This is a genomic window from 'Nostoc azollae' 0708 (assembly GCF_000196515.1).
Lineage (GTDB): Bacteria > Cyanobacteriota > Cyanobacteriia > Cyanobacteriales > Nostocaceae > Trichormus_B > Trichormus_B azollae.
Genome location: NC_014248.1, coordinates 3,902,744 through 3,960,414, shown reverse-complemented (window position 1 = coordinate 3,960,414; position 57,671 = coordinate 3,902,744). Strand labels below are relative to the sequence as shown.

At 38.4% G+C, this 57,671-nt stretch carries 49 protein-coding genes and 7 pseudogenes (1 of these 56 cut by a window edge); 29 read left to right on the top strand and 27 right to left on the bottom strand.

The features are described 5' to 3' along the window. Positions 1-459: 459 nt before the first annotated feature. The 3 genes from rpsO (at position 460) to aroF (ending at position 2,687) form a co-directional block, all read left to right on the top strand. Positions 460-729: a 30S ribosomal protein S15 gene (rpsO, locus tag AAZO_RS18545; RefSeq protein WP_013192423.1), complete on the top strand. Its 270-nt coding sequence runs from the start codon at positions 460-462 to the stop codon at positions 727-729. A gap of 12 nt (positions 730-741) precedes the next feature. Continuing rightward, complete coding sequence (locus AAZO_RS18540; RefSeq protein ID WP_013192422.1) at positions 742-1,212, top strand: PAM68 family protein; 471 nt, start codon at positions 742-744, stop codon at positions 1,210-1,212. A 416-nt stretch (positions 1,213-1,628) separates the two neighbouring features. After that, on the top strand, positions 1,629-2,687 hold the full coding sequence (aroF, locus tag AAZO_RS18535; RefSeq protein ID WP_013192420.1) for a 3-deoxy-7-phosphoheptulonate synthase: 1,059 nt from the start codon (positions 1,629-1,631) through the stop codon (positions 2,685-2,687). Positions 2,688-2,966: 279 nt separating this feature from the next. Here aroF and AAZO_RS18530 read toward each other — a convergent pair whose 3' ends face one another. The 3 genes and pseudogenes from AAZO_RS18530 to AAZO_RS18520 all read right to left on the bottom strand — a co-directional run bounded on the left by AAZO_RS18530 (position 2,967) and on the right by AAZO_RS18520 (position 6,245). After that, positions 2,967-3,845 (bottom strand): hypothetical protein, encoded by an 879-nt coding sequence (locus tag AAZO_RS18530; RefSeq protein WP_013192419.1) that lies wholly within the window; start codon positions 3,843-3,845, stop codon positions 2,967-2,969. Positions 3,846-3,916: 71 nt separating this feature from the next. After that, positions 3,917-4,510, bottom strand: a complete 594-nt coding sequence (locus tag AAZO_RS18525; RefSeq protein ID WP_013192418.1) for a DUF1517 domain-containing protein — start codon at positions 4,508-4,510, stop codon at positions 3,917-3,919. A 222-nt stretch (positions 4,511-4,732) separates the two neighbouring features. Then, positions 4,733-6,245: pseudogene (locus AAZO_RS18520) on the bottom strand (pentapeptide repeat-containing protein). A 90-nt stretch (positions 6,246-6,335) separates the two neighbouring features. Between AAZO_RS18520 and AAZO_RS18515 the strand changes: the two are divergent. Then, entirely contained in the window at positions 6,336-7,172 is an 837-nt protein-coding gene (locus tag AAZO_RS18515) for a prephenate/arogenate dehydrogenase (protein WP_013192417.1), read from the top strand. Between the two features lie 78 nt (positions 7,173-7,250). Here the strand turns inward: AAZO_RS18515 and AAZO_RS18510 are convergent, their stop codons facing one another. Then, positions 7,251-7,958 carry an ROK family protein gene (locus AAZO_RS18510; protein ID WP_013192416.1) on the bottom strand — a complete coding sequence of 236 codons (708 nt, stop codon included), beginning with the start codon at positions 7,956-7,958 and terminating at the stop codon, positions 7,251-7,253. Between the two features lie 401 nt (positions 7,959-8,359). Here AAZO_RS18510 and AAZO_RS18505 point away from each other — a divergent pair, with 401 nt between their 5' ends. Both AAZO_RS18505 and AAZO_RS18495 read left to right on the top strand, forming a co-directional pair. Beyond that, positions 8,360-8,866, top strand: coding sequence for a 2TM domain-containing protein (locus AAZO_RS18505; protein WP_013192415.1), 507 nt, complete (start codon positions 8,360-8,362; stop codon positions 8,864-8,866). A gap of 543 nt (positions 8,867-9,409) precedes the next feature. Continuing rightward, a complete protein-coding gene (locus tag AAZO_RS18495; protein WP_013192413.1) occupies positions 9,410-11,473 on the top strand; it encodes a serine/threonine-protein kinase in 2,064 nt (687 codons plus the stop codon). Here the strand turns inward: AAZO_RS18495 and AAZO_RS18490 are convergent. After that, positions 11,465-12,772, bottom strand: a pseudogene (locus tag AAZO_RS18490) (tetratricopeptide repeat protein). The gene AAZO_RS18495 and the pseudogene AAZO_RS18490 overlap by 9 nt on opposite strands. A 648-nt stretch (positions 12,773-13,420) precedes the next feature. On the opposite strand from AAZO_RS18490, the gene AAZO_RS18485 reads away from it, so the two are divergent. Then, the gene (locus AAZO_RS18485; RefSeq protein WP_013192412.1) at positions 13,421-13,978 is read left to right on the top strand and encodes a PFE-CTERM domain-containing protein; all 558 of its coding nucleotides are present in this window, start codon (positions 13,421-13,423) and stop codon (positions 13,976-13,978) included. Positions 13,979-14,196: 218 nt separating this feature from the next. Here the strand turns inward: AAZO_RS18485 and AAZO_RS18480 are convergent. The 4 genes and pseudogenes from AAZO_RS18480 to AAZO_RS27235 all read right to left on the bottom strand — a co-directional run bounded on the left by AAZO_RS18480 (position 14,197) and on the right by AAZO_RS27235 (position 16,415). Continuing rightward, a pseudogene (locus AAZO_RS18480) lies at positions 14,197-14,865 on the bottom strand (2OG-Fe dioxygenase family protein). Positions 14,866-15,236: 371 nt separating this feature from the next. Beyond that, the gene (locus AAZO_RS34190) at positions 15,237-15,395 is read right to left on the bottom strand and encodes a diguanylate cyclase domain-containing protein (protein ID WP_228371742.1); all 159 of its coding nucleotides are present in this window, start codon (positions 15,393-15,395) and stop codon (positions 15,237-15,239) included. A gap of 183 nt (positions 15,396-15,578) precedes the next feature. Beyond that, positions 15,579-16,052, bottom strand: a complete 474-nt coding sequence (locus AAZO_RS27240) for a GGDEF domain-containing protein (RefSeq protein WP_049790811.1) — start codon at positions 16,050-16,052, stop codon at positions 15,579-15,581. A gap of 72 nt (positions 16,053-16,124) precedes the next feature. Continuing rightward, positions 16,125-16,415 (bottom strand): hypothetical protein, encoded by a 291-nt coding sequence (locus AAZO_RS27235; protein ID WP_049790810.1) that lies wholly within the window; start codon positions 16,413-16,415, stop codon positions 16,125-16,127. A 271-nt stretch (positions 16,416-16,686) separates the two neighbouring features. On the opposite strand from AAZO_RS27235, the gene sfsA reads away from it, so the two are divergent. The 5 genes from sfsA (at position 16,687) to AAZO_RS18455 (ending at position 22,642) form a co-directional block, all read left to right on the top strand. After that, the gene (sfsA, locus tag AAZO_RS18470) at positions 16,687-17,412 is read left to right on the top strand and encodes a DNA/RNA nuclease SfsA (protein ID WP_013192411.1); all 726 of its coding nucleotides are present in this window, start codon (positions 16,687-16,689) and stop codon (positions 17,410-17,412) included. 361 nt (positions 17,413-17,773) lie between these two features. After that, positions 17,774-18,958: an NAD(P)H-quinone oxidoreductase subunit H gene (locus tag AAZO_RS18465; RefSeq protein WP_013192409.1), complete on the top strand. Its 1,185-nt coding sequence runs from the start codon at positions 17,774-17,776 to the stop codon at positions 18,956-18,958. Positions 18,959-19,012: 54 nt separating this feature from the next. Further along, positions 19,013-19,234, top strand: coding sequence for a hypothetical protein (locus tag AAZO_RS34185; protein WP_013192408.1), 222 nt, complete (start codon positions 19,013-19,015; stop codon positions 19,232-19,234). A 700-nt stretch (positions 19,235-19,934) separates the two neighbouring features. After that, positions 19,935-21,119 carry a class I SAM-dependent methyltransferase gene (locus AAZO_RS18460; protein ID WP_013192406.1) on the top strand — a complete coding sequence of 395 codons (1,185 nt, stop codon included), beginning with the start codon at positions 19,935-19,937 and terminating at the stop codon, positions 21,117-21,119. A 644-nt stretch (positions 21,120-21,763) separates the two neighbouring features. Then, positions 21,764-22,642: an NAD(P)-dependent oxidoreductase gene (locus AAZO_RS18455; protein ID WP_013192404.1), complete on the top strand. Its 879-nt coding sequence runs from the start codon at positions 21,764-21,766 to the stop codon at positions 22,640-22,642. 288 nt (positions 22,643-22,930) lie between these two features. Here the strand turns inward: AAZO_RS18455 and AAZO_RS18450 are convergent, their stop codons facing one another. The 10 genes and pseudogenes from AAZO_RS18450 to AAZO_RS18410 form a co-directional block, all read right to left on the bottom strand. Beyond that, positions 22,931-23,476 carry a single-stranded DNA-binding protein gene (locus AAZO_RS18450; RefSeq protein WP_013192403.1) on the bottom strand — a complete coding sequence of 182 codons (546 nt, stop codon included), beginning with the start codon at positions 23,474-23,476 and terminating at the stop codon, positions 22,931-22,933. 334 nt (positions 23,477-23,810) lie between these two features. Then, on the bottom strand, positions 23,811-25,043 hold the full coding sequence (locus AAZO_RS18445; RefSeq protein ID WP_013192402.1) for an FAD-dependent oxidoreductase: 1,233 nt from the start codon (positions 25,041-25,043) through the stop codon (positions 23,811-23,813). A 311-nt stretch (positions 25,044-25,354) separates the two neighbouring features. Then, positions 25,355-26,158, bottom strand: coding sequence for a hydrogenase nickel incorporation protein HypB (gene hypB / locus AAZO_RS18440; RefSeq protein WP_013192401.1), 804 nt, complete (start codon positions 26,156-26,158; stop codon positions 25,355-25,357). Beyond that, positions 26,149-26,490, bottom strand: a complete 342-nt coding sequence (gene hypA / locus AAZO_RS18435) for a hydrogenase maturation nickel metallochaperone HypA (protein ID WP_013192400.1) — start codon at positions 26,488-26,490, stop codon at positions 26,149-26,151. Before hypA ends, hypB begins: the two co-directional genes overlap by 10 nt. A 53-nt stretch (positions 26,491-26,543) precedes the next feature. Continuing rightward, positions 26,544-27,647 carry a hydrogenase expression/formation protein HypE gene (hypE, locus tag AAZO_RS18430; RefSeq protein WP_013192399.1) on the bottom strand — a complete coding sequence of 368 codons (1,104 nt, stop codon included), beginning with the start codon at positions 27,645-27,647 and terminating at the stop codon, positions 26,544-26,546. 117 nt (positions 27,648-27,764) lie between these two features. Beyond that, positions 27,765-27,979, bottom strand: a pseudogene (locus tag AAZO_RS39170) (tautomerase family protein). A 24-nt stretch (positions 27,980-28,003) separates the two neighbouring features. Then, a complete protein-coding gene (gene hypD / locus AAZO_RS18425; protein WP_013192398.1) occupies positions 28,004-29,152 on the bottom strand; it encodes a hydrogenase formation protein HypD in 1,149 nt (382 codons plus the stop codon). Between the two features lie 128 nt (positions 29,153-29,280). After that, positions 29,281-29,526: a HypC/HybG/HupF family hydrogenase formation chaperone gene (locus AAZO_RS18420; RefSeq protein WP_013192397.1), complete on the bottom strand. Its 246-nt coding sequence runs from the start codon at positions 29,524-29,526 to the stop codon at positions 29,281-29,283. Positions 29,527-29,590: 64 nt separating this feature from the next. Further along, complete coding sequence (gene hypF, locus AAZO_RS18415; protein ID WP_013192396.1) at positions 29,591-31,936, bottom strand: carbamoyltransferase HypF; 2,346 nt, start codon at positions 31,934-31,936, stop codon at positions 29,591-29,593. Between the two features lie 42 nt (positions 31,937-31,978). After that, the gene (locus AAZO_RS18410; RefSeq protein WP_013192395.1) at positions 31,979-33,145 is read right to left on the bottom strand and encodes an NHL repeat-containing protein; all 1,167 of its coding nucleotides are present in this window, start codon (positions 33,143-33,145) and stop codon (positions 31,979-31,981) included. 549 nt (positions 33,146-33,694) lie between these two features. Between AAZO_RS18410 and AAZO_RS18405 the strand changes: the two genes are divergently transcribed. Next, positions 33,695-33,874, top strand: coding sequence for a hypothetical protein (locus AAZO_RS18405; protein WP_049790809.1), 180 nt, complete (start codon positions 33,695-33,697; stop codon positions 33,872-33,874). Positions 33,875-34,104: 230 nt separating this feature from the next. Here the strand turns inward: AAZO_RS18405 and AAZO_RS18400 are convergent. Then, positions 34,105-35,776 (bottom strand): annotated as a pseudogene (locus AAZO_RS18400) (IS1634 family transposase). 588 nt (positions 35,777-36,364) lie between these two features. Here AAZO_RS18400 and AAZO_RS35630 point away from each other — a divergent pair. Beyond that, complete coding sequence (locus AAZO_RS35630) at positions 36,365-36,517, top strand: hypothetical protein (protein ID WP_187289522.1); 153 nt, start codon at positions 36,365-36,367, stop codon at positions 36,515-36,517. Positions 36,518-36,663: 146 nt separating this feature from the next. Here the strand turns inward: AAZO_RS35630 and AAZO_RS44005 are convergent. The 5 genes and pseudogenes from AAZO_RS44005 to AAZO_RS18375 form a co-directional block, all read right to left on the bottom strand. Continuing rightward, a pseudogene (locus tag AAZO_RS44005) lies at positions 36,664-36,885 on the bottom strand (hypothetical protein); the annotation flags it as partial. 264 nt (positions 36,886-37,149) lie between these two features. Continuing rightward, positions 37,150-37,962 (bottom strand): NifU family protein, encoded by an 813-nt coding sequence (locus AAZO_RS18390; protein ID WP_013192393.1) that lies wholly within the window; start codon positions 37,960-37,962, stop codon positions 37,150-37,152. Positions 37,963-38,055: 93 nt separating this feature from the next. Next, a complete protein-coding gene (locus AAZO_RS18385) occupies positions 38,056-38,280 on the bottom strand; it encodes a hypothetical protein (RefSeq protein WP_013192392.1) in 225 nt (74 codons plus the stop codon). A 9-nt stretch (positions 38,281-38,289) separates the two neighbouring features. Further along, complete coding sequence (locus AAZO_RS18380) at positions 38,290-38,553, bottom strand: asr0689 family protein (RefSeq protein WP_013192391.1); 264 nt, start codon at positions 38,551-38,553, stop codon at positions 38,290-38,292. 88 nt (positions 38,554-38,641) lie between these two features. Continuing rightward, positions 38,642-39,625, bottom strand: coding sequence for a tetratricopeptide repeat protein (locus AAZO_RS18375; RefSeq protein WP_013192390.1), 984 nt, complete (start codon positions 39,623-39,625; stop codon positions 38,642-38,644). A gap of 714 nt (positions 39,626-40,339) precedes the next feature. On the opposite strand from AAZO_RS18375, the gene AAZO_RS18370 reads away from it, so the two are divergent. The 7 genes and pseudogenes from AAZO_RS18370 (at position 40,340) to AAZO_RS18335 (ending at position 47,538) form a co-directional block, all read left to right on the top strand. After that, on the top strand, positions 40,340-41,302 hold the full coding sequence (locus AAZO_RS18370) for a hydrogenase small subunit (RefSeq protein ID WP_013192389.1): 963 nt from the start codon (positions 40,340-40,342) through the stop codon (positions 41,300-41,302). 102 nt (positions 41,303-41,404) lie between these two features. Then, on the top strand, positions 41,405-43,000 hold the full coding sequence (locus AAZO_RS18365; protein ID WP_041643416.1) for a nickel-dependent hydrogenase large subunit: 1,596 nt from the start codon (positions 41,405-41,407) through the stop codon (positions 42,998-43,000). Between the two features lie 216 nt (positions 43,001-43,216). Then, positions 43,217-43,432 (top strand): hypothetical protein, encoded by a 216-nt coding sequence (locus tag AAZO_RS18360; protein WP_187289521.1) that lies wholly within the window; start codon positions 43,217-43,219, stop codon positions 43,430-43,432. 553 nt (positions 43,433-43,985) lie between these two features. Continuing rightward, positions 43,986-45,329 (top strand): annotated as a pseudogene (locus tag AAZO_RS18350) (IS4 family transposase). Between the two features lie 258 nt (positions 45,330-45,587). Continuing rightward, entirely contained in the window at positions 45,588-45,710 is a 123-nt protein-coding gene (locus tag AAZO_RS41620) for a hypothetical protein (protein ID WP_266886039.1), read from the top strand. A gap of 546 nt (positions 45,711-46,256) precedes the next feature. Continuing rightward, positions 46,257-47,132, top strand: coding sequence for an ABC transporter permease (locus AAZO_RS18340; RefSeq protein ID WP_013192387.1), 876 nt, complete (start codon positions 46,257-46,259; stop codon positions 47,130-47,132). Positions 47,133-47,163: 31 nt separating this feature from the next. Continuing rightward, complete coding sequence (locus tag AAZO_RS18335) at positions 47,164-47,538, top strand: hypothetical protein (protein WP_013192386.1); 375 nt, start codon at positions 47,164-47,166, stop codon at positions 47,536-47,538. Between the two features lie 79 nt (positions 47,539-47,617). Here the strand turns inward: AAZO_RS18335 and AAZO_RS18330 are convergent, their stop codons facing one another. After that, positions 47,618-48,055, bottom strand: coding sequence for a peroxiredoxin (locus tag AAZO_RS18330; RefSeq protein ID WP_013192385.1), 438 nt, complete (start codon positions 48,053-48,055; stop codon positions 47,618-47,620). A gap of 223 nt (positions 48,056-48,278) precedes the next feature. Here AAZO_RS18330 and AAZO_RS18325 point away from each other — a divergent pair, with 223 nt between their 5' ends. The 7 genes from AAZO_RS18325 to AAZO_RS18295 all read left to right on the top strand — a co-directional run bounded on the left by AAZO_RS18325 (position 48,279) and on the right by AAZO_RS18295 (position 55,240). Then, complete coding sequence (locus AAZO_RS18325; RefSeq protein ID WP_013192384.1) at positions 48,279-48,683, top strand: Npun_F0494 family protein; 405 nt, start codon at positions 48,279-48,281, stop codon at positions 48,681-48,683. Between the two features lie 273 nt (positions 48,684-48,956). Beyond that, a complete protein-coding gene (gene cobQ / locus AAZO_RS18320; protein ID WP_013192383.1) occupies positions 48,957-50,432 on the top strand; it encodes a cobyric acid synthase CobQ in 1,476 nt (491 codons plus the stop codon). Positions 50,433-50,497: 65 nt separating this feature from the next. Next, positions 50,498-50,737: a 2Fe-2S iron-sulfur cluster-binding protein gene (locus AAZO_RS18315; protein WP_013192382.1), complete on the top strand. Its 240-nt coding sequence runs from the start codon at positions 50,498-50,500 to the stop codon at positions 50,735-50,737. Between the two features lie 972 nt (positions 50,738-51,709). Next, positions 51,710-52,690 carry a nitrogenase iron protein gene (nifH, locus tag AAZO_RS18310; RefSeq protein ID WP_013192381.1) on the top strand — a complete coding sequence of 327 codons (981 nt, stop codon included), beginning with the start codon at positions 51,710-51,712 and terminating at the stop codon, positions 52,688-52,690. A 238-nt stretch (positions 52,691-52,928) separates the two neighbouring features. After that, positions 52,929-53,300: a hypothetical protein gene (locus AAZO_RS18305; RefSeq protein ID WP_013192380.1), complete on the top strand. Its 372-nt coding sequence runs from the start codon at positions 52,929-52,931 to the stop codon at positions 53,298-53,300. A 312-nt stretch (positions 53,301-53,612) separates the two neighbouring features. Next, positions 53,613-54,746: a substrate-binding domain-containing protein gene (locus AAZO_RS18300; protein ID WP_013192379.1), complete on the top strand. Its 1,134-nt coding sequence runs from the start codon at positions 53,613-53,615 to the stop codon at positions 54,744-54,746. 122 nt (positions 54,747-54,868) lie between these two features. Then, positions 54,869-55,240 carry a DUF6464 family protein gene (locus AAZO_RS18295; RefSeq protein WP_013192378.1) on the top strand — a complete coding sequence of 124 codons (372 nt, stop codon included), beginning with the start codon at positions 54,869-54,871 and terminating at the stop codon, positions 55,238-55,240. 52 nt (positions 55,241-55,292) lie between these two features. On the opposite strand, the gene fmt is transcribed toward AAZO_RS18295, so the two are convergent. Next, positions 55,293-56,294, bottom strand: coding sequence for a methionyl-tRNA formyltransferase (gene fmt / locus AAZO_RS18290; protein ID WP_013192377.1), 1,002 nt, complete (start codon positions 56,292-56,294; stop codon positions 55,293-55,295). Between the two features lie 953 nt (positions 56,295-57,247). Here fmt and AAZO_RS18285 point away from each other — a divergent pair. Beyond that, positions 57,248-57,671, top strand: the start of a protein-coding gene (locus tag AAZO_RS18285; protein WP_013192376.1) for a hypothetical protein. Its footprint extends 854 nt past the window's final position; only the first 424 of its 1,278 coding nucleotides appear in the window; the start codon lies at positions 57,248-57,250; the stop codon falls past the right edge of the window.

The following is a 57,671-nucleotide window of genomic DNA, read 5'->3' as shown; positions in this document are numbered from 1 at the left end:
AATTAAGAGAATGCCAGGTACTGGTTTTGCTGGTATACTATTGACTTTACCGCATTCTCTAATATATTTAAAGTCTCGTCTTGCCATAAACATTACCTTTGTTATTTATTGACAATGACAAATCCTGAGAACCTTTGATGTTCAAAAAATACATTTTTCTAAATCTTTAACACTAAATGTTTAACAATGGTACAAAATATGCGTTATCAAGGACAGGAGTGATATCAAGTCCGGTTAATTAACAATTTTTTTCCTGTTCTCTGTTTCCTGATCTGTTGTTGGAAAATGCACTACAGGTGATAGCTCACCAATACTAAAGCATTGTCGTAATCTATACAGGATATTTGTTTCAGCTAACCATCCCACCTATCACAAAGCTAATTCACCACAGACTTTAATGGCTGTGATATTATAAGAGACTGCTACATCCATTTAGAAAAAATAGAAATTTAATCGATCATGGCTCTGACGCAACGGCGCAAACAAGAACTCATCTCTGGCTTCCAAGTGCATGAAACCGATACCGGTTCTGCGGATGTCCAAATCGCTATGTTGACTGATCGGATCAACCGCCTCAGCCAACACCTCCAGGCTAATAAGAAAGATCATTCTTCCCGGAGAGGATTATTGAAGATGATCGGACAACGTAAGCGTCTTCTGGGTTATATCCAGAAGGACAATCGGGAAAAATATCAAGCTTTGATCGCTCGTCTCGGTATTCGTGGTTAGGAAGTCACGCTTATGCCTGCTGAAGAATCAGAACGCAGTCGTTTACCTTTTGAGCCAAACAAAAAGCGTCAAAAACCTGCAAAAGCTAAAAGTCAATCCGTAGTCAAAGAACTGGAATCAAGCCAAAAACAGCAAAAACAGCCACCTTTTAACAAGGAAGAAATGGCGATTCCTAAAGTCGTCAGCCAGCGAATGATCCGCAGAGTGGCTGCATTTTGTGGTATACCCACATCTTTAGGTATTGCAAGTTTAGTGGCTAGTTATCTGCTGCTTGCCTACGCTCATATCCAATTACCTCCCATCACTGTTTTATTGGTGAATATGGGATTATTTGCTTTAGGGGTGTTGGGGATAACTTATGGTGTTCTTTCTGCCTCTTGGGATGAAGAAAGACCTGGTAATATAATTGGCTTGAGTGAGTTTAGTACCAATTGGGGACGGATGGCCGAAGTTTGGCGTGAGACGAGAAAAAAGAACGTCTGATCAGCGGCGCTCAGGTATCTTTACATAACTGCAATATTGGGTAAATTGGCGAATGAATGTTGAAGTTGAATTTTTATCACTTCAACATAAATTTTAAGAGTTTTAAAATTCTTAAAATTGTATCATGTCTTATTTATACCCAATATCCTGCAAAAGTGCCTGGCGCTACATTTTTTATATATTTTTTCACTTAATTATAAATTCCAGTAGGCAAAAATCAAGTCAACATTCCTGAGTCGGTAAATAATTTACGTAAGCATTCAGCTAATGCCTAACGGCATGCTACGCGAACAGCCATCAGCAGTCAGGTATTTCAGGCTAACGCCAAAAATACCTATTTGATAATTAACCAATTTCTCAAACATTCTGACTCCTAACTTCTGACTAATTTACTTAAAAAATACAGGGATTTTAAAATGATTGTTGTCATGAAAATCGGTTCTCCACAGGCAGAAATAGACCGTATGAGTCAGGAACTAATTAGCTGGGGTTTAACACCAGAAAAAATCATTGGACAACATAAAGTAGTAATTGGTTTAGTAGGTGAAACTGCTGATTTAGATCCGCTACAAATTCAGGAACTCAGTCCATGGATTGAGCAAGTGTTACGAGTGGAAGTACCATATAAAAGAACTAGTCGTCAGTTTCGCCATGGGGAAGCTTCTGAGGTGGTGGTGAATACTCCCAACGAGGATGTGGTGTTTGGTGAACATCATTCCTTAGTAATCGTTGCTGGCCCCTGTTCGGTGGAAAATGAAGAAATGATTGTGGAGACAGCGCGGCGTGTAAAAGCTGCTGGTGCTAAATTTTTACGAGGTGGTGCGTATAAACCCCGGACTTCCCCTTACGCTTTTCAAGGTCACGGTGAAAGTGCTTTGGAATTGTTAGCTAAGGCGCGGGAAGTGAGTGGACTAGGAATAATTACGGAAGTGATGGATGGGGGTGATTTGGAAAAAATCGCCGAGGTTGCGGACATGATTCAGGTTGGGGCGAGAAATATGCAGAATTTCTCCCTGCTCAAACAGGTCGGGTCGCAATCGAAACCCGTGCTGTTAAAACGCGGAATGGCGGCAACAATTGAAGATTGGTTAATGGCGGCTGAGTATATTTTGGCGGCGGGTAATCCCAATGTGATTTTGTGTGAACGAGGAATTAGAACTTTTGACCGTCAGTATACGCGCAATACTCTGGATTTATCAGTTGTGCCAGTGTTAAGAAAGCTGACCCACCTGCCCATTATGATTGATCCTAGTCATGGTGTGGGTTGGTCTGAGTTTGTACCTTCGATGGCGATGGCAGCGATCGCAGCTGGTACAGATTCTCTCATGATTGAGGTACATCCCAACCCCGCCAAAGCCTTATCTGATGGACCCCAATCTTTAACACCAGACCGATTTGATAAGTTAATGTCAGAATTGGCAGTAATTGGTAAAGTCATGGAACGCTGGCCACAAGCAGCACTTGTAGCAGTCTAATTCTCAGTTGACACTCTCCCGCTAACCTAACGGTATAGCGGGAGTCAAGAGTGCGACATTTAAGATAGATCCCCGGTTTCTTAAAGAAGTTGGGGATCTAGATTTGACACTCTCCGCGCTGTAGCTATGGAGATTCTTGGTTCAGCGAGTCCACTTAAATTAGACACCTTGCGAGATCCTTCGCTATCGCTTAGGACGCTTCGCTTCTAGCCCAGAGGTGGTTCTCTCCACGCCAGTTGCTTCAAGTCGCCTTTACTCCCGACTCCTGACTCCTGTAAATTACCTTCTTCTGGTTCTGCTACCAAAGCCAGAAGAACGGCTACCAGAACGTCCACCACTACCAAAACTGTTAGCAGAATTACGTCGGTTAGAGTTGGAGTTACCGGAAGGACGGAGGTTACTGCTACCAAAACCAGAACCCGTAGCTCGACCACTTGTATTTGTCCGTGGTGTCGTCGGAGTCGAGTTCCCAGATGACTTAATAGACCCTGTAGTGCGGAAAGCAGTCCGATTTCTGACGGCTGCGGGCGGTTCATTGTACCGAGTGCGATAGCTAGAAACTGCTTGGTCATAAGTAGAACCATATCCACCATAACCACTCATAATTCCACCAGGTTGATAAACAGGGGGAACATAGTATTGAGGTCTAAATAAAAGACTACCAATAGCCTGACCTGCTATGTTACCAGCCACAGCCCCTGCAAAAGGAGTCCAGAAGTTAGATTCTTGACGCACAACTACGGTTTCTCTTTGTCCCGTTTGGGGATTGGTTTTTGTCTCAGTGACATTATGAACGTACTCAATTTTAAAATCTTCCGTCAGGTACAAAGTCGGCTGGCGATTTTCTACCTTCAGGTAAGTTTTTTTACCTGCTTTGATTTCTTCATCTGTTAGCCTTGCCATTTGTAATTTTTCTGTGGCAAAGGTGGGAGGCTGACTACCAAGTAAAAACAGGGTATACTCCCCATTGGCATCGTTGTAAGTAGCCTGTTGTACATCATACTGTCCATCATTCAAGGTGGTGGGAGTAGAACTTTGGCTGACACCTTGAGTCGAAGAAGATATCTTTTGGTTTCCCCCACCACAAGCGACCGTTGTCAAGCATAAACTCAGGGCTAAACACACGATTGTGAATTTACGCATTACAGTTTTGATCATTGTATGATTGTCCTAATTTGTTAGCTATCATTGCGGATGGTTAGTCTGATAACTACAGACTAACCAAAAAGTTACAAGGGGATCAATTCCGGAAAATACTGCAGTAACTGATCGTTAGTCAATTCGTCACCTAACTGCGCCGGTGAAAAATGCACTTGGATGGCTCGGAGTCTATGTTTTTGGTGTAAATTGATTAAAGCTCTCAACCCTACTTTTAATGCTTGGATGTTAGAAAGGTCAGCTTCCAAATCTGGAACTTCTCCTTCGTAAGCCACTGTTAGCATTATCACTATGTTGCGGGTAATAGGAATAGATAAAGGTTCATCGAATCCAGAGGAAGAACTTAAATCGAGTTCAGCACCATATCTTTGGGCGGAATCAGTAAATAATTCATTGACATAATCCCCTGCTTCTCCTTCGTTCCAGAAGATATTTCCTTCGTTAGCTTCTGAGAGCCAATATTCATCATATCTGAGTAGAGTTTCGCAAATTTCTACCAATTCTTCTCCCAGAATTTCTAAATCCCCATCACAGTTAATTGCTTCCCGTGCAGCACGATTTAAAACTCCTAAAATTGGTGCTACTTCAGTTCCTGCTAAATGCAGAAATAGACGACAAACTACATACCGGGTTTTACCCATCATGCGGTTAAATAGATTGCTCATTTTTCTACTCCAGTTAATTGTTTTTTTAAGGATTCAGCAGTATGGCTATAGCTTGTGTGACGATGCATAAGTCATACGCCGAGCTATGCCTACGGTACACTATGTGTAGCTTGCTTCCCCTATGGTATGCTCTCAGGAAGCAGAAGGATCAGAAGAAAATAATTCCTCCATCTCCCCCATCTTCCTCATCTCCTCTACACCCCTTTCATCAATTACCATTAACTAATGAATGAAATAAAAACCTTGGACAAAATCTATTATCATCTTGAATGAAGGGATATTATATTCGGATTAGTTAGATATATTATCAACAGAACTACTACCAGGAGAACGATTCACAAATCGTTTGCCAAAGTTGGGGCTATCATAGATAGTCAAACTCTGGGCGCTAGAGTTTCTTAATATTGTTTGTGTGGGTGCTTTGAAGAAATTTAATTTTCCTGCTACTTATAGATTTTTTTCGTCTGTTTAATAAACTTAGATTTATTCATAGCTTCCTCTAACAGGAAGATGATTTTTTCTGCTAGTATGGGTGATTTAAAACTCCGGCTAGTCATTACTTCTTGACGAATTAAGTCTACCATTATGTGGATAATTGTTTGGGTGGCGGTGGCATCTCTAAAAGGAATAATTACCATAAAGGCTGTAGATAATAAAGCTTCATCGTTTTCTACTCGAAATGTGAAAATAGTCCGGCCATTGCTGTTTTCTACGCTGGGCGGTTGGATTAATCCCTCATATTCTCGGGAAATTTGGTAATAAGTACCAGCGATGACAAAGTTGGCTTCGTGTGCTTAGGGTAAGTCAACAATAATGCGAATTGTTGGTGCGGTAGTATTAAAGAACTATCGTAATTCATCCCCGTGGAAATTTTAAATAATTTTGTGATCGCCTGTGGGAGAAAGGTCAATCCATTCGCATCTTATACCTTTAATTTTCAAGCCAAACCGTGAGGTAGCATAAAGTATTGCACCAGTTAAAGTTGCTCCGGTTAAATCAGCACCAACCCATTCAACCTTAATCACTTTTGCTTGAGTAAAGTTAGCGTGGACTAAACTCCCGTTTGTTAAATTGGCATGACTTAAATCCGCCCATGCCAGGTTAGCTCCTCTTAAATCTGCCCAACGAAGATTAGCACCGCTTAAATATGAACCACTCAGGTTGGCCATGCAAAGATTTGCCTGTCTGAGTTCACTATCTCGTAAATTGGCACCACTCAGGTCTGAAGAAGTCATATCAGCGGCTTTGAGGTTACCCATTTCTAAGTTGGCTTCTCTGAGAGAACAACCTCTTAAGTTCGCTTCGCTGAATTAGCGCGACGGAGATTAGCCTGTCGCAGTGTGGCTTCTCGCAGATCGGCGCTGTTGAGGTTAGCTTCACACATATCAGTGCGACCGAAATCTGTGCGAATTAACTCGCCTCGAATTAAGGAAGCTTGACGCAGTTGCGTCCGTGTCATATCATCCGCACGAATTAAATTGGCAACATTGAGACTGGAGTTGTTAAGAATAGCCCCAGACAGATTTCCACCACTAAGTCTAGCTACATTTAGCTTGGCATAACTCAAATTAGCGTCAGCAAGATTGATGCCACTGAGATTAGCTACGCTTAAGTTTGCATTGCTGAGATTAACACCACTAAGTTTAGTGCCACTCAAGTTGACTTCAGCGAGGTCAGCACCGCTAAAATCTAAGACTCCTGTTGCATATTTTTCTAGTAATTCCTCTATAGTCATATATTTATCCCTTGGATGCCAACTTTATAAATTTATATAGTTGGAAAAGTATGCAGAAAATATGTAAAAGTTTAGTTATGAAGGGCAAAAATGAAAATTGGTATTTTAGGACTAGGACTGATAGGCGGTTCGTTAGGCTTGGATTTACGCTCCCAAGGACATCATCTCTTGGGAGTTAGCCGGCGTGAATCAACCTGTCAAAAAGCGCTTGATATCGGCAGTGTCGATCAAGCCTCTGTTGACTTGAAATTCTTAGCATCTGCCGATGTCATTTTTATTTGTACCCCCATAGGACTTATTGTGCCTCAAGTTGAACAGTTAATGGTTTATTTACCGATGAAGGCTATTATCACTGATGTAGGATCAGTAAAAGCACCTATAGTGGAGGCGGTTTCTCCCCTTTGGCAGAATTTCATTGGTGGTCATCCAATGGCGGGAAATACGGATGTAGGTATAGAAGCCGCACAGCGCAATTTGTTTGTAAATCGGCCTTATGTACTTACACCAATAGAGACAACGCCAAATAGAGCCATTACTATTTTGGAGGAAATTGTGCGATCGCTTGGTTCTATTATCTACCATTGCCAGCCAGAAAAGCATGATCGCGCCGTGAGTTGGATTTCCCATTTACCTGTGATGATTAGTGCCTCATTAACAGCAACCTGCTTAAGTGAAACCGATCCAGAAATTTTTCAATTAGCCCAAAACCTTGCTAGTTCAGGATTTCGGGATACCAGCCGTGTTGGAGCTGGGAATCCAGAATTAGGAGTGATGATGGCGCAATACAATCATCAAGCATTGCTACATTCACTGCAGCAATATCGTCAGAACCTAGATGAATTTATCGACTTAATTGAACAAGAAAAGTGGCAAATTTTAGAGGACAAGCTGAAGTTAAATCAACAGCAACGACCTAAGTTTCTTTAATCAAATGTAGAAGGAAGAGGTGACAGGTGACAGAAGGCAAGATGCAAGGGGTTATTCGTCCCTTAAACCCTTAAACTCTCACTCCTTCCACAAAGCAATTCCACCTAATAAGCCGGTGATATTAGGAATTAGCTTGACGTTCAAGGGTAAATTCATATTGACGCGCACAGCTTCACCACCACCGATGTAAAGAAAATCATAGTTAAATAGACGTTGCAAAGATGCGATCGCTTTTTGTAACCGCTTATTCCATTTTTTATCCCCAATTTTTTCTAACGCAGCACGTCCTAGTTGTTCTTCATAGGTTTCCCCTTTACGGAACGGATGATGTCCCATTTCCATATTGGGAACCAACTTTCCATCTACAAACAAAGCTGAACCAAAACCAGTACCCAGAGTAATTACCAATTCTACACCTTTACCTTTTATTCCCCCTAATCCTTGCATATCTGCATCATTAATTACTTTTACAGGTTTATTTAACTGTTCAGATAACGCTGTTGCTAAATCGAAATTCAGCCAACTAGCATCTAAATTCACTGCTGTTTCTGTAACTCCACACCGCACCACACCAGGAAAACCTACAGAAACCCGATGATACTCCCCTTGAGACGCAGCTAACACAGCAATGGCACCAATGACTACTTCAGGTGTTGCTGGATGGGGTGTTTCTAACCTTCCCCTCTCTGTTAACGGTTTTCCGGTGATATCTAAAACCATCGCCTTCACACCACTACCACCAATATCCACAGATAGGGTACGTACTGAACCGTTATCTTCCGTCATTGGAGTTTCTCCCATTTGCTGCTAGTTATTTGGCTATTATGCGCTGCCTAATTCCAGTCATTAGCAGATTTTTTGAGAGTCTTCAGCTTTTCGGTAAATATTCGGAATAGGGTCTATGGTGTGGGAGACTCATATCTTGCACCTCTGTGTACAAACCCAGGCGACCTAAAAATATGGGCGATAAGGCCACCTTATTTTTATTGGTTTTTATCGGTAAATCAAGGGTTTTGGTGAAATACTGTGTAATTTAATTGCATCAATTATTGTTGGTACAAGATCTGAGGAGAGAAAATTAGGAATTACAAATCACGAATTACCCCATATAGATTTGCTAGTGTAGAAGTAGTGCAGAACTTCCTGTGGCATAGCTATCTACTAAAATTTTTATCAGAGAAAGGATTATGAAGGCTTTTGAATCTAACAGCTTGCGTTCTTACAGCCAAGAAGAGGTGCAGCAAATACTGCAACTTGCGATCGCACGTCAAACTGATGATGGTGCTCAAGAATTTTCATATCAGCAAATCATCGAAATTGCTGCTGAGTTGCAAATATCATCAGAAGCTGTCAAACAAGCCGAATGTGATTGGATATTACAAAAAAGTGACGTTCAGCAACGAAAAGCTTTTGACCTTTACCGCCAAGGAAAATTTAAAAAACGCCTGGGTAATTATGCAATTATTAATGGTTTTGTGATACTTATAAACTTACTTGGTGGAACTGGTCTTACTTGGTCAATATACGTTTTACTGTTCTGTGGATTAGGAATTGTACTTGATATCTGGAATACCTTTCAAAGCAAAGGTGAAGAATATGAAAATGCATTCCAAAAATGGAAGCGTAAACATCAAATTAAACAAACTATTAACACAGTTGTGAATAAATGGTTTAAAGCGTTTCAACCATATTAATACTTGTCAGTTGCCAGTAGATAGAGGATTAATTACATAATTTAAGTAATTTTCATTGCAAAACCAAGTTTATATTTTTGTAAGGATTCAGGAGTCAGGAGTCAGAATGTTTGAGAAATTGATTAATTATAAAATAGGTATTTTTCGCGTTAGCCTGAAAAAGCTGACTGGTGATGGCTGTTCGCGTAGCGTGCCGTTAGGCATTAGCTGAATGCTTACAGATTTTCTCTAAAGATTAATATATTGATGAATATTATTTGCTGATAGATCACTAACATATGTTTCTCACTTTGTCCTGGCAATTTGACCAGTTTTTTAATTTGGGTTGTTATATAATCAGAAAAAGACCAATCATAAGACTCTTGTAATGTTCCTATTTTTAGGAAAACAAAGTGCGATTTCTCAAGGTTGAATATAATAAGTAATTCCCCAATCCCTACCAGGTTCATTTACTAGTATCCAACTATATAGGAGTCTATAGAACTAAGGGAAAATGTGGAACACACTTAGCATTATTTATGCTGCAGTCACTACTCTCAGATCATGATATGTTGCTTAAATCCCGATTGCCAAAATCCTCAAAATCTAGACGGGAAAGAGTTCTGTCAAAGTTGTAATACTCCCCTCATACCACTTTTAAGAAATCGTTTCCGTGTGATCCGGGTACTTTCAGATGAAGGAGGATTTGGCAGAACCTATTTATCGGAAGATACAGATAAATTAAATGAATGTTGTGTCATTAAACAGTTAGCACCAAAATTTCAAGGAACTTGGTCACAAAAAAAAGCAATGCAGTTATTTAGTGAAGAAGCAAAGCTACTTCAAGAACTAGGGGAACATCCACAAATTCCCACTCTATTAGCTTACTTTGAGCAAGATAACTGCTTGTATTTGGTACAACAGTTTATTGATGGAAATAATTTACTAAAAGAATTGCAGTTACGGAAGAGCTATCGAGATTGGGATCTTCAATCTATTTTGCTGGATTTATTACCTATTCTCAAATTTATTCATAGTCGAGGAGTTATTCATAGAGATATCAAACCAGAAAATATCATCCGTCGCAAAACGGATGGTAGATTAACTTTAATAGATTTTGGCTCATCCAAGCAATTAACAGCCAAAATCCAGAAAAAAAGTGGTACTTCTATCGGTTCTCATGGTTATTCTGCAATTGAACAAATCAGAGATGGTAAAGCCTACCCTGCTAGTGATCTATTTGGTTTAGGGGCTACTTGCTTTCATTTGTTGACGGGAATTTCTCCTTTTCAATTGTGGATGGAATATGGGTATAGTTGGGTAAAAAATTGGCAAGATTATTTGCGCTGTCCTCTGAGTCATGAATTAGCACAAATAATTGATAAGTTATTACAAATAGATATTCAGCATCGCTACCAATGGGCTGATGAGGTAATCCGAGATTTAAGTAAACATTACACACATCTACTAGCACCAGCTAGTAATTCATTTCTACCGACATCAGCAAAGAAAGTAGATTTTTATCCTCAAAAATATTTTCTGATCAGAAATTTAGTTTTAATAGTAGGGACAATTGTATTTTTAGGTTTAGGAGAATTTGGTTATAGAAAATTTGATCAGCTACAAATGGTGATTTTTTCCAGTTTACATCCACTGCAACGTAGTAAACCTAATAGTGAAGTAGTTCTCTATCAGCCACCACAGAAACATGTAGAAAGAGTCGGTTTGCTGAAGACTATTTCGATGAAAAATGACTTAGTTTCATCTATTGCTATTAGTTCAGATAATAAAACTATTGCTAGTAGTGGTAAAAATCTGATTAAATTATGGAATATGAATACAGGTCAACAAATTTCAGTCCTGAAAGGACATACACAAAAAGTAAATGTAGTGGCTATTAGTCCAGATGGAAAAACCCTAGTCAGTGGTAGTGATGATTATACAATTAAAATTTGGAAGCTAAGCACGAAAAAAGTAATTCACACCCTGAATATTCATACAGATGTAGTTCATGCTGTGGCTATTAGTAAAGATGGAAAAACTCTGGTTAGTGCTAGTGATGACAAAACAATTAAAGTGTGGAATTTAGGAACTGGAAAACTAATTCGCACCTTAAAAGGTCATTCTTACTGGGTTCGTTCTGTGGCTATTAGTCCGAATAATTTTACTCTAGCAAGTGGTAGTTTTGATAAGACTATTAAACTCTGGAATCTTACTCAAGAAAAACCAATTCATACATTAACTCCAAATTCGCAAACTGTCACATCTTTAGCTTTTAGTCCCGATGGTAAAATTCTTGCTAGTGCTAGTCGCGATCGCAAGATTAAATTATGGAATATTGGTACAGGTAAGGAAATTCGCACTTTAGCAGGACAAGATAATAATGTTACATCTTTAGCTTTTAGCCACGATGGTAAAACTCTGGTGAGTGGTAATCGCAATTGTATGGAATGTGATTACTCTATTAAGAGTAATATTAAATTATGGGATGTGGCTACAGGTGAGGAACTTGCACCTTTTACAAAAAATACTAATACAGTTACATCTCTGGCTTTTAGTGCTGATGGTAAAATCTTGGTAAGTGGTGAAGAGAATAATAAGATTAAAGTTTGGCGATTTTCACGGTGATGAGTATTTATATGACCGACGAGCTCTTTCCAAATCATCAATCACTTTTTGTAAAGACCACTCGTCCAACATTCCCGGATAAAATTCTTTCTTTTGTTGAATTAGTCTTTGGGCTATTTCCCAATGTCCTCCGACCATGCTTAACAGTCGTTGACGTAATAGCTTATAGGTGGATTTTTTGGTTTCTGGTACAGATGATTGGATTTTTTGTAGGCTATTTAATAATTGTTGATGATTTTCCAAATCTTCTTGTTCACAATAGATACTAGCTGCTTTTTGACAATCAGCTACAGCATTTGACATTTATTCTCAACAAGTAGATTACAAGCCGCGATTATAGTGACCTAAGGGATGAGTAGAATTAATTCTTATGGGTTGGGAATAATCTTGAATGGCTGCTAAATAATTGCCCAGAAAATGATAGATATTACCTCTGGTAATATAGACTAAATTATCTTGAGGCTGCATTTTCATGGCGTGATTAATATCAGCTAAAGCCCCTTGATAATCTCTTAGTTGAGAACGGGCTTTTCCTCGATTATGATAAACAATGACATCTTGAAAAATTGTATTGCTTAGTTAAAATCTGCGATCACATCTCGATAATTACCCATTTTGTAATAGACAACTCCACGGTAGCAATAAGCATGGGCATCTTGAGAATCAGCTTTTAATATCCAGTTAAAATCAGCGACTGCTTCTTTTATAGCTCCCTGTTCTGCCTTGGCTAATAATTGTGTGAAGTAATCTTGAGTAGATATAATTAATTGGTGCAGGTTTGGAATTAGCTATATTTGGTGTAGGTTGTGATTTGGGTTTTAGTTGTTGAATCTTGTCCAAACAAAGGCGAGCATTTTCTTTATCTTTTTGTACTATATATAACTCAGCAGCGTTTTTAAAACTAGTGATCGCATCCTGAATCTTTCCTTGTTTGCGTTGCACTATTCCCCGTAAATCATAAACAGTAGCATTATCAAATTTAAGGTGAATCGCTTTTTCTACATCTTCTAAAGCATCAGGCAGACTTTTTCAAGTTAATTTTGCTAAAGCCCGAAAATAATAAGCTTGTGCATTTTTTCCATCCAGCTTGATAGCTTCACTATAATCAAAAATACCTTGTAGAATTCCATCTGAGTTGTAATAAGTCAAACCTCGTTCCATGTAAGCTGCGCTAAAGTAAGGATCTAGCCGTATAGCTTGATTAAATTCTTCAATAGGACCAGCATAGTCTTTTCGTTTAGCCTTTTCTAATCCACGATTGTAAAATGCTGAAGTCGTAGAGACAGCCCAAAAATAAATTACAGCAGGAGTCACGAGTCAGGAGTCAGGAGTAAAACTCTCTTGTTGTCTAGGTTTCAATTTAGATTCTGTACCTCACTGATTTACAATCTGCTGTATACAACTTTGTTGAGTGGATATCCTGGCAGACTAAAAAGATTTGCAAGCTGTTTCTTCTGCAACACCAAAATTGCATTGGATATCACTTTCTTGGCAATTCCTTTACATTTTACCTAAAACTTTAAGTAAATAAGCAGCTATTGTATCTACAAGTTATCATAAGTTTGATGACTTAGAAGGCGAAAAAATCCATAAATTTATTTCTGAAAATTGAGTTTTTAGCAAACTGGTGTGTATGTTCTGAGTTTTTTGTCTACTGCTCCTGACATTTTATTTTCAATAAAAATACAGCTAGAACCAACTGTAATTAAAAAAACCTTAATCAATACAAAAGTACTTTCCCCGAAATAAGAGCCTACAAAAATTTTGGCACAACTGGCCTAGTAAAATGAATTAATACATAAATGTTTCCCTTAAAAGGAAGCTAAGATTCTCAAGCCTTTATACTGTTGGCAATACTTTAAAAAACCCTTTTTGTGAATATCTAAGTTAACTAAATAAAAGATCACTACCGAACATTCACTTCATTATTCCCTAGTAATTCCTACTATGCGTCAACTTGTTAAATTTGCAATCGGCACAATTACTTTTCTCAGTTGTCTTCAAGGGACATTGTCAGCCCAAGCCCTAACCTATCAGTTTAATTGGACTGGAGAAAATGGTTATTCAGCTACGGGTAATTTTAGTTTTAATGACTTGGATAATGATGGGATTGCTCGCGCTAATAACTCAAATAACTTTAATGAGTTCACTGTTTTTAATATTACCTTCAGGGAGCTTGTGACCAATTCCCTAGCAACCTTAGCAACCTATGATTTGAATCAGCTGCAAAGTTTCAATCCAACCTTTAACTTCAACTACGATTTTGTGAATAATGTAGTGTTGCAAACTGGAAATTTCAGTGATGCTGATGGATTTTCCATTAGTGATGGTCATAATGGCTTTTTTCTAACTAGGAACGGTAAGGATAGAATCAGTTTTGGTGAGACTGACGAGACTTTCTTTGATTTCAGTGGTATTGTCACTGCTACCCCTATACCTTTTGAGTTTTCACCGACTTTGAGTTTGAGCATCTTGAGTGCTGTTTTCGCTATCCAGAAAGGATGAAAACGGCTGCAATTCACAAGAAAAGCACTCCCACCACTGGAAACGGAACATAGCCAAGGCTAATGAAATTATTATATCCCTAATTTCTTATAGGAAGTCGGGGGTCTTTTTGTTAACTGACCAAATCATACCAATTCTCTAAAATTCGGCAACAGATTCAAACCTACAAACCCAGATGCTGTAAGAACTTTGTAATTATGAATTACGAATCGGTATCACTATTCTGTTATTAAACTAGGAGAAGTCAGCACAAAAACATCCCTAGTTCCCGGTGCTGGATTTTCGGGTTTCATGGGAGTTGTAAAGTGAAAGAAATCATGGTCATTGACTACAACTAGTTCTCCTGGTTGGAGAATTTTCTTAAAAACAGGCCTTTCTTCTTTGGCAGTATATCAATGTGTTTCTCCACCTTGAATATTGTCTCTACTTACAGAAAGTATACCAATAAAATCTGTTACATGTTGATGGATACCTTCTGGTGCGGGACTTCCTAAATGACCAGGTGAACAGGTCGTTCTGATTTGATGAATACCAATTCCTGCTTCTGGATGCAGTTTGCAATAATCACTAAAAGCTAAAACTAAGTTCCTAAAAATATCCAGTTCTACCAGTGTATCTTCTAATTCTACAAACTCTCTTTTAATATCACCCAATAATGGGTTATATACTTGGCTTTGGAATAAATATCCCTGTGGGAGTTTGATCAATTTATTTTCCGAAACCATCACCCTTGATAATCTTCGTGAACGATATTTACCCTTGGTGTAAGGATCAATGGGTAAATTCTGAAAAAATGGCTGGAAACCTTCAGTATTAATCGAATTTACTTTTCTTAGAGTAAATAGAAAAGCATATTCTAACTCCGTCACTGATGATACTTGCTGCATAGGATATTTTTCCTTGCATTTTCAAGTTCTCCCAGGTTTTTAGGTGGGATGTATGTAATACATATTACATGCAATTCTTCAGGAAATGCAGGAATTTTGACTACAAAAAAGTTCACACCCTTCAGGGAATTTAAAATTCAAAAAAAAGTCATCGAATTTGGGATTTTGGGTTGACTTCACAGATAAATTTGGGGGCTTCTAGCAACCGGGAATTATGGGTCAATTTGAGATATTTAACAAAACTTCTAGCGCATACAGCAGAAGTCAGGAGTCAGGAGTAAAACTCTCTTGTTATCTAGGTTTTAATTTAGATTCTGTACCTTATTGATCTCCAATCTGCGGTATCTTTCCAATGCCCAATGGCCAATGCCCTATTGCCTGTTCCCTGTTTCCTTGTTTTCATATATATGAATATGAGCTAATGTAATCAGGTCATCTAGTGAAATAGTATGATTGGTATCATAGGATTGAATACCAATACTCACGGATAGGGGAATTGGTAACTGTTGAGTTTGATTGAATTGGTAGATATTAGACCTATTGCAAGATTGTTTCTGTGGTATGACAGAGAGTTTTAGATTTTATGTATTTTTGGTGTTCTTTGGGCTCCCTAATTCAAACATAACCCTGTAAGTCTAACTTTTGGCTAAAACAAAGAAAACCCCCTTTTATAAAATCAAATTAATTCTGCAAGAGGTCTATCTTTTATAAAATCAAATTAATTCTGCAAGAGGTCTATTGGTTTTTACTCGGTTTTGTATGACTTCGCAACTCAGATCCTGTCCTTGGATTAGCACTGCAAACTGATATTCCCCGATTCGTCCTAATGTATCAGAACTGCGAAAACAGCGTTTGAGCAATTTGGCTATGGCAACAATAGCATCTTGGCTGAGTTCATTACCCCAGGTTTGATTGATTTGTTCAAATTCGTTGAGTTCAATGAAGATGAGACTAGTATAAATTTGTGATCGCTTCGCTAATCTTAGCTGTTGTTCAGCCAATAGGTAAAAACCACCTCGGTTATGCAGTCCAGTGAGTTCGTCTGTAAGGGAGAGACGGCGAATTTCTGCTTCAATGGCTTTGCGTTCTTGTATTTCTTTTTGCAGAAGGGTATTGGCTGCTTCTAAGGCATTTGTGCGATCGCGCAATTGTCGCTCTAGTTGAGAATATATCTCTGTATTCTCCATCGCTAACGCTGTACTATCTGCTAGTAATTGCAGTAACTTGACCTCGTGCGTTGTAGTTTGATGTGGGTGTCCCTAATAAGTACCAATAGTACCAACAGCTATTCTTTCTTTGGAACAGATGGACACCATCGCCATACATTTGATAAATGTACTTTTATCAACAGCCCAGGAAATCCTTTGATCACTAGATATATCTTCAATTATTGGCGACTGACGGTTCTGCATTACCCAACTAGACCAGGTATTTATAGGAAATCGCTGACCCTTCCACAGGGGATCAATAGTATTCTCATCAATGTAATAGGAAAAGCCATTGACTGATAACACAAAAGTAGCCCCATCAGAACTTGTCAGTTCTCGCACTGCTAGTAGCGTAATTACTATAATCTCTTCTAAGGTACGTGCTAAAGAAAGTTTGAACTATGTCAGTAATCGCTCTATTGACCGTAACTACTACTCATTAGTAGCCCTTGGTGATACAATTTTGATATTTATAACATTTTTTTAACGAGCATTTTATTAGTGACTTGGCTCTAAGCAAAAATATCAAAATTTTCCTAGAAATGTAATCCTCTTCATAACCACTTTTATCGTATACTTACTAAGTATTCAAATTCATAATTAACCTATCATAATGACCGATTGGCTTTATCGCTACCCAAAATTATACCCTGGTTTTCTACTCAAACGCTACAAGCGTTTTTTTGCTGATGTACAGCTGACTTCAGGGGAGGTTGTAACAGCACACTGTCCTAATACCGGTCCAATGACAGGAGTTTCAAAAATTGGTAGTCCGGTACAGCTTTCTCAAAGTGACAATCCTAATCGCAAATTAGCTTATACATTAGAGTTGATTCAAGTACAAGAACAAGAACCAACTTGGGTCGGTGTAAATACTGCTTTACCTAATCGAGTCATAAAACTAGCTTTAGAAAAATTTCTTTTTCCTGAATTAAGAGATTATACACAAGTTAAAGGTGAGGTGATTTATGGAAAAGATAAAAAAAGCCGTGTAGATTTCTACCTAACAGGAAGTGAGAAACAAAGCCCAATTTATTTAGAGGTAAAAAACACAACTTGGACGCAAGGAAATTTAGCCTTATTTCCCGACACAGAAACCACAAGAGGACAAAAACATTTACGAGAATTAATGGAAGTTCTGCCCCACAGTCGTGCAGTGATGCTTTATTTTATCAATCGGGGTGACTGTCCAGAGTTTGCGCCTGGAGATAGCACCGACCCTGTGTATGGTAAGTTATTACGGCAGGCGATCACAGTCGGTTTAGAAGTCTTACCCTGTCGTTTTGACGTGTCTCCAGAAGGAATCCGTTATTTAGGGTTAGCAAAACTGAAAACGTGAACTAATTATTAAACTATTCATAGAGATTAATGTGGCTACCCAGAAAAGGAGCAATTCAGAAGTGCTGATTTCAGTCTTTTCTGTGATCATAGATGAAATATCGCTGATGGCTTGCATCTGAAAAAAAATCCTGCTTCTCAATCCCTGGAATCGCACACTCCCTATAATAATTGAAGTAGTACAAGCTAATAAAACATCAAGTACAAGTCCGACCCTGCTATCCTCTCTCCAATATAACCCTGTAGGGGCAATATCTAAATTATCCTTACCAGTTTAAATTTTGGCAGAAACAACCAATCGGGTCTGGTTAGCATCGTAGCTGTTCAATACAAATTGTTGACAACGGAAGAACACCAAATCTATGAGTAGAATAGAAACCCGCACTGAACCAATGGTGCTAAATATGGGACCTCATCACCCATCAATGCACGGAGTTCTGCGGCTAATTATGACACTGGATGGCGAGGATGTCGTTGACTGTGAACCAGTCATTGGCTACCTGCATAGGGGAATGGAAAAAATTGCTGAAAACCGTTCTACCGTGATGTATGTCCCCTACGTCAGCCGTTGGGACTATGCAGCGGGAATGTTCAATGAAGCAGTTACAGTTAACGCACCTGAAAAATTAGCAGGTATTACAGTTCCCAAACGCGCCAGCTACATCCGCGTGATTATGCTGGAACTAAACCGCATCGCCAACCATTTACTGTGGTTTGGTCCTTTTCTCGCTGACGTGGGCGCACAAACCCCCTTCTTTTATCAATTCCGGGAACGGGAAATGATTTATGATCTGTGGGAAGCTGCCACAGGTTATCGGATGGTAAACAACAACTACTTCCGTGTTGGTGGTGTAGCTGCTGATTTACCCTATGGTTGGGTAGACAAGTGCTTAGAATTTTGTGAATACTTTATCCCCAAAGTAGACGAATACGAACGCTTAGTTACTAACAATCCCATTTTCCGGAGACGCATCGAAGGTATTGGTACAATTACCCGCCAAGAAGCAATTAACTGGGGACTTTCTGGCCCTATGTTACGTGGTTCTGGCGTAAAATGGGACTTGCGAAAAGTCGACCATTATGAATGTTATGACGACTTCGACTGGGAAGTACAGTGGGAAACAGTCGGTGATTGTCTCGCCCGTTATATGGTAAGAATGCGGGAAATGCGGGAATCGGTAAAAATCATCAAACAAGCTATCAAAGGTTTACCCGGTGGTTCCTACGAAAACCTGGAAGCTAAGCGTTTAATGGCTGGTAAGAAATCAGAGTGGGATGGTTTTGATTACCAGTTTGTCGCCAAGAAAGTTGCTCCCACTTTCAAAATTCCCACAGGTGAAATCTATTCCCGTGTAGAAAGCGGTAAAGGGGAACTGGGTATTTATCTAGTTGGTGATAATAATGTTTTCCCCTGGCGGTGGAAAATTCGCGCTGCCGATTTCAATAACCTTCAAATTCTACCTCATTTGTTACGAGGAATGAAGGTAGCAGATGTGGTGGTAATTCTTGGCAGTATTGACGTAATTATGGGTTCTGTTGACAGATAATTACCCTTATCCCCGATTTCGTTGCGGAGTCGGGGATTTTATAGCACATCACAGGTGAGAAAAATCTTATTCATCACCGATTACTATGACGTTGAATATATAGATAAAGTTCCTAATGTGCTTTCAATTAATCATCCAGGATTGCACGCTGTTCCATTGGAAAAACAAGGTTATATTCCCCATTTTCTGGAACTGCATTTCTATGACTATCCTCCAAAGGATAGATATTTACTTGATGGACCTCAATTATCTCATATTCAGACGATCGCTACTTAAGCTACATCCTATCAAAATTTTGACGTTGCTATTAATTGTCGTGCTGGATTAAGTCGCAGTACCCCCGCTGCTTTAATGTTACTCCACGAATGGGGTCTAACTCCCAAAATGGCTGTAGAAAAAACAGTATTTACAGTTAGAGAATTAGCAACTTCCAACATAATAATGTTAGAACTTTATCGACAAAAAGAACTTTATTTTCTGGCAAGTTGAAGAATTGAAGCAAGATTACAAAAATATTTTAGTTAGTAATATTTGAATTTGAATTTCAATATTCCCTATCAAAAAGGAAGTTATACCCGGTTAAAATGAAGCTGCATAGAATAAAATTGCAAGAATAATTGACCGCCAATAAACGCAGATAAATACGTATTAATTAATGAAGTTCATGATTCTGTGCAGGTTCACATAAAATTAGTCTTACATAAGAGCATGTTTGAAAAGTCCTTAGTGATGTATCAAAAACTTTTAGATACCCCTAAGTCCCCCTTAAGAAGGGGGACTTTGATTCCACTTCCCTCCTTTGTTAAGGGTTAGGGGGGATGAATAAGTGCCTAAAGTCACAGCCAGAAACTTTTAAAACAACCTGTAAGATGTAATGCTTTGAAATTGAAATATAATACAACAGAATTCAGTTTCGTGGGACGCAAACTCTAGCAACAGACCCTAATATTTTAGAGACTTTAACTTTTGATTTTTTATGGATTCCAACCCCGCACTCTGTCAAGCAATAGCCAAATGCATTAATACCAGTCCCCAACACCGCATTACCTTTGCAGAATACATGGACATGGCACTATATCACCCAAAACACGGCTACTATTCTAGTGATGCAGTCAAAATTGGGTTTCGGGGTGGTGATTTTTTTACGTCTTCTAGTCTTGGTAATGATTTTGGTGAATTACTGGCTGTGCAATTTTTCCAGATGTGGCAGATATTAGAGCAACCAAGCCCTTTTCATCTAGTAGAAATGGGAGCAGGTCAAGGTACTCTGGCATCTCATATCCTCAATTACCTAAAACTACAACATCCGGATTTTTTGACGGCTCTGGAATACATTATTGTTGAGAAATCCCCAAGTTTACGAACACAACAGCAGCAAAGGTTACAGGATTTCTCTGTGCGTTGGTGCAATTTGGAAGAGATTACACCTAACTCCATCGTCGGCTGCTTTTTTTCTAATGAATTAGTGGATGCATTTCCAGTGCATCAGTTTATCCTAGAAGCAGGAGAATTGCGGGAAATTTATGTAACTACCCTGGAAAATGGGGAAAATACCGCTTCTGATTTTTCATTTATAGAGGTAGTGGCGGAAGTATCCACGCCGAAATTAGTAGCACATTTTGATTTGGTGGGAATTGATTTAAATCCCAATGTGTATGAAGATGGCTATCGCAGTGAAATTAATTTAGCTGCTCTCGACTGGTTGGGTATAGTGGCAGACTGCTTGCAACAGGGGTATGTGTTAACTATTGATTATGGCTACCCTGCCAGCCGTTATTATCACCCCAGGCGATCGCAAGGAACTCTACAATGCTATTACCATCATCGTTACCATGATCATCCTTACATCAATATTGGGGGACAAGATATCACCGCCCATGTTGACTTTACAGCTTTGGAAACTTGGGGGAAAAAATGCGGTTTGGATGCAGTGGGTTGGACGCAGCAAGGTTTATTTTTAATGGCCTTGGGTTTGGGTGAAAGAATAGCTGCCCTCTCCTATCAAGAACAACCTATCTCACAGCTGCTAAACCGCCGGGAAGCCTTACACCAACTAATTGAACCGACAGGACTGGGTAACTTTGGAGTTCTGGTACAAAGCAAAGGATTGAAGAATGAAGAGGCTTTACGATCGCTCACAGGATTAACCATACCAAGCTAGAGGTAACAGTAAAAGATTAACCGTGTTAGCCTGTAGACTAGATAGTGCCGACACTTCTAGGATGGAGCATGAAGAAAAAGCCGGTAATTCTTAGCATTAGTTAGCTTTTTTGTATCGGTTAAAACTGTATTTAAGAATCCTGTATTAGTCTTTCTTCGACTAGCATAACAGTGATTGCTTTGAAGTTAATAACCTTAATGAAGTAATAACTATGACTGCTCATGACCTCATTGTCTTAGTAACTCTACTTAGCCCCGGACTCTTACTTTCAGTTGTAATTATGGCTACTTTTGCCGCAGGTGGCTGATTTTAGGTCAGTTATCAGTTATCAGTTATCAGTTATCAGTTACAGCAGGAGTCAGTTATCAGTTATCAGTTATCAGTTACAGCAGGAGTCAGTTATCAGTTACAGCAGGAGTCAGGAGTCAGGAGTCAGGAGTCAGGAGTAAAACTCTCTTGCTATCTAGGTTTCAATTTAGATTCTGTACCTTATTTATCTGCAATATTCTGTATCAGTTATCAGTTATCAGTTATCAGTTATCAGTTATCAGTTCTTAGTTGTTCATAACCAATGACTAATGACTAATGACCAATGAATGACCAATGATTAATAACTAATAACCAATGACAAAGGAACGTAAAACATGAAGGTGGCATTTCTGGGAACTGGATTGATGGGACTACCGATGGCTCAACGGTTATTAGCTGCAAATGTAGAGCTCATTGCTTACAACCGCACCCCAGAAAAATTAGCACCACTACAAGCAGCAGGGGCAGAAATAGCGACAAAACCACGTCAAGCAATTAGCTCCGCTCATTGTATAGTTCTGATGCTATCTAATGCTGCAGCTATTTATCATGTCTTGCTGACAGACACTTCTTGGCATACCTTATCAGGACGCAGTGTAATCCAAATGGGAACACTCACTCCTCCCGAAAGCCAAGAAATTAGAGATGCAGTTGTGGCCGCTGGCGGTGAATATATAGAAGCTCCCGTACTCGGTAGCATCCCAGAAGCAGAAACTGGCAAATTAATTGTCATGGTAGGTGCCCAATTAGAACAATATGAGCGTCACCTCCAATTACTACAACATTTTGGACCCCAACCTGTACACATTGGACCAGTAGGGTCAGCCTCAGCACTAACATTAGCACTCAATCAACTCATTGCTTCCCTTACTACTAGCTTTGCGCTCAGTTTGGCTTTTGTCCAAATGCAAGGCATTGATATAGACTTGTTTATGCGAATCCTGCGCGATAGCAAACTTTACGCACCAACCTTTGATCAAAACCTCAAGCGGATGTTGGATGGTAATTATACCAATGCCAACTTACCCACCAAACAATTGATCAAAGAAATAGATTTATTTATCTCTGAAGCTAAATCCCTGGGTTTGAATCTCAGCAGTATTGAGGGAGTTAGACACATCTTGAAATCAGCAATGAATATGTCCTATCCAGAAGATGATTATTCGTCAGTCTTTCCCGCTATCCGAGAATGGGGTGAGGTCAGCGGGGAATAGGTGACAGTTAACAGTTAACAGTGCAGAGACTAATAATTAGGATTTGCTGAATAACTCTAGAAATTGAATCTAGGTATGATCGGGATTGAAAAATCAAGGGTTGTCCAATTAGTCCTCAAATTTACGCGGTTATTTCTGGTGAAGATGCAAGGGTTTTAAACATCTTTGCTCAATAATTTTGCACTTGTTTGGTTAAAAAACCCTGTAAACCTTTATCTGGAAACGCTTTTGCTTTTTTTCAGCAAACCCTAATTAATAACTGATAACTGATAACAAACTGTTAACTGATTAAAATGGGATGTCATCTGGGTCTGGTTCCGATTCTGTAGCAGGCTGATAAGATTGATGCTCAAAGGTTACAGGTGCTGGTTGGTAGGTGCGTTGGGGGGTCGTTCGCTGGGGTGCTGTACCTGTATTTGTAGCTGGCGTTGGTGTGGATGGTGTTGGTGCTGAATAGGCTGGTTGATATGTCTCTGGGGGACGCTGTGGTGGAGGCGCTACGGTAGCGGCTGGTGGTGGAGTTGTACTCATAGTTCTACCGATAGCGTAAATCTTCTGCACAGTGAGTTCTGCACGTTTTTCTTTAAAACCTTCAGGACGGTCAAAGGTGTTCATTCCTAAGCGTCCTTCCATAATCACGCGCTCGCCTGGTTGATAGGTTTGATGAATTTCTTTAGCCAAATTACCCCAACCTACCACTTTTAAAGGATGAGAAGGATCATCTGGCCGCGCACCAGGGACATGAACTATCATTTCTGTAACTTCCAATCCATCTGGTGTGTGACGCAGTTGAGGTGCATCATAAATTTCTGCCATTAAAATACAAGTGTTCATATATTTATTCCTTTCAAGAAACAAGGGTTTAGGGGTTTAGGGGAGGAAAACTGTTTTTTTCATTTGTAAAAGCCAGATAGCACCACCTGTGCGTCATGATTTTGGCACACTTATTTTTCACTGGATTTACCTTCAACACAGTGCAATTGCTCAATCTAAGTTAACAGATTTAGGTTCCCTAAAGGAATAGGATATTTTTAGTTAACCACCATATAACAAAAGTCAAGCGACAACTATGTAAATAACTATTTACATAGTTGTTCAAAGTTGTCGCTTGACCGAAACGAGCATTTAATTCTGCATGATGAATAGTACGATTATACCATATAAGATATTAAATCTGGACATGAACAGGAAAAATACCCAGAGCAATTAATCGAGCGGGGATATCACGTAAGATAGGTAAACGTAGCAATAGAGGCGGTTGAAAAGTTTGATTTTCAGTAAGAATGGGGGTAAATATCCGCTTTTGGATCAAAGCCTGAAATGCTTGAATGATTCGTGTAGGTAGCTCTCTGTGCTGCTGTACTTTTGCTAAATCGCTGATTTCTACACGATGTTGTTTAAGTGGTTGACTCAATATATTTGCGGTGACGACAGCATCTTGAATTGCGTAATTTATACCGACACCACCCACTGGTGACATGACATGGGCTGCATCACCTATGAGTAACAGTCCGGGACGATACCAACGCTTAACGCGACTTGATTCGACAGAAAGAAAAGCTATTTTCGACCAATCTTGTAACAGTTCGATGCGATCACTTAATTCTGGTACTGTATCAATAATTGATTTTTTTAATTCTGCTAAACCAGTAGCACGCAGTTGTTGATAACTACCTTTGGGGATAACATAGCCAATTTGCCACTCATCACCACGATCTAGCATAGCCAAGATGTTACCAGAACCAAAGAGCGCCATACCCCCTGCAAATTCTTCTCGCTGACGCGGGAGACGAAACCAAAGCACATCCATCGGTGGCGAAGTTTCTACAGATTCAAAATCACCCAATTGTCTTAGTTTTGAGTGACGACCATCTGCAGCTATTGTTAATGTAGCGCGTACTTCATGCCAACCGCCTTGTCCACGATAACGCACACCTTGAATTATACCATTTTCTGTAATTAATTCCTGCACATTTGCACCCAAAATTAAATGGAAATTAGGGTATTTTTTTGCTTCTTGGGTGATAAATTCTAAAAACCGCGCCTGGGGAAGCATCATAATATAAGGGTAGGCGGTTTTCAGGCGACTAAAATCTGCAAAAGTGATGGTTTCTTGGGAAGTTTTCATTTGAATACGGTGCATTTTGGTGTGGGGTAATTGCAAAAGGCTATTACTTAAACCCAACTCTTCCATAATTTGCATTATCGCCGGATGAATAGTATCACCACGAAAATTCCGGTCAAAATCTTTGTGTGTTTCTAGCAGATACACCGAAATTCCTTGACGTGCTAAAAGTAGAGACAGTACAGCCCCCGCAGGACCACTACCAACAATACAACAATCTGTATTTTGTACATCTAAAATCTCGTGTTCTAAAGGAAGATTGTGATTTGTAGACATAAAATTGACCCTGTGTTATATATTTTATATCAAACAAATAGAATCAGATATCAAGAATAGTTGACCGCAGATAAACGCAGATGAACACAGATAAACACGGATAAATTAATTGCACAAACATAAAATCCATATCGAGTCCGTTTAAATAGTCCTCATATCTATGAGGACAAGGAATAGGGAATAGATAAGAGAAAAATAGTTATTATTGCTAATTAGCCGGACTTAATATGGTGCTTTATACTGATTCCTATTGCTAACTAGCAAGCAACTTGGATAATCTATTTTTCAGCAGTTGCGTGAACAGTGGGTATTTATGGTGAAACCGCATGAAATAAGAAGTCATACCAATCTTCCAAACCTTCTCCTGTAGTAGATGAAACTTGGAAGATTTGTATTTTTGGGTTGACTTGTTTTGCGTATTCTATACAGCGTTGTACATCAAATTGTAAATAAGGGAACAAGTCAATTTTTGTGAGAATCATAATTTCGCTATTCCGAAAAATATGAGGGTATTTAATTGGTTTATCTTCCCCTTCTGTTACAGAAAGAATTACCACTTTAGCCTGTTCTCCTAAATCAAATAAAGCAGGACAAACTAAATTACCCACATTTTCAATCATCAGTACAGAACCCAAGGGCGGGTTTAGTTCTTGTAAACCTCTTTCTATCATTGATGCGTCTAAATGACAGCCTATACCCGTGTTAATTTGTACCACTTTACACCCTGTTCCTTTAATCTTTTCTGCATCATTGGTAGTTTCTTGATCACCTTCAATCACACTGATAGCTAATTTGTTTTTTAAATCATTAATTGTGCGAGTTAATAAAGTAGTTTTTCCCGCACCTGGAGAACTCATTAAATTTAAAGCCAGAATATTTCTACCTTTAAACCAACCACGATTTTGGGCGGCCAATAAATTATTTCTACCTAAAACTTCTTGCTCTAAGGATATCGTTTTATTATGAAAGTTGGCGTGCATATTTGCTTGTTCTTCATGGTGATGGGTATGCGTAATTACACTCCCATCTGCTAAAGTATGAGTGTGATAATGTTCATGTTCTAAGTTAGTAACTTTTACTTCGCTACCATCAGAACATCCGCAGGTTACACACATAATTCCTCCACTTCCATTTCTTTTATTTTTAATTCTTCGCCAGTTAGTATCTCTATCTGTAGACTACCACATTCACAAATTCCAAAGGGTTTATCTACATAAAATCTAGCACCACATTGACTACATCTGGCCATTCCTGGTATTTCTAATATTTCTAATATTGCACCTTCTACTATTGTACCTTGGGCGCAAATATCAAAACAAAATTCAATGGCTTCGGGCATAATAGCAGAGAGTTTGCCAATTTCTAATAATACTCTTTGGACTTTCTTCCCTTGGGCATTTTCGCTCACTATGGCAATGATATTTTGTGTAATTCCTAGTTCATGCATAGGGTTAATTTTTTATCTCACGCAAAAGCGCAAGGAAAAGAAAAAGAAAGAATTTAACAAATTCGTGGGAGTTGGTCGCCTACTAGCATATCAACTATTCTTTCTGCACCAAAGGCGGTTTTCAAGAGGACTATTCCTGGTGGTGTGGGAATAATTTCACCAATGATAGATGCTTGTTTTCCTGTTGGGTAGTTTTTCATAGTTGATAAAATTAACTCGGCTTTTTCTTTGGGTGCAACTATGACTAGTTTTCCTTCGTTCGCTAAATATAAAGGATCTAAACCGAGTATTTCACACACTCCATTTACTTGTTCTTTAACAGGAATGGCATTTTCATGGATGCGTATTCCTACGTTTGCTGTGACGGCAAATTCATTTAATACTGTGGCTAAACCTCCTCTAGTTGCGTCTCTCATGGCATGAATTTGTGGGCAAGTTTTGATAATCTCTGCTACTAATTCATGTAATGATTGACAGTCACTTTCTATATTTGTTTCTAGTTCTAGTTCTCCCCTAGCAATTAATATGGCTGTTCCATGATTCCCTATTTCTCCGTTAATAACTACTACGTCTCCGGTTTGAATGTTGCGGGGAGAAATATCAATATTAGCAGGAATGATGCCGATTCCGGCAGTGTTGATAAAGAGTTTATCAGCACAACCACGATGAACTACTTTTGTGTCTCCTGTAACTATTTGTATTCCGGCTTTTTGTGCCGCTTTTTGCATACTGGAAACTACACGGCGCAATGTTTCTACTGGTAAACCTTCTTCTAAGATGACACTACAGCTAAGATATAAAGGTTTTGCACCACTAACTGCTAAGTCGTTAATTGTGCCATTAATTGCTAATTCTCCTATATCTGAACCTGGAAAAAATAATGGGTCTACAACATAGGAATCTGTGGTAAATGCTAATCTATCTCCATGTTGGGAAAGACTGGCTAAGTCAAAACTGGCTTGGTCTTCTAATTGGGAAAGAATGGGATTATCAAAATTTTTTACAAATACATCATTAATTAAATCTCGCATGGCTTTTCCACCGCTACCATGGGCAAGGTTAATATATGTATCCCTAATTTTTCCCTGACGACGACGGACTTGTTCAACTTTTTGAAAGAGAGGATTTTGAGATTGTTGGTTGTTGTAAATTGCCATCTTAAATTCCTTAGTAATTCCATATAGAAAAATAATTGTGCTTTTATTTTTTCATTGGCGACTTCGCGCGAGATATTTTAATTGATGCCTTAGGGACAGCCTAACTCACCCTACAAATTATCTGCCTGTTCCCTCGTGTCTACCGACGTGTTTATCGGAATGTAAAATACCACCAACTGCCCAATTTTCTCATTCAAGTTCATCAATATAAATGGTTATCCACTCAGGTTTAGTACCTAGAGAGGAAACTAAAGCATCAGTTACAGCTTGGAGTATTTTCCGCTTTTTTCAATGGAGTGACATTTACCAATTTGGACGGTAAAAAATGGCATATAATTTTCCTCAAATTGTGCATGTTAAACTGATAGAGGTTCTGGATATACACCTGATTTATCTCTTTTTGCCATAGTTGACAGTCGCCCATATTTATAATATGCTGCACAAGCACCTTCGGAGGACACCATGCAAGCACCTATTGGGTTTTCTGGTGTGCAAGCTGTTCCAAATACTTTACATTGCCAAGGTTTTAAAACTCCTTTCAGAATTTCTCCACATTGACAGGCTTTGTGGTCGGCAATTTTTTGATTAGGAATGATAAATTTAACTTCGGCATCAAATTGCGCGTATTGTTCCCGAATTTTAAAACCTGAATCGGGTATTTCTCCTAAACCACGCCATTCAAATTCACGCACTGCAAAAACTTGATTCATGGCTGCAATGGCGTTTTTATTCCCGTCTGGTTCGACTAAACGGTTATATTGATTTTCAACTTGACAACGTTGTTCTACTATTTGTTTTAATAACATCCAAATTGATTGGAAGATATCTAATGGTTCAAAGCCAGAAATGACTATTGGTTTATGATATGATCGGGAAATAAATTGATATGGTTTCGTTCCTATAACCATACTTACATGACCGGGACCAACAAAACCATCAAGTTCTAAATCTGGGTTATCTAATAATGCTTGCAGGGCAGGAATAACTAATACATGATTGCAAAACATACTAAAATTAGTTACGTTTTCTGCTGCTCCTTGGAGGATAGTAAATGCGGTACTGGGGGAGGTGGTTTCAAAGCCTAAACCGAAGAAGACTATTTCTTTGTTGGGGTTTTCTTTAGCTATTTTGAGGCTATCCAAGGGTGAGTAAACCATGCGAATATCAGCACCTTGGGCCTTAGCTTGCAAGAGGCTGGTTTTTGAACCGGGTACGCGCATTGCGTCGCCAAATGTGGTGAAAATTATGTTGGGGTTTTGACAAAGTGTGATCGCATCATCTATCCTACCTTTAGGCATAACGCACACTGGACAACCAGGCCCATGAATTAATTCGATATTATCGGTTAATATTTCTTCGATTCCGTATTTGAATATGGAATGGGTATGACCTCCGCATACTTCCATAATTTTTAGGTGTTTGTCTATTTGTCGGCTGAGTTTGGTTATTTCTTTTTGTAAGGCTTCAGCTTTTTTGGGGTTGCGAAATTCATCTACGTATTTCATATAAATTTGGGATTTTAGATTTGGGATTTTAGATTAATTACTGCACAAAACATAAATTTATTAACTACAACCTAAATAGATAGTTTTTCTAGTCCGTTTTAATGAACTTTAGCTACTAGCCTTATACTTTAGTGCAAGGCTGCTATTTCTTGGAGAAGTTGTAATGTTTCTGCTGCTTCTTGTTCGTTGATACGGTTCATTGCAAAACCGACGTGAACCAGTACCCAGTCTCCTATACATTTGTCGGGTGGGTGTTGTTCGTCAACTATGCAAGCTATGTTTACCTGTCGTTTTACTCCCCCGACGTTAACTATTGCTAGTTTATGTACTATGTTGGTTATTTCTACAATTTGTCCTGGTATTCCTAAGCACATTTTCTCTTTTCCTTTTTTAAGATTTACTAACCACAGAGGCGCAGTAAACACAGAGGTTTTTATGCTATTTTTTTAAGTAATTAGCAGCAGCTATAACAGCTTGTCCTAATGATAAACCGCCGTCGTTTGTAGGTACTATGCTATGAGTGAGGACGTTTATTCCTGTTTTTCGTAAGCGTTTGGTTACTTGTTCTAAAAGAATACGGTTTTGAAATACTCCTCCTGTTAATGCAACTTGATTAAATTTGTATGTTTGGGACAATTGTTTAACTATTGTGGTAATTACACTAGCCAAACTTATGTGAAATTTAGCAGCTATTTCTGATGGTGAAATTTTCTGCTGTATGTCGTTTAGTATCCCCAGCCACATAGGTGCAGGGTTTATACAATAAATCTTATCGGAATTTTCAAATTTAAAGGGATAATTTAGAGTTTCTTCATCATTGTTTAGAATATTTACATCCGCTATCGCTTCCATTTCTATTGCTGCTTGTCCTTCATAACTGCATTCTTCCCGACAAATACCTGTTGCAGCTGCTACTGCATCAAATAATCTCCCTACTGATGATGTTAAGGGTGAGTTAATACCTTTGTCTATGATCTGGTTGAGTAATTTGGGATTTTTATTTTCTAAAAATTTGATTATTTCTAATTCACCATATTTTTGTTTTATTTCCTCCCATGTCAAGGCGTTTATTAATTGGGCGTAAGTATTTCTCCAAGGTTGATGAATTGCTTGTTCTCCTCCTATCATGGGCATAGATTTAAATGTGGCTACTTGTGCAAATTGATAATAATCAGCTAGTAAAAATTCTCCGCCCCATAATGTGCCATCTGCGCTATATCCTAAGCCATCAAACGCTATTCCTAAAACTGGTGGTGCATTTAAAGGAATTTGCTCTTCCGCCATGCAAGCGGCTATATGGGCGTGATGATGTTGAATTTCATTTAATTTAATTTTATTAACTGTAGCTAGTTCCTTTCCCAGTTTAGATGATAAATATTCTGGATGTTTATCAATAGCAATTATTTCTGGTCTATGGGCAAACAAGTTTAAATATAAATTTAGAGTATCTTGATAAGCATTAAAGGCGGCTGCATTTTCCAAATCTCCCAAATGTTGAGATAGAATAGCCTCACCTTCACGTAATAAACAAAAGGTATTTTTGAACTCGCTACCCATTGCTAAAATTGGCGGTGTTTTTTCAAATCCTGATGGTAAAATCATCGGTGTAGGTGCATATCCCCTAGCCCGTCTTAATATTTGTATTTTATCATCAATCACTCTGAGGACAGAATCATCAACTCGGTTAACAATATCACGGTTATGTAAAAGAAAATAATCTGCTATCTTTCCTAATTTGTCTTTAGCATCTTCATTAGCTATACACTGGGGTTCATCAGGAATATTACCGCTAGTTAAGACTATGGGGCGGTTCATTCGTCTGAGAATTAAATGATGTAAAGGCGTGTAAGCAAGCATGAAACCAAGGGTGTATTGTCCTGGTGCGACTGATGAAGCAACCTGCTTTTCGGATTTTCTTTCTAATAAAACAATGGGTGCAGCAGGGCTGGTTAATAATTCTTCTTCTAAATCACTAATATAACAATATTCATTAATTATATTGATATCTCTCGCCATTAAAGCAAAAGGTTTATGATAACGGCGTTTCCGTTCTCGTAATTTTTGCACTGCTGTTTCTTGAGTTGCATCACAAGCTAAATGAATACCACCCAAACCTTTAATAGCTACTATTTGACCCTTTTGTAATAAAGTGCAAACAGCATCCACATCATCCAACATTGAAAACATATCAGCAATGACAGGTTTACCATCAGCCCTTTCTAACCATGCACGAGATCCGCAAACGTGACACGCAACAGGTTGGGCATGAAAACGCCGATTTTCCACATCTTTATACTCCTTTTCACACTGTCGACACATTGGAAACTTCACCATGCTGGTGTTATTTCTATCGTAAGGAATAGCGCGAATAATACTCAAGCGGGGACCACAATGAGTACAATTAGTAAAGGGATAACGAAAATAACGACTAAAAGGATCAAAAATCTCCTTTTGACATTGGGGACAAGTTGCCGCATCAGCAGTAACTTGTGTTTTCATAGTATTATTAATACTGTGAGAAATTACAAAATCATCAAAATCAAACTCCCCCAAATACCGACTTCTCACCAACTCATTAATTTTCGCCAAAGCTGGACATTCTTTATATAACTTATCTACAAATTTTGTTATCGCTTCCTCACTACCAGAAACACGAATTAAAACCCCTTCACCATCATTACAAACATCTCCCTTCAACCCGCAACTTTTCGCCAGACGATACACCGTAGGACGAAAACCCACACCTTGCACAGTACCACGCACTCTAATTTGTTCTCTTCTCATCTTTGTGCCTTTTCCCCTCTCCATCTTTGCGCGAAATAATCATCATCTCCAAATCAAAACTCGATTATTGCCAGAATCAGAAATTACCGCAATTTCACCACAAACTTTAATTCCATAGCACCAATTTAAACTTCGTCGCGTTGGCGGTCCAAAATTCTGATTTTCACTCTTACTTTTAAAACTATCTTGTCCCACTACACCATCAGCATATCCACCCTGTAATAACAAAATAGATTCTCGTTTCTTCCATCCTAGCAAACGAGAATTAGCCGTATCTGCAACTATTAACCAATCTCCCGCAGTATCTACCCCATAAGGCATACTTAGGCTACTGCCAGTAGGAAAATATACACCTTGATTTAATTCCACAAAATTGAAGTTTTTCTGACCTAAGACCACCGCACAAGGGGCATTATTTTCTGTCGGTATACCATCCCAAATCATCACCCGGTTATTACCCGCATCGGTGACAACTAAATTATTATCCCAAAGAGTAATATCATGACACCAGCGCATACTAGAAGCAGTGGGAGAACCACCACCATTTTCATTACGAAATATCATGTCTGGTTGTCCCAAAACTATATCCGCTGGTTGTCCATTTTCTGTAGGAAATTGATTCCAAATTAACAAACGGCGATTTCCAGTATCGGCTACAAATAACTTACCTTGATGATAGAAAACACCATAGGGCCAATGTAAAGTATTTGCCGCAGGTTGTTGACTACCTTGGTTATGTTCGTTATCGGTAAAATTAGCTTGTCCTAATACTAAATCTGCGGGAAAATTGCTATCTTCCGGTACATTATGCCAAATTAAGACCCGATGATTCCAAGCATCAGCAACAGCTAAACCTGCACCACATTTACAAATACTTGTAGGGACACTAACTGTAGATTTTCCAGGTGTACCTTTGGCGTTTTGTCCTTCATGATAAAAGTCAGGTTGTCCTATTACCCAATCAGCCGGTTGATTATCTTCTGTGGGTAAATTTCGCCAACCTAATAAACGATGATGTCCTGTATCTGATACCCATAATGGTCCAGTTGGTGATAATAAACAAGCAGCACGGGGTCCAAACATTGTTGTTGGACTTGGTGCAAGAGGTATGGCTATTTGTTCGGATGTAATATTGTTTCCTAATATTATTTTTGCACCGTTGGGAAATATGGATAAAGGGTCTATATCTTGAGTCAGATGATTTAACATTTATTAATTAATATAGTAATTATACCAGCTATTTTCTATTAGACAAACTGGAATATTTCTATCAATTTGCTTTATTTTGTATGAGATTTCAGTTAAATAGATTACAATTTATTAGTAATAAAGAGTTCCTGTATAACATAATTATTTTCTAGCAGATTGCAGATCAATGAGGTAAAGAATCTAAATTAAAACCTAGATAGCAAGAGAGTTTTACTCGTGACTCCTGCTATATTCATATTTTTGTCTGAATCAAGATTTACATAATTTAAGTACATAATTTAAGGATTTACAGAATGTTTATTTTTGATGTTTGTAGGGTTTTCGGTGAGAGTTCCCAAGCACTTAAGTATTTTTTAAAAGTTTCTTATGAAGATTTCTACAAGTTTATACTCACAACTAGGTACCGATAATAAATATTACAAAATAAATAAACACCATAAATAAATTGAGAGGATAGTGAAAATGTATCAAACAGATCTGCCACTTTCCCCTAAAGAAACATTACCAACCATGTATGATATTCCTAGTGAAGACCCAGAGTAAGTTGGTTTGCCAGATCAATTTCATCTACAACAACCACAATTATTAACAGATACCTTCCAACCTAAAAATTCTTCTCCTCAAGAGATATTTATAGGAAGTGATCTGAATATTTACTATGATTCCCGTCATAGTTTATGGTATAAAAGACCAGATTCGTTTGCTGTTTTAGGTGTACCATATTTGTAACCCACATTTCACACTTAAATAAGTAGCATAAATAAACTACATTTACAGGCACTTCAGAACTATTTTTTTACAAATCCAGTAGCCATGAAAATATAAATAAATTATGCATGTCAAACTTCCAGCTTTCTTATTGTGTAAAAAAAGCTAGTTAGACAACAATGTTGATTTTGGATTTTTCAATCACTTATGAAAATACAAGACTATGCAATAGTAAATTAGAGATTTGAAAACTAAGAAAATAAATAATACTTTTGACAAGCTGTAGGTAGAAATTGGGAAATTTGACAACCTTCCTCTGTCAAGTTCAGAATCCTATGAACTCCTTGTGTAATCAGAAAATGAATGTGTAATCAGAAAATGAATCCCTTGAAAAAATACGCCAGTTGCTGCCCCTTTCCGAGGAGCTTCCCTAACAAGTCGGGGAACTAGCCCAACGCACTGGCTCTGAAATATCCAACTTAAAGTAGGGGATTCTGTAGGTTTATTCAGTTGGTTTTTAACTGTCGCTTTTTGCGTCTTTAACGAGATTGTTAATTGTTTTTGTCCCAGGTTGTAAACCAAAAGACACAATGCCATTAACATCATCATTGTCTCTACTCTTTCTGGATTTTTCACAAAAAGACTATGGGCGAAAAATGACGGGTCTTTGATAAATCTAAATCCTCTTTCTGTTGATAGGTGTTCTTTATATATTCTCAATATTTCTATGGTTTATAATTCGCTTGTCTCTAAAATATTCGTTGCTAAAATAAATCGACTACAACAGTTATGATGTTGGGTGATTAACTCCTGATTTTCTATTAGTTTACTACAGTACTGTCTGTCCTTTATTTAACCTGTCGGCAATTTCTAGGTCCGTATTGTATGATATTTTAATTTTGCTGCCAGTTCTTTAACTTTTAATTGCGCTAAGGATGTCTGTTCAAATTCTTCTTTGACTAATCTACCTACTTGTTTACTAGTTTTTAGAAAGTCCTCTTGAATGCTTTGGGTTAATTTCTTTAAGTTTGCTTTTTTTCTGTCTGCACTTTCTACTCATAGCCATCTTTGCTCTATTCCCCCATAAGATACTTTTTCTTCTTGATAGCTATATCCTTTGATTTCACCTGGTTTTAGTTCTGTACTGGTAAATGCCTTGACCAAGTTTTTGGCTTTTTTAATGGATAAAGGTACTCGACTTATCCATTTCATGTTCGACATTAATTTTAAATCACTTTCGCTATATAATGCACTATCAGCCACCATTATACCTTCAAAATCTATTTGTTCGTCATACTCCACCAAGATTTGAGCAAATACTGCTTTATCTGATTCATCTCCTGATGCTCTTCTAAAAAGTAAGGGTATATCTCCGTCACTACTTACTAGTAAATCTAATATACATTGTTTTAAGTCTGGACGCTGGTGACGAGAATATCCTTGTGTGATGTTAATCGGATTTTCTCGGTTCATTCCTAATTCTTGTCCTAAATTATTTAGGCAATTATTATACTCTCCATGCAAATGCAATGAGGTTGAACCTAAATGGGAATATTTGGTTGATTGCTACTTCATGTTTATTTACTACTTATAAGGCAATTATTAGGAATAATTTAGTTAATCCATATTTGTATAGCTTATCCATTACTCTGCCTATTTTATCATCATTTAAATCTTCGCCTTCAATTCCCGATCCTAATCCATATTCTATGGCTTTTTCCTCAAGAAATTGAGGAAATAAATATAATGGTCTCCATAGAAAACCTAGTCCATAATGATTGCTTTGACTATTTCTCCTGTATTCACTTTCTCTCTACTATCTATTCAGAATATCCTATTGATTATTTCTAAAATTCCTATCTCATCTCTTATTCCCAAGTGATCCAAGTTCTTACTCTCAAACTCTCTTTCTTGGTAATTCATATTTTTAGGTATTTTTATTTAATTCAGGAGTATTTACATTCATTTCATCATCTTTTATCCTGAATTTATTGTCAATACTTACGAGTTCCAAGTTGTTGGCAGGTTTTTTTGTATTGTCGATTCTTTTACTAGTTCAAGTATCTGTTTACTACGTATTTTTTTGGGATTTTTATACATTTGTATGTGTACTAAAAAATGAAGTGCGGAATGTGGGGTCTATTAAAATAGAGATTTAAGATTAAGTTATGTAGTCTGGTAAGAAGGAGTAAATCCTTATATTGTGGTAGAACTGCTATCACCAGTAATGGAAAAAGAAGACTTGGGACAAAGCCTAAGAGATGTAGAAAAACCGCCAGTAAAATAGTAAGGTTATGAACAAATATTAAGATTACCTTATTACGTAATATTTGATAGATATCAATCAGAATTTAAGATGTGCCATTCATTTAATTGGCACATCTTAAATTCTGAAGTTTATCAGATTCTCGTTGTTGGATACCAGATTTAGAACTGGGTTTAGGTGTGTAGATAGGTAACTATAAGGGTGTCGAAATATCTTGGTTACGATGGTATGATCCTGGTGGAAATTTGGTTGTAACCAGTGTGGAACAAAAAACTCAACAGCTTGACGAGGAAAGAATCAAACTTGATCAAAAAACTCAACAGCTTGACGAGGAAAGAATAAAAACGGAGAAATTAATAGCTCAGTTGAAATCTCTGGGGATAGAACCTGATGTATAGAAGACAGTAAGGATTTAATCATAATGGGTATTAACTAGTGAAACGACCTAATCAAAAAGTTTTTAGGATTTCTTTACCAACCTCACAATGAAGTTCATTTAAAAGGACATGATATGAAATTCCATTTATATAACGAGTAATTTCTGACGGACTGTTAAAGATTCATTATAAGCAACAACTGCTTGCAAATTATTCTCTACAGTATGGGTCCTTTGTAAATACTGCAAAGCATTACCCAACTTATTTTGCAGCATTGCATATTCTCTAGGATGTTCGAGCAAATTAACTTGTTTGAGTGCCTCATCAAATGTTTGTACTGCTAAACCTTCACAAAGTGCTTTCTTTTCTTTATTGTTAGGTATTGAAAGCTAGGCGATCAATTGTTAGATAATATTGCCCATGATGCTAAGACAGGTGAGCAGTTAGCACGTTTCCGTAGTACTTAGGGTTTTAATTTAACGGAGATGTACGCATATAGACGCGGATTAATTATCTGCGTTTTTTTTTGGGTTTATCCCATATTCGGTTTTAGGATTAAAGTCGATATGCGATCGCAAATAAAAAACTTCTCCAGAAGGTGACTAAATCTGTTGATACAGAGGAAAACAATCGGTTTCGTAAACTGCCTATTCTCACTTTTCCACTTTCACATAAACCTTATCACCCTTAACTCTCACTTCATAAGATTGAAGAGAAACATCACGTACTGTTAAACATTCAGCTGTCTTTAAATCATATCGAAATTGATGTGATGCACAGGTGATAATGTCATTTTCTACCTTACCTTTATCCAGGGGAAGACCTAAATGAGAACAAGCATTACGATAACAGATTATATTATTACCCTGTCGGTATAAAAATATGTTTTGATTTTCAAGTTTAACTGCTAATACATGATTGTCAGGAATGTCATTTACATTCGCTACTCCCATCCAATAGGAATTTATATTAATAGGAGTAAGGGTGGCATTAGGGCTATTATTAACGGCAACTATATTGCTAATTTCTGGACAATATTTTTTAACGGTTTGTTCTACTAACTGAGTTAAGGTTAAAGTTGAACTAGCACAATTACTACAACTACCAATTAATTTAACGTCTATTCTATCTGGTGGTTTAATTGCTACTAATTCTACATCACTATCATGACTTTGTAAGCTGGGGCGAATTTCGGTTAATGCCGTTTTTATCCTTTCTGATAATGGTGGTTTAACCAAATTATGATATAGCAAAACAGCATAGACAATTTCATCATCTACTGCATTATATAAAGCTGATATGTTGTCTTGTTTCAGACTTCTGACTAAATTAGTCAATGCAGCTTTATGAAGAGATTCAATAGCCCTTTGCAAACCGACAGCAACACACCGTTGACTTTCATCCCACTCAGAAATAATTGCGTCAAATCTCTGAATATCACCTATCAAATTCTCTAAATTATCCATAAACTATCTGCGTTCATTTGCGATTAATAATAATTCAATCCCTCAGATAAATCTGTAGGGATCAATAACTTCCAACTTGGTATTTGTTCAAACTCATTTCATTCGGAAATCTTTGAGCAGGAAAGGCATTATTACACCTGTAATTAAGCTGGATACAGTGATGGGGATGCACAGGGGAATTTCTAGCTGTGCTAATAACACTAATAACAGTGTGCCGATACTACTAGCAATGGTAGTTTGGCGGACAAAATACAGAGGGTCACGAAATAGTTTACCCTTCAACAATAATTTGAAGGAAAACCAGCTTAGTTGCAACATACAAATCTCCTAGTATTTAGATAATAAATTGATCATACATAAACCTAAAATAATTGCCGGAATCACACCAACCGGGGCAAATAAACTGCCAATTGTAGCAGCAAATTTATAGCCGATTTCTTTACCTGCTAGGAGCATAGCACCAATTGCTCCGCCAATCATTGAGAAAATTAAAGAGATTATTAACCAAGTTAATTCGGTTTTAAAATTTAATTCCGTATTCAAACTATGTAAAAAATCTCTAAAGACAGGATCATGGATAAATTCCAACATTGTGATTTTCCTACCTTTCTGAATTTGTTGGCTTGTGAATAGAATTCGAGACTAATTAAACTAAGTCCGATGAGACGCACTGTAGTTATCAATTTAAAATGCTAATTGCTTGAATTTCTATTTGTAGATCTTGTAGTGCTTTCGCTACAATTTCGGCTTGTTCTGTCTGTTGATGTGCGGTGAATATTTGCCAAGCTTCTTGATAATATGCTTGTGCTTTTAACAAATTCTGCGGATTTCCTAATTCTGGCTTTTCTGGATGATCAGGTAAGTTGAAAAGGGCGTTAGCTTTGTTAGAGACGGTGTTAGCATATTCTAAGGGTGTATCTCTGGGATTACGCGCTTTTAAGGCTTCGTTGTATGCAGCAATAGCCCGCAAATTATTCTCTACAGGATGGGAACTAATTAAATATTGCAAAGCATTACCTAAGTTATTTTGCAACATTGCATATTCCCTGGGATGATCAATCAGGTTAATATGTTTGAGTGCGACTTCAAAAGACTGTACTGCTAACCCTTGACGTAAATATTCCCGTTCTGATGCCATTGGCATAGAAAGATATGCGATCGCAATATTATTGTATAAAATTGCGTATTCCTGTGGGTAATCTTGCCAGCTAAATACCCGCAGTGCTTCATGATAGGCTTGGATACTATCAGTTATCCGCGCTAAGTTGTAGGGCACTAGGGATTGCAACACTAACCCCAAATTCATCTGAGCTTCTGCTACTTCTTCAGCTGTAGCATGTTTTTGTAAAATTTCTAATGCTTCCTCATAATCCGCTTTAGATTGTTGTAGTAATTGAGGAGTAGAATCAGGACTAATTTGTAATATCCCCGCCATTCCTATTTTAGTTCTTGCTTTTAGCAAAGCATAGTCATCACCACACATTTGATAGGCATGATAAAATAGCCGCATTGCATTCCGTAAATCTTGAGAATTTTTAGCTTTCTTTTGAGAATCTTGGGCTATTTCTATCAGCATTTGGATTTTTTCCTCTGCTGTAGCTGACTCCGAAGATATGGCCGCAATAGCAGCGTTGACAGCTGAATCTGTAATACTAAGGGTCATAGTTGGCGTACTCTAGCCAGTTGGGGAATTTGGTTGTGAATGACCGCACAAATGCGGTGAAAAACTGGTTTACGCAAGTTTCAAGACTCCCCAATCTCACATTTTTTCATCTTGACTAATTTGGAACATGAAACACAGAGAAGCCAAAAAGCTAAAAAGTGAAAGTTAGAACTCGCAGGTATTTTTACCTAAAAATATCAATGAATTCTCCTTTATTTCCCAGAATCAGTCCTTATCACTATAAAGCAATCCATTGATCAAATTCTATAGGGAAATTACCAAGACTAATATTAGTTTTAATTAATTTTAAATTTCTTGCCCTAATTTTGGTATCTATATTTTACCAATTAGCTATAACTTGGGAAACTTTTAGACTACTTTATATGTGATTTCCATGATGAAATCATCAAAATTGCATTTTTATTTCCGAGGATTTTTTTAACGCAGGGGTTCACGGAGGAGATTACAGAAGTTGTTCATAACAATACTAAATGTCTACGAGAAAATTTAATTGATTTAAACAATACCTTAATTTAAGATAATATTATATTGATCAATAGGTGAACTTCTCCACGATTTCTTCACAGCGCCAGTTAAAAAGTGAATCATGTTTCTAATTCTATTGCGTATGTCCTCATCCACACAGACAGAATTATTCTGTCTATTTCGTTACATCAACAACAAAACATCAACAACAGAACAATATATAGGCTAATGACGAATGTACTCTGGCTTCAAGGTGGTGCTTGTTCCGGTAACACCATGTCTTTTCTTAATGGTGAAGAACCTACTGCTTGCGATTTAATCGCTAATTTTGGTATTAAAGTTCTTTGGCATCCTTCCTTGGGTGTGGAACTGGGTAACAACCTACAAACTCTTCTATGGGACTGTGTTTTAGGTAAGACTCCTTTGGATATTTTGGTATTTGAAGGTAGTGTAGTTAACGCCCCCAATGGTACAGGGGAATGGAATAGATTTGCTGACCGTCCTATGAAGGATTGGTTAATAGATTTATCCCAAGCTGCTAAATTTATTGTGGCGGTGGGAGACTGTGCAACTTGGGGAGGAATTCCCGCTATGTCACCTAACCCCAGCGACTCGAAAGGATTACAGTTTCTCAAACGGAAAGAAGGCGGTTTTTTAGGTAAAGATTTTGTTAGCAAAGCGGGTTTACCTGTAATTAATATTCCCGGTTGTCCCACACACCCTGATTGGATAACGCAGATATTAGTGGCGATCGCCACTGGACGCACAGATGATATAGTTCTCGATGAACTACACCGTCCCCAAACTTTTTTTAACACCTACACCCAAACCGGTTGTACCCGGAATATTCACTTTGCATACAAAGCTACAACAGCAGAGTTTGGACAACGCAAAGGCTGTCTATTCTACGACTTGGGTTGTCGTGGTCCCATGACTCATTCCTCCTGTAACCGCATTCTTTGGAATCGTATATCATCGAAAACCCGCGCCGGAATGCCTTGCTTAGGCTGCACAGAACCAGAATTTCCCTTTTTCGACCTCAAACCAGGAACAGTATTTAAAACTCAAACTGTGATGGGTGTTCCTAAAGAAATACCACCCGGTGTCAACCACAGAGATTATGCAGTCCTCACGGTTGTTGCCAAAGACGCAGCACCAAAATGGGCAGATGAAGACTTTTTTACTGTTTAGGGACTAGGGGTGGGGGAAGATAAGAGAAATGAGGGAGATGGGGAAGTAATTTTCATAATGCCCACCAATTACCAATCACCAATTACAAATCACCCAGAAGTTATGCCAATTCAAACCTTAGATATTTCACCCGTTGGTAGAGTTGAAGGCGATTTAGATGTGCGTGTCGAAATCGAAAATGGATATGTCACAAATGCCTGGACTCATGCCGAACTTTTTCGCGGTTTTGAAATCATTTTACGCGGTAAAGACCCCCAAGCAGGTTTAATTGTTACACCCCGAATTTGTGGAATTTGTGGTGGTTCTCATCTCAGTTCTGCATCTTGGGCATTAGATACTGCTTGGGGAACAGAAATTCCTAGAAATGCTATTTTGGCGAGAAATTTAGGTCAAATTGTCGAAACAATTCAAAGCATTCCCCGCTATTTTTATGGCTTGTTTGCTATTGATTTAACTAATAAAAATTATCGCCGTAGTCATTTTTATGATGAAGCCTGTCGGCGCTTTGCTGCTTTCACAGGTACATCCTATGAAATTGGTCTGACAATTTCCGCCAAACCTGTCGAAATTTACGCTTTATTAGGTGGTCAATGGCCGCATTCTAGTTACATGGTTCCTGGTGGTGTAATGTGCGCCCCCACCTTAACTGATATTACGCGCGCTTGGGCAATTCTGGAATATTTCCGCACCAATTGGTTAGAACCAGTTTGGTTAGGTTGTTCTTTAGAAAGATATGAAGAAATTCAATCTTATGAAGAATTCCAAAAATGGTTAAATGCTGATGTTAAACATCGGGAATCAGATTTAGGTTTATACTGGCGCATGGGTTTAGATATCGGTTTAGATCGATATGGTGCTGGTGTGGGTAAGTATGTAACTTGGGGATATATTCCCCATGAAGATAAATACAATAAACCCACCATTGATGGACGTAACGCTGCTGTAATTATGAAAAGTGGTGTTTACGATAGCTTCACTGATACCCATACCTTGATGAATCAATCATTTGCCCGTGAGAATTTAACCCATTCTTGGTATGATGAAGGTACAGAAGATTGGCATCCAAGTGATCGCACTACTTTACCTACTATGAATAATAATAAAGACTTTGGCGGTGCATATTCCTGGGCACCTGCAGTCCTTCACCAAGACTTAGGACGTTTAGAAGCCGGACCCCTAGCACGTCAGTTAGTTGCAGGTGGAAAACATGGTGAATCTTGGCAACATTACGACCCCTTCATTCTTGATGTCTTCAAAAAAATGGGCGGTGCAAATGTTCACGTTAGGCAAATAGCAAGAGTCCACGAAATTGTTAAGTTATATCGCCAAGCTGAACGCTGTTTACGGGAGTTTAAACTTAACGACCCTTGGTATATTAAACCTAAAGAAAAAGATGGTAAAGGTTGGGGTGCAACTGAAGCTGCAAGAGGGGCATTATGTCACTGGGTAGAGATTGAAGATAGCAAGATTAAAAATTACCAAGTTATTGCCCCGGGTACATGGAATATCGGACCCCGTGACGGTGCAGGACAACGAGGACCCATAGAACAAGCATTAATAGGTACGCCTATTGAAGATGCTAATGACCCCGTAGAAGTTGGTCATGTTGCGCGTTCTTTTGATTCTTGTTTGGTATGTACTGTTCATGCCCATGATGCCAAAACTGGAGAAGAATTAGCACGTTTTCGGACAGCTTAATCAGTTAACAGCAGATTGCAGATCAATGAGGTACAGAATCTAAATTGAAAGCTAGACAGCAAGAGAGTTTTACTCCTGACTCCTGCTGTAACAGTTATCAGTTATCACTAAAAATTGATAGCTGTTACTTATCAGTTGGATGACAAAATTTCTCTAAGTAGTGAGTTAGTCTGACCTTAATGCGCTCCCAGGAACTGCAATTTATAAAGTAAGCTTGTGTCTAATTTAGAACTATACAAATATCTTCCTCAACTTCCTGATGCAGCACTGCAAGAATTTACACAATGCTGTATTTTAGAGCACTCAACAGCCCCAGGATTAGAGTTTAAACCTGATGAAGCTAAGTTAAAAAACTTAGGACCATTCAATTACATCAAGCTGCTAATTGACCAATTCATGAAAGTAAAACCAGACCGAATACTGCTCGGTTAAGGAAAAAGAGGGGGTAAGATCAAGAGAAATGTGTTCGCGTTTTGTTTACGAGAACTAACAGATTGACTTTTTCTCTTTGAGGCTATCGTATAATTCCACCCAATTTTGCCTAAGAGAATCAATACACGACTGCAAGTGGTAAATTTGGGTTCGTCTGGCAACCGAGAGGACAGCATGAATATGATTTGGGCTTCCAGCCTTGCCTAAATGCTTATATTCGCTGAGTTTATCAGGTGATTGAGTAGGGAAAATAGGCTTGTTAGCCTACAACTTGTAATAGCAGTAAGTACCCTGCTGACCCGATGCTTGGTAACAGAAAACGCAACATCCAGGAGGTGCTACCTAGAAGCCTGAATTTGTTGAATAGATAGTTGTAAAGTCGCAATAGCTTGTTGTATTAATTCGGCTCTAGAAATAATATCCGAGTCTTTTGCAGGCATTGACTTACGGGGGGAATGAGAAAAATTAACTTGTTCACGGAATATTTACGAGAACAAATACCCATTCATTTTATAGTTTTTTAAAACTAAAATGAAACTGAACAGAGGTGCAAATGTCACTAATCAACTTTGAAGTCATTGCAGCATCAGTGGCCAAAGCGCAATTGCTTGTGGCGTTAGAACAAGTCATTCCCGCTCAAACTATACACAGAGCAATTATCAATACTTCTTCTCAAGAACGAAGAGAAGGAATACTACCCACTCACGTAGTTGTAGCTTGAGTCATTGCCATGAGTTTTTCCTCAACTGACTCTATAGTTGATGTCTTCAAAAATCTGATTCAAGGTTTGAGTGGTTTACAAATACCCCATCGTCTACGTTTTATTGCACCAACTTCTTCATCAATCAGTGAAGCACGTCAAGGAATTGGTCCTAAAGAATTGGTCCTGGTGTGATGACTCGTTTGTTTGAAATGGTAGTAAAACCCCTGGCCACAATACAAACACCAGGTACTTTTTTGGGAGGATTAAGATTGATGGCTGTAGACGGAACAGTTTTTGATATCCCTGATACTCCAGCCAATGGTAAAGTATTTGGTTATCCTGGTTTACCACCGGGTACATATCCAGCTTTTCCAAAGGCCAGATTGGTTTTTTTAGTAGAAGCAGGAACTCATGTAATTGTTGATGCTCTCTCTATTAAGTCCCTATGGAATTGGTGAAAGAAAAAGAGCAATTCAAATCCTTCCCAGTGTTGGGGAAGGAATGTTGTTAATGTGGGACAGGGGATTGCATTCTTTTAAAATGGTTCATGCCGCAATCAAACAAAAGTGTCATATCCTTGGTCGTGTGCCAGCGAATGTGAAATTTGAGCTCGTCAAAACTTTGGGTAATGGTTCTTATTTGTCTTGGGTTGCACCTGATAGTAAATCTAAAAAGAAAGGTGCAAAGAGAATTCCTATTTGTGTAATTGAATATGTGATTGAAGATAATGGTTCTGATAAAGTATACCGTTTGACTACTGATTTGATGGATATTTCGACTTTCCCAGCACTGATTTTAGCTCAAGAATATCATACTAGATGGGAAGCTGAGAATACTTTGGATGAATTAAAGGTGCATCTATTGGGGCGTAAAACTCTGATTCGTTCTAAGAGTCCTCGTGAAGTAGTCCAAGAAATTTATGGTTGGTTGTTAGGACATTTTTGTATTCGTTGTTTGATGTTCCAAAGTGCTTCCGAAGCAGGAATCTCACCATTAGGTTTGAGTTTTACTGGTAGTTTACGATTAATTCGACGTGCTGTTCCTCAATTTCCACAAGCTGATACTGAAGATTTACATCTATTTTATAGTTGGTTAGTTCCAGAAATTTCATATTTAGAAATACCACCTCCTAAATTTAGAAGTAATCCTAGGATTCTGAAAAAGACGCGCTCCAAGTTCCTGAGTAAAAAATGATTTTATCGTGGTAGTACCACTGTCAATCAACCTTCTTTTATGTTTTTAACAACTGCTATTTAGCCTTATCATATTTTCGCGTTTCTACCTTTATATCTACCTTTATATTTGAGCAATTAAATATTATTTATTGATGGGGACACTCTTCTTTGTTCATAGTGTGGCTTTTCTGTTTTAACGGGGCTTTTAATTCTCGTAACTCAAACGCGAACTCTTTTCTCCTGATCTTACCTCCTCTTCTTCCTTAACCGAGCAGTATTGAAACCAGACCCAACTAGAGCAGGTTTGGTAGCTCTAATCGCTGTAGAACAAGCAGATAAACACAATTTATCAGGTTTACCTACGATGGTTGATTTTGTTTCTCTTTATGTTAAGTATTGAATTCCTAAAGACGGCACTAATCCTGAAGAAGCAGATAAGATTCTAGCTAAAGCATCCCAAGACCAGTATGATAAGTTAGCCGAAACTGCTAAATGACATGTTGTAAGTTCATAGATTCCTAGAGTGGGTATTTCCCACTTTTAAAATTCAAAATTTAAAATTCAAGATTTCTAAGAAATCATAATTTAGACACTACCATTGTTTATTTCAATCAAAAATAAATGAAATATCAATCTGGCTTTATTCGTGAACTCATGAATTCCTGAATTCCTGATAGCGGAGCGTGGCGTTAGCCATACTCCTGATAGCCTTCACTCACATAGTGTGTGTGCTGTAGGCATAGCGTGGCAATAGCCATACTCCTGAACGCCTAAACTCCTAAATAAATCCTCATCAACTTTAAAATCGTTTTTTGATATAATGTAATATGAAGAATTATAGAATTATAAATATTCTTTGCAGATTCTTGATTGCATAGATGTTTATCATTCATACCGTTTAATTTTAGACACTGTATATCTCTGTATATCTAATGTTAAGATTGCTATGAAGACAGATATGAATTGGCAGCAACTTGCCTTACCTATCGTAGTTACAGAAACTACACCTAATTTTTTGGGAGAAATTATCCAAGAAACCCTGGCTTTAACTCGTCGTCTGTTTATTCAACTCCAACGTCGTCCTTCTAGTCTGGTAGCAGGAATTATTCAACCTGTGATGTGGTTAGTCTTATTTGGTGCTTTGTTCCAAAATGCACCCAAGGGTTTATTTGGTACTACGACAAATTACAGCCAATTTCTAGCCGCAGGTGTAATTGTATTTACCGCCTTTGCTGGGGCTTTGAATGCAGGTTTACCGGTGATGTTTGATCGGGAATTTGGCTTTTTAAATCGGTTGCTGGTTGCACCGTTAGCTTCGCGCTTCTCAATTGTTTTTGCTTCTACCATTTTTATCATTAGCCAAAGTTTACTGCAAGCGGCGATAATTGTGGGTGCAGCAGCGTTTTTAGGTGCGGGTTTACCCAATGCAGTCGGATTAAGTGCGATCGCATTAATAGTCTTCCTGCTGGCTTTAGGTGTAACAGCGATTTCCTTGGGTTTAGCTTTTGCTTTACCAGGACACATTGAATTAATTGCGGTTATTTTCGTTACCAACCTACCTTTGTTATTTGCTAGCACAGCTTTAGCACCATTATCCTTTATGCCTAGTTGGTTGCAGGTTATCGCCACTCTCAATCCTCTTAGCTATGCCATTGAACCCATTCGCTATTTGTATCTACACAGCAATTGGGGATTAAATGATGTCGTGATGCAAGCTTTTTGGGGTGATGTTAGCTTTGGAGGAGCATTGTTAGTCTTACTAGGATTTGCTATGGTGGCTTTAATTAGCATACAGCCCCAATTACGTCGGACTCTTGCTTAACAATAGAAAGCAAAATGTGAGGGTAAATATCATGAAACAACCGTCTTTACGAATTCAGAAAATCTTGATAGCTACTTTAGCAGGATTGAGTTTTGCGTCTTTGCTGACAGAACAACCTAGCTTAGCTGATACTAATCAACCCTTTAGTGGTTTAGACAACGGCACTAATAGCAATCCTTTATCTGGTAATTCCTCAGATTTCAATTTATTTAACCTGATTCATCAGGCAAATTTCGGCACTCCCAACTGGGATTCTAATCAACAGAATCAACAATTGCATGATGCAGCAGTAGATTTTAAGGACAGACAAAAAAAATTAATACAAGGTCAGCAACAGCAAAATCCTAACTTACCTACATCTGGTCAAAATACATCAGCGTTGATTATCCTCCCTTCAGACAAATAACTCATTGTCAGTTGTCAGTTGTCATTTTTCCATTCTGACTCCTGACTACTGACTACTAGCAAATCATCTGGTTGAAAAATTACAAACCAAGTGCAGCTAAAATATCATCAGCATGGGTAGCTGTGTTGACACTATCATCTGCATGAATAATTTTACCACTGGGGTCAATTACATAAGAAACACGCTTGGCATAACCACCACCGTCAACATCGTAAGCAGCAATAATGCTTTTATCGGTGTCAGCTAGTAGGGGGAAATTCAAGTTATATTTTTGGGTAAATGCTTGGTGAGAAGCTTCATCATCTGCACTCACACCCAGTACAATAATATCTTTATTGATATATTGTTCCTGTGCATCACGGAAGCTGCAAGCTTGTTTGGTGCAGCCTGGTGTATCATCTTTGGGATAAAAGTACAAAACTACGGTTTTACCCACAAAATCAGATAATGATACCGTATTGCCGTTTGTGTCTGTCGTGGTAAATGCAGGTGCAACTGTACCAACTGCTAGAGGCATAATTCAGAGTTCCTGTATTAAGTTCTGATGCACTACAGATTTTACAATAATTTAGAATAAACAGGGAATAGGAAATAGGAAATAGGGCATTGGGCATTAGGAAATTTACTTCCCCATCACCCTCATCACCCTCATCACCCTCATCACCCTCATCACCCTCATCACCCTCATCACCCTCATCACCCTCATCACCCTCATCTTCCACGTCCCCAGTCTTAAACTTATGACTACTGCTAACTACACCAATCCAAAACCCTTTGTTTATTCGCAGATTACAGTAGAACGAGCCAAGCGCTCGCTAATTTGTTCGCCTTTCAGATTGGCATTATTTCTGACAATGCAAATTAAAAGTGTACCTGTGAGTGCGATCGCCATGGAAAATGGGATTAAACAAGGTTATACCCAACGTCCATTATCAGAACTAGTCTGTGACAATCATTTAAACTGGCTGATTCAAGTAGGAATATTGCGACGAGAAGTAGATGGACAAGGAATTACAGACAGTTTTCGTCTTACACCCCTTGGACATCAGTTATTAGAAAAATTACAGAAACAAGAATTATGTATACCAACATTGAGCGATCACCTCTATGATGCTTTCATCCGTTGGGTTAGACTGCCTTTTTAGTAAGGGATAGGGTATATGTGGGGTATAGGGGAAAACAGGGAATATTTATCTTTTTCCCAAAATCCTAAAGTCCGCCGTATTTTCCCTGATACACCATATTCCTCCTGAAAAATTGACAAGCTAAGTAAAGCAAGTCAAAGTGAACTAGAGACAGAATGCAACAATCCCAAGCAACAGACACAGAGAATAATTAATTACTTGTTCCCTATTCCCCGTTTCCTGTTCCCCGTTTCCTGTTCCCTATTCTCCATCACGAATTACAAATTACAAATTATGAAATCAATTATGGTTGTGGGGACAACATCCCACGCAGGAAAATCACTAATTACCACAGCTATTTGTCGGATTTTGTCCCGTCGTGGATGGCGAGTAGCGCCCTTTAAGGGACAAAATATGGCTTTAAATGCTTATGTTACCCCCAGTGGTGGAGAAATAGGTTATGCCCAAGCTGTACAAGCTTGGGCAGCGGGTGTATCCCCATTAGTGGAAATGAACCCAATTTTACTTAAACCCCAAGGGAATATGACCTCCCAAGTGATCCTCAAAGGTAGACCCATCGGTAAAGTTAGCGCCACAGATTATTATGAGCAGTATTTTGACATTGGTTGGCGAACAATAGAAGAAAGCTTAAAGCATTTAGGCACAGAATTTGATGTCTTAGTTTGTGAAGGTGCCGGTAGTCCCGCAGAGATTAACCTAAAACACCGCGACTTAACCAACATGAGAGTAGCAAAATATCTGGATGCACCCACTCTGTTGGTAGTCGATATTGACCGAGGAGGTGCTTTTGCTCATGTAGTAGGGACTTTAGAATTATTAGAACCAGAAGAACGAGCTTTAATTCAAGGGGTAGTAATTAACAAATTCCGGGGAATACGATCAATCCTTGAACCAGGAATCAAATGGTTAGAAGAACGCACTGGTATTCCAGTTATTGGTGTTATCCCATATTTAGAAGAAGTATTTCCTGCTGAAGACTCACTAGACTTGCTGGAACGAAAATACCAGAAAACCCATGCTGAACTCAATATAGCCGTTATTCGCTTACCAAGAATTGCCAATTTTACTGACTTTGACCCACTGGAATCAGAACCGACAATTTCAGTAAAATATTTGAGTCCCAAGCAAGATTTAGGACATCCAGATGCGTTAATTATTCCCGGTACAAAGACTACTATAGCTGATTTAAGCGTGCTGCATAAAAGTGGTATGGCAGAAGCAATTCAAAACTATGCAGCTTCAGGAGGAACAATTTTAGGCATTTGTGGAGGATTTCAAATGCTAGGCCAAATTGTCGCCGACCCAGAAGGGATAGAGGGGCAAGCAGGCAGATATCAAGGATTGAATTTGTTACCTATTAAAACTGTGATTACAGGACAAAAAATAGCCCGTCAGCGTCAAGTGAGTTCTAATTATCCCCAAATGGGTTTACCAGTCAATGGGTTTGAAATTCACCAAGGGCGATCGCGCATAGAACAACCAACCGATAAACCCACCTGTCAACCACTATTTGATGATGTTAATTTAGGCTTAGTAGATAATTGTCAGTCCGTTTGGGGTACTTATCTGCATGGAATATTTGATAACGGTCCTTGGCGACGTGCTTGGATAAATCGCCTTCGTCAACAGCGAGGTTTGAAATCCTTACCCACAGGAGTTGCTAACTACCGAGAACAGCGAGAACAGATTTTGGACTCTTTAGCCACCGAAATAGAAAGCCATTTAAATTTAACTCCGTTTATATCTTAGGTAATTCGTAATTGGAAAAAATCTTACCCAGTTCCCAGTTCCCAGTCCCCAACCACTAATCACCAATGACTATCAATATCCGTTTTCTACCAGAAGATGTCACAGTTAATGCTGAAATAGGAGAATCCCTATTAGATGTAGCAGATAGAGCAGGGGTATCAATTCCTACAGGTTGTTTGATGGGAACTTGTCATGCTTGCACAGTGGAACTAGATCATGGAGAAATCATCTGTGCCTGCATCACACCAGTTCGACCAGGAAACGAGGAATTAACCATACATCTTTTTAGTGATCCGATTTGGTAGTTAATATCTAATGCGGTTAAATACTCGTCACATGTCTTTAGATCCGTAATTGGTAAAATTACAGCAGGAGTCAGAAGTCAGAAGTCAGGAGTAAAATTCTCTTGCTGTCTAGGTTTCAATTGATGTTATCATTGCGACTGACTAATAGTAGACTTTTAGTTTTCAGGGATTTCTAAACAATAAATTCTTAAATCTTTTCTGGTAGGTATCTTGCCTACCCACAGTCAACTTATTTTTAATTTTAAGCTAAAAAACCTGCTGCAGGTTTTGTTTGCAAATTCTAAAATTATTAAAACTAAAAGTTAATTGTCACAACGGTATTATTTGTTCCATTTTACCAGTTAATTTGAGAGATGCGAAAATAAAATTGTGATTTTTCAAAAAATTTCGTCACTTTTAAAATTCTGAATTGCTTGCAGCAAGAGGTGTTTCAGCTATATTCAACAGATAACTTAGTTCAATTTGCAAAAAATATTGCGGGAAGCAAGTAAATTAGCAAGGTTTGTGTTATTGTTTATTTATAGTGAATCAACAGAGCAAAAGCACGAAATAGCTGGCAAAACAATACATATTGGTTCCTGACCCCTGAATTCTTACTTCGCAATTACAGGTTCTCGGCGATTATGATACCAGCAAAATCAGGGAAGTTGTTGCCAGTATTTAAGTTTATAACTTTCTAAGTTTCTCCTAAATTTCGTTGTATGGAACAGGGGAAAACTCTGCATAAATTTCAATTTCTTCTTTAGCCATTTTCCCATAGTGGTTAGTTATTAGTCATGAGTCATTGATGGGAAAAGAGATAGCTGACTAATGATTTAGCAACACTTATATATGTTTTTCATCTGTACAAATGTTGCCGTAGAACGTGCGCCTCCCCCATAGTTTTACACATCATGACGACTGTAATCCTACAGTATGAACTTCTCATCATCCCCAATCTATCAAATCTAAAAATGTCTAGGAGCAAAAATCATGTCCGACGATAAAATTAGACAAATAGCTTTTTACGGTAAAGGTGGTATTGGCAAATCTACCACTTCTCAAAATACCTTAGCAGCAATGGCAGAAGTGGGTCAGCGTATTTTAATTGTTGGATGTGACCCCAAAGCAGACTCCACTCGTTTAATTCTTCACTGTAAAGCCCAAACCACCGTATTGCACTTAGCTGCGGAACGGGGTGCTGTAGAAGACCTGGAACTAGAAGAAGTGGTAATTACAGGCTTCCGGGGTATCAGATGCGTGGAATCTGGAGGACCTGAACCCGGTGTAGGTTGTGCCGGTCGTGGTATTATCACTGCGATTAACTTCTTGGAAGAAAACGGTGCATACCAAAACGTAGATTTTGTATCCTATGATGTATTAGGCGACGTTGTATGCGGTGGTTTCGCCATGCCAATTCGGGAGGGGAAAGCTCAAGAAATTTACATCGTGACCTCTGGGGAAATGATGGCGATGTTTGCAGCTAATAACATTGCTCGCGGTGTTCTTAAATATGCTCACACTGGTGGTGTGCGCTTGGGTGGCTTAATTTGTAACAGTCGTAAAACTGACCGGGAAGATGAACTGATTACCACACTTGCATCCCGATTAAGCACCCAAATGATTCACTTTGTACCTCGTGACAATATTGTGCAGCACGCAGAATTGCGGCGGATGACTGTTAACGAGTACGCGCCTGATAGTAACCAAGCTAATGAATACCGCTCATTAGCAGACAAGATTATCAACAATAAAAATCTTGCCGTTCCTACACCTATTGAAATGGATGAGCTAGAAGATTTGTTGATTGAATTTGGTATTTTAGAAAGCGAAGAAAATGCAGTAAGATTATCTGATGTGAGCAATGCTCAAGAAGAAGCTGCCAAGAAACAGGAAGACTTAGAAGGCGAAGCATTGGAAGCACTGAAAAAAGGTGACTTAGAAATAGTTGCTAGTGCAGAGAAAAAGAAGTGAGGCACTTGCTTTCACTGAAAAAACGAAGCCGTAAAAGCTTCTATTAAGAGCAGAAAGGTGGGCTATTCCCGTCCACCTTATCCATCATCATAATTACTCTGTTATCAAGCATAAATAACTCTATATTATTTAGTCTCTGTGTTCCCTAGTTTGTATTGGTTGATTTTTAGGGAATGGGTAATTACTCTTGTGTTCCCCATTTTCTTTTATCTACTCTATTTTCTGAGTTTTTTTTGTTATGAATCAACATTCCCTTGCGCCAGATGATTTACCGCCTTCTCAAGTCACATATCTTGATGAGATGTTACTGAAAAATTTAGATGAAGTGATTGGCAAACATTTTTATGCGAATTGTAATCGCATTATCCAAGTTTTATTATCAAATTGTCAATGGTGTATCAAGACAAACTCCCGTGCTGTAATTTTAATTATTCTTTGTCCTGATAGAGAAATGTATTGGCATATTTTTAATGCTATGCCCGAGTTATCTAAAAAGTTAAAGCTGTTTTCCCAAAGAGCAATTATTCGTCTTTGTCCTCCTATTAATAAAGGCATACCTTGGGAATTCAGAGTTAGTGAAGTATCTGCTGATAGAGATTGGTTGACATAATTTATTAATGCTTTAGATAAAGATGATGGCTCTACCGTACTTGTTATGCTAAATCACCAGTACACTACCGCGTAAATAAACCAACCATTCCAAATCACTGAAAAGCTCACGCCGTATTCATTATACATTTTGAATTTTGTTGGTGTTGGCGTAGCCTGCTGGAAGCACTATCTTGTTAGCGTAGCTCTTCTGAAAGAAGCATTTTGAATTCACGGCGGTACTAACCTTCCCTTTTCCTGCTCATATAAGCAACAAAGAGATATTTTAACCTCTAAAATATCATTTAACCTGGAAATAGAGAGTATAGAGCTAATGAAGCAGGAGAACCACCTCCGTAATAACTTGAAGTCTATTAGAACTCGCTTGGGTATGAGCCAGCAGGAATTGGCAAATCTTGCTGCTGTAACTCGTCAAACTATTAGTGGTGTTGAATCAGGGCTATATGCTCCTTCTGTAGCGATTTCATTGCGCCTAGCTAAAGCTCTTGGTTGTCAAGTGGAGGAACTATTCTGGCTAGAGCACGATTTACCTCAAATCGAAGCGGTGCTTACCAAACCTGTTAACAACCTCCAACAATTAAGAGTGAGTTTAGCGCGAGTGGGAGGTCAATGGATAGCTTATCCATTGGTTGGTAAGGATGCTTTTCGTCAAGATATGATTCCTGCTGATGGTGAAGGTGAGAGGCTGACAGATAGCAATAAGCTGAATGTCCGTCTGCTCGATGATAATATGGACAGGCTTTATAACACAGTTGTAATTGCTGGGTGTTCGCCTGTGATTTCCCTCTGGGCTAGAAGTACAGAACGGTGGCATCCTCAACTTCGGGTACAATACAACTTTGCTAATAGTATGAGGGCATTGCACAGTTTATGCAGAGGTGAGACGCATATTGCCGGGATGCATTTATATGATGTGGAAACGGGAGAATATAACACTCCGTTTGTGCGGAAGGTGCTGGTGGGAAAGGAAGCAGTAATCATCACTCTCGGAGTTTGGGAAGAAGGGTTGATGGTACAAGCTGGGAATCCAAAGCAAATTAAAAGTATCACTGATGTAGTGGAGATGGGTGCAGCGATCGCCAATCGTGAGGTGGGTTCTGGTAGCCGATCGCTATTAGAGCAAACTTTACAACAGGAGAAAATACCATTCCAATCACTGCAAGGGTTTGAGTGGATTATGAATAGTCATCAAGAGGTGGGATGGGCGATCGCATCTGACATGGTGGATGCTGGTATTAGTACAGCCTCTGTTGCCATTGCCTTTGGACTAGGATTTGTCCCCCTACGTCGGTCACGATATGATTTAGTCATTCTGAAAGAATATATGCAAGAGCCACCTGTACAACAATTACTGAGTACTCTCGGACATCGGCTGGTTCACTCACAATTACAAATCCTCGGTGGGTATGATATTAGCCAAATCGGCGCAGTTGTGGCCACAATTTAAGTTTCTAATTTTGTATCCGCTCAATTTCAGTGGGACAATTACAGCGTTTTAGTTAAATCCATTCATCTAGAGTCTGTTCTTACGATACCATTTTTATAATGTAAAGCACATAACATAAACTTATGGTAGAACCAGACTCTTTACCAACTGAGGTAATTCTCACAAACCCGCCTCAGTCTCTTGGTAAATTACTGCTTGATTGGACACCCCAACCAGGAAACTATCTTGATTTGGAAGGTAAAACCTATGCAGTTTTAGAGCGTCGTCATAAATATCAGCTTAAATCGGGGCGTTACCATCTATATAATATCGCTATTTACGTACAAAAAGCCCAACGACCATCAGAAAAAAGTTTAGTACAGGGACGCTGGGTTATAGGTGATGCTACTTGTGACTACAATGCTCATTCAGAAATTATCCGCTGTGCAGTCAACCCACAAGGACCCTGTGAGTCATGCCGTTTTTATGAGAATCAGGGAATAGGTGACAGGTAATAGATAAGAGTTTTGTCTAATTACGTATCTCTCACGAGAGCCCGAGTGATTATTACGAATTACCCATAACCTCTCGCACATTCAAGCGAGTACCATTCACAAAATCCCATCCTGACTGGGGACGTTTCCCAGTTAGCTGAACTTCTCTCAACAGCAACAAACCTTCACCAGTTTGTACAATCGCTCCCATTCCCTTAACAATACTGACCACTTCCCCTGGTTGACTTGATATAGTTGACAAATCAGGTATGTTATGTATTTTTTCTTGTAGTTCCAGTTGCAACTGGTGTATATAAGCAGAGTATATAGGAACAGTAGCAGTTATTTTCAGTGCTTGATCGCGAAAGGTCGTTATGCAGTTAGGATAAAAGCCTCTAATTTGATTGTGTAATTGAATAGCACTCTTTGACCAGTCTAAATTGTAATCTTGCTTTTGAATCAAAGATGCATAAGTTGCTGCATCGTTATCTTGAGGAATGGGTTGAATCTCTTGTTTTTCGAACTGGTACAAAGTTTCTATTAGTAAATCTGCACCAAGAGTTGCTAATCTCTCCGCTAAAATCTGGGCATTATCTAGCAAGTTAATTGGTGTTATGGCTTTTAGCAGCATATCTCCTGTATCCATCCCCACATCCATTAATATGGTAGTGATTCCGGTTTCTTGCTCACCGTTATATAAACACCATTGAATGGGAGCAGCCCCGCGATATTTGGGTAAAATTGAACCATGTACGTTAATACAGCCCAATTTCGGTATCTTTAAGATTTTCTTAGATAAAATTTGTCCATAGGCAGCCACAATAAACACATCTGCTGCTAGTTGTTGCAGTTGGGTTAAAGTTTCAGTATCTTTTTTGATTTTTTCAGATTGCCATACAGGTAGATTGTGAGCAGCAGCCAGTACTTTTACTGAGGAAGGTATTAATTTATTTCCACGCCCTCGGCGTTTATCCGGTTGGGTGACAACTCCCAAAACCTCAAACTCTGTATGATTCAACAACTTTTCTAGGGTGGGAACAGCAAATTGGGGAGTACCAAAAAATACAATTTTCATTAGTTATTAGTCATTAATCATTACTCAATATTAATTGCGTCACGAATCACTGACAACTGACTGCCCAAAATTGACTAAATCACGATATCCATGAAAAAGACGCAGTGTAGTTTGGCTGTGAGGATATTAAATTTTAGCTATTTAGTGGTAAACTATTGATTATCGGTGCAACAAAAATCTCTTGATCAAGTACAATGCTTTGGCAAGCTGGTCAGTTAATTTTAATTACTGCTCGTTTTCTCTACGAGTAAAAGTATTGCATTATATCTCAAGGCTGGATAGTTCAGGATCTACTTATTTCATATAATACCAAAGTTATGCTTTATTCTAGTTAAGCGATCACACTTACCTACATAGTATAAATATTGTTTATACTATGTAGGTTGTAGGAAAGTAGCAATTTATACCTTAGGATAAATAATAATGAGGTATTTGTTGATTGTCCAATGACCATCCTAGATTTTCCAAAGACTAAATCGCCTTTATAAAGATAATCTTTCGTTTTATCGAGGTTGACATTGTTATAGCAGATTTTTCATAGATAAAACTGTCTTAAATGCAGTAGCTAGTGCTACTGCATTTAAGACAGTTAAACTGAAGACTTAGGCATGATTCTTAATTTGCCTAAAAACTAGCTTATACCCTTTTTAGAGTTACCTGCTATTTTAGTTAATGCTAAATACAGGTAGAACTTACATTTATAGTCACATCAAAAATACTCGAGTGAAAAACAATAGTATTTTATGTGATCAGATTCTCCTGAGAAATTACAAATTTTAAATATTGTAAAGGTGTGAATGATGATACTGAAACTTTTGTAAAGTGATGCAAAATTTAGAGAGATTATCTCCTTAGAGCCTCTAGTTTGTTGTTATACATAATAATAGCTTTTCCCAGTCGCCTGAATAGACATTGATCCTCACAATAGCAACCGCCCCTTAGAGAGTCCACTTATGCTGAAATCCCTTTTGCTGTCAGGATGGTTCCGCGTACAACCATTTCTTAAGTACGCTGTTGTTATTATAGTAGTTGCTCCTTTTATAGGAGTATCAGTTCACACATCCTTAGCGAAACAATCACAGGCAGCAAAAAGTAGTTCTGGGCTGAACGAATTGGATTCAAAATCCCAAAAAACAATTGTTGCTAGAAAATCTTATTTAGATATAGGTGAACTTACTTCTTTGCCAGGCAAATTTGGGATTGGACTAGCAAATACATCTATAAATCAAAAAAGGGAAATATTAGTAAATTCTGGGATAGGACAAAATAATTCTCACTCAAGCGATGATATAAATGTTACTGATAATTCCCCTCTTGTAAAACAGGCTCAGTTACCAAATACGCCTGTTGTCCAAACTAGTTTAATCCAAAAATTAA

Bases quoted from the DNA above. Each gene is read 5' to 3' on its own strand.
- AAZO_RS18505 (WP_013192415.1), top strand. From the start codon at position 8,360: ATGAAGGCTTTTGAATCTAACAGCTTGCGTTCTTACAGCCAAGAAGAG.
- AAZO_RS18330 (WP_013192385.1), bottom strand. From the start codon at position 48,055: ATGCCTCTAGCAGTTGGTACAGTTGCACCTGCATTTACCACGACAGAC.
- AAZO_RS27240 (WP_049790811.1), bottom strand. From the start codon at position 16,052: ATGGAGAATACAGAGATATATTCTCAACTAGAGCGACAATTGCGCGAT.
- aroF (WP_013192420.1), top strand. From the start codon at position 1,629: ATGATTGTTGTCATGAAAATCGGTTCTCCACAGGCAGAAATAGACCGT.
- AAZO_RS18340 (WP_013192387.1), top strand. From the start codon at position 46,257: ATGAAGACAGATATGAATTGGCAGCAACTTGCCTTACCTATCGTAGTT.
- hypA (WP_013192400.1), bottom strand. From the start codon at position 26,490: ATGCATGAACTAGGAATTACACAAAATATCATTGCCATAGTGAGCGAA.
- AAZO_RS18325 (WP_013192384.1), top strand. From the start codon at position 48,279: ATGACTACTGCTAACTACACCAATCCAAAACCCTTTGTTTATTCGCAG.
- AAZO_RS18495 (WP_013192413.1), top strand. From the start codon at position 9,410: ATGATATGTTGCTTAAATCCCGATTGCCAAAATCCTCAAAATCTAGAC.
- AAZO_RS18385 (WP_013192392.1), bottom strand. From the start codon at position 38,280: ATGTTGCAACTAAGCTGGTTTTCCTTCAAATTATTGTTGAAGGGTAAA.
- hypF (WP_013192396.1), bottom strand. From the start codon at position 31,936: ATGAGAAGAGAACAAATTAGAGTGCGTGGTACTGTGCAAGGTGTGGGT.
- nifH (WP_013192381.1), top strand. From the start codon at position 51,710: ATGTCCGACGATAAAATTAGACAAATAGCTTTTTACGGTAAAGGTGGT.
- AAZO_RS18445 (WP_013192402.1), bottom strand. From the start codon at position 25,043: ATGTCTACAAATCACAATCTTCCTTTAGAACACGAGATTTTAGATGTA.
- AAZO_RS18515 (WP_013192417.1), top strand. From the start codon at position 6,336: ATGAAAATTGGTATTTTAGGACTAGGACTGATAGGCGGTTCGTTAGGC.
- AAZO_RS18295 (WP_013192378.1), top strand. From the start codon at position 54,869: ATGGTAGAACCAGACTCTTTACCAACTGAGGTAATTCTCACAAACCCG.
- rpsO (WP_013192423.1), top strand. From the start codon at position 460: ATGGCTCTGACGCAACGGCGCAAACAAGAACTCATCTCTGGCTTCCAA.
- AAZO_RS18375 (WP_013192390.1), bottom strand. From the start codon at position 39,625: ATGACCCTTAGTATTACAGATTCAGCTGTCAACGCTGCTATTGCGGCC.
- AAZO_RS18450 (WP_013192403.1), bottom strand. From the start codon at position 23,476: ATGAACACTTGTATTTTAATGGCAGAAATTTATGATGCACCTCAACTG.
- AAZO_RS18540 (WP_013192422.1), top strand. From the start codon at position 742: ATGCCTGCTGAAGAATCAGAACGCAGTCGTTTACCTTTTGAGCCAAAC.
- AAZO_RS18460 (WP_013192406.1), top strand. From the start codon at position 19,935: ATGGATTCCAACCCCGCACTCTGTCAAGCAATAGCCAAATGCATTAAT.
- AAZO_RS18335 (WP_013192386.1), top strand. From the start codon at position 47,164: ATGAAACAACCGTCTTTACGAATTCAGAAAATCTTGATAGCTACTTTA.
- AAZO_RS18390 (WP_013192393.1), bottom strand. From the start codon at position 37,962: ATGGATAATTTAGAGAATTTGATAGGTGATATTCAGAGATTTGACGCA.
- AAZO_RS18300 (WP_013192379.1), top strand. From the start codon at position 53,613: ATGAAGCAGGAGAACCACCTCCGTAATAACTTGAAGTCTATTAGAACT.
- hypD (WP_013192398.1), bottom strand. From the start codon at position 29,152: ATGAAATACGTAGATGAATTTCGCAACCCCAAAAAAGCTGAAGCCTTA.
- AAZO_RS18485 (WP_013192412.1), top strand. From the start codon at position 13,421: ATGCGTCAACTTGTTAAATTTGCAATCGGCACAATTACTTTTCTCAGT.
- sfsA (WP_013192411.1), top strand. From the start codon at position 16,687: ATGACCGATTGGCTTTATCGCTACCCAAAATTATACCCTGGTTTTCTA.
- AAZO_RS18510 (WP_013192416.1), bottom strand. From the start codon at position 7,958: ATGACGGAAGATAACGGTTCAGTACGTACCCTATCTGTGGATATTGGT.
- AAZO_RS18465 (WP_013192409.1), top strand. From the start codon at position 17,774: ATGAGTAGAATAGAAACCCGCACTGAACCAATGGTGCTAAATATGGGA.
- AAZO_RS18380 (WP_013192391.1), bottom strand. From the start codon at position 38,553: ATGTTGGAATTTATCCATGATCCTGTCTTTAGAGATTTTTTACATAGT.
- fmt (WP_013192377.1), bottom strand. From the start codon at position 56,294: ATGAAAATTGTATTTTTTGGTACTCCCCAATTTGCTGTTCCCACCCTA.
- AAZO_RS18410 (WP_013192395.1), bottom strand. From the start codon at position 33,145: ATGTTAAATCATCTGACTCAAGATATAGACCCTTTATCCATATTTCCC.
- AAZO_RS18420 (WP_013192397.1), bottom strand. From the start codon at position 29,526: ATGTGCTTAGGAATACCAGGACAAATTGTAGAAATAACCAACATAGTA.
- hypE (WP_013192399.1), bottom strand. From the start codon at position 27,647: ATGGCAATTTACAACAACCAACAATCTCAAAATCCTCTCTTTCAAAAA.
- AAZO_RS18455 (WP_013192404.1), top strand. From the start codon at position 21,764: ATGAAGGTGGCATTTCTGGGAACTGGATTGATGGGACTACCGATGGCT.
- AAZO_RS18530 (WP_013192419.1), bottom strand. From the start codon at position 3,845: ATGATCAAAACTGTAATGCGTAAATTCACAATCGTGTGTTTAGCCCTG.
- AAZO_RS18525 (WP_013192418.1), bottom strand. From the start codon at position 4,510: ATGAGCAATCTATTTAACCGCATGATGGGTAAAACCCGGTATGTAGTT.
- cobQ (WP_013192383.1), top strand. From the start codon at position 48,957: ATGAAATCAATTATGGTTGTGGGGACAACATCCCACGCAGGAAAATCA.
- AAZO_RS18315 (WP_013192382.1), top strand. From the start codon at position 50,498: ATGACTATCAATATCCGTTTTCTACCAGAAGATGTCACAGTTAATGCT.
- hypB (WP_013192401.1), bottom strand. From the start codon at position 26,158: ATGTGTGTAACCTGCGGATGTTCTGATGGTAGCGAAGTAAAAGTTACT.
- AAZO_RS18365 (WP_041643416.1), top strand. From the start codon at position 41,405: ATGCCAATTCAAACCTTAGATATTTCACCCGTTGGTAGAGTTGAAGGC.
- AAZO_RS18370 (WP_013192389.1), top strand. From the start codon at position 40,340: ATGACGAATGTACTCTGGCTTCAAGGTGGTGCTTGTTCCGGTAACACC.
- AAZO_RS18305 (WP_013192380.1), top strand. From the start codon at position 52,929: ATGAATCAACATTCCCTTGCGCCAGATGATTTACCGCCTTCTCAAGTC.